Origin of the sequence: Streptococcus sp. LPB0220, assembly GCF_008727815.1 — a bacterium.
Lineage (GTDB): Bacteria > Bacillota > Bacilli > Lactobacillales > Streptococcaceae > Streptococcus.
This window is the reverse complement of sequence record NZ_CP044230.1, coordinates 1,955,312-2,012,982: the sequence shown is the minus strand read 5'-3', so window position 1 is coordinate 2,012,982 and position 57,671 is coordinate 1,955,312. Positions and strand designations below refer to the sequence as shown.

Here is a 57,671-nt window from a genome sequence, read left to right as displayed (position 1 = left end):
GCCGGCTATATTGACCAGGCAACAGCCGATCAATCTGCTGCTGTTGATATCCATGGCCAGCTAGTCGATGCCTATGAAGGCAAGTCAGAGGACTACCGCTACCCATCCTATTTTGATGCGGTCATCAATGAAGCGGTCAACGAATACGGTCTCACCGAAGAAGATATTGTCAAAAATGGCTACCGGATCTACACCGAGCTGGATCAAAATTACCAAGCAAGCATGCAGGTAATCTATGATAATACAGCCCTCTTCCCGGTAGCGGAAGACGGCACGCGCGCGGAGTCTGGTAGTGTCGCCCTCGATCCTAAGACCGGAGGAGTTCGGGCTCTCGTAGGGCGTGTCGGCAGTGATCAAAATCCAGGATTCCGTACCTACAACTACGCTACCCAGGCTGCTCGAAGTCCAGGATCAACCATCAAACCTTTGGTTGTCTATAGCCCAGCTGTTGCTGAGGGTTGGTCGACCAATAAGGAATTGGACAATAGTACCACCCAATATGGAAGCTATGAGGTTAATAACTATGCGGGAATCCAGTCTAGCCCAACGGTACCGATGTACCAGGCCTTGGCAGAGTCCCTTAACCTTCCAGCCGTAGCGACCGCTAATGATTTGGGTCTCGATACGGTCTTTGAATACGGGAAAAAATTCGGACTCAACATGGACAAGGTGGACAAGTCGCTTGCCGTTGCCTTGGGAGCTGGTGTGACAACCAATCCGATGCAGATGGCCCAAGCCTATGGAACCTTTGCCAATGACGGGGTCATGAATGATGCCCACCTCATTACCAAGATCGAAAATGCCAGTGGCCAAGTGGTCAAGAGCCACAGTCAGAAATCAACCCGGGTGCTTAGTGGATCCACAACGGATAAGATGACCAATATGATGCTGGGAACCTTCAGTAATGGTACAGGGGTCAACGCTGCGCCTTATGGCTATACTATGGCAGGGAAAACCGGTACGACAGAGACCAGCTTTAACAAGGACCTCTCTGGAGACCAATGGGTGATCGGCTACACGCCAGATGTGGTCATCAGTCAATGGCTTGGTTTCCCAACGACCGATGAAGGTCATTACCTGACCGATAGTAGTGCCGGAACGGCGTCAGAGATTTTCCGTAATGTTGCCAACAGTGTCCTGCCTTATACAGACGGTACCCAGTTTGATTCGGTGAAGAACTCTTATGCTGAAAATGGCATTGCGCCAGTCGGAGAAGAAACGACAGAAACAGACAGCAAAGAAGACAAAGGTTTCTTTGAGGATGTCAAAGAAAAGGCGTCGAATATGGTCGATGATGCGAAAAAAGCAATCGACGAGGCCGATATCCCAGGAAAAGCGAAAAATGCTTGGGATACCTTTAAAGGTTGGCTTGGTTTCTAATCAAAAAAACGATTCAGAAATTCTTCTGAATCGTTTTTTGCAGATTGAAGATAAAGTCATCTTAGCAACTTTCCTTAGGTGAGTACGGACGTCAGCGAACTTCGAAGAAGTTCCATGACTTAGTTTTGGACCTAAGGTTCCAAAACTCCCGAGTGCTAGAAACAATAGTGTTTCTAGCACTTTTCTCACGGCGGAAAGTTTCTGTTGAAATGATCCTAATAGTATTAATTATTTTAATTTTTCAACGTCACTTAGGTTGTTTTATGTAAAATGCAATTTGTCTATATTCTAAAAGATCTATTCAGAAGTATTTCTGAATAGATCTTTGTTTAAAGTTCACTATCTGACAAGCTAAAGGTATCGCCGTGTTGCAAGTCCCCGTACTGGTAGCCCCGTTTGAACCAGCGCATGCGTTGCTCTGAAGTCCCGTGGGTAAAGCTATCTGGCACCGAGTAGCCGTAAGCTTGCTCTTGGAGAGTATCGTCACCGACTGCATGGGCCGCATTCATGGCTTCTTCGATATCACCGATATCCAAAAGGTTTCGGTCTTGAATGGAGCGGGCCCAGACACCGGCTAGGTAATCTGCTTGCAGCTCGATGCGGACGCTGATGGCATTTCGTTCCTTTTCAGAAAGTCCTTGCTGCATACGGTGGTATTTGCCAAGGATTCCCAGCTCATTTTGTACGTGGTGGCCGACTTCGTGGGCGATGACGTAGGCCATGGCAAAGTCCCCGCTAGCTTTGTATTTGGTGGTCAATTCCTTGTAGAAACTCATATCCAAATAAATTTTCTTATCAGTTGGACAGTAGAAGGGACCAGCTGATGCTTGCCCAACACCACAGCCTGTCTTTGTCCGTCCGGTATAGAAGACTAGTTTGGGCTCCTGGTAGGTCCGTCCTTCGGCCTGAAAGACCTTGTGCCAATGATCTTCTGTTGTGGCAAGGACCTTGCTGACGAACTCAGCATCTGCATCGTCGACATGGGTCTTATTGGTGCGCGTGACTTGGGTGGACTGGTAAGGTTGAGAAGTCCCATTTCCAAAGAGGCCCCCAAGGCTAGCTCCCCCTCCTAGAAGGACCATGAGAAGGATGATGATGATCTTACTCTTGAAGCTACCAGGCGATAGCAAAATTTGTAAAATGCCTCCGCCAAGGTTACTGTTGCCTGAAGACTGGGAGTAGCTTTGCCCTCGACGGTCTTCGATATTTCTACTTTCTTTTAAGTTATCACTTTTCATATTCGTCTCCTTTTGTTTTATTTTACCAAAAATGAGGAAAAAACTAGAGTGATAACGCTTTAGATTTGCTTTTTTATTGACAGGAGATTTTCTGTCCTTGTCAAAACGTGGAAAACTTGCTATAATGGGGTGAACGGAGGCGTTATGGCATTAAAAAAAGCAAGTCTAGCGTGTACGGTTTGTGGGTCACGCAATTACTCCATTAAGTTGAGTGGGACGCCAAAACCAACACGTCTAGAAGTCAATAAATTCTGCAAACATTGCAGCAAGTATACCATCCATAAAGAAACACGATAGGAGAGAGTTGTGAAATTCATTAAAGATATTTTCGTCTTACTAAAAGATACAACTTGGCCAAATCGCAAGGAAAGATGGAAAAACTTTATCTCAGTGATTGAGTACACCGCTTTCTTTGTTGCATTGATTTATTTGTTTGACAAAGTCATTGCACGTGGCCTATTGCACATGATCAATTTCTTTTAAGAAAAGAAGCCAGGCGGGATCCCAAGGGTCCTGCTTTTTATGGTCTTTTCTTAAAAATAAATCAGCAAACCTCTTTGCATTCTGGCAAAATGTGGTATAATGAAGCTAGGAAAAGGAAAGCCAAGAGGCTTTTTTTAGTATGTTCACAAAAGCTCGAGCAGGCTAAACAGAAAGAAAGGATGCCCAAATGGACAGTTTTGATAAAGGCTGGTTTGTACTACAAACCTACTCAGGATATGAAAACAAGGTAAAAGAGAATCTTTTGCAACGTGCGCAAACTTATAATATGTTAGAAAACATCTTGCGCGTAGAGATTCCAACTCAAACCGTACAAGTTGAGAAAAACGGTAAAACAAAAGAAATCGAAGAAAACCGCTTCCCAGGTTATGTCTTGGTCGAAATGGTCATGACAGATGAAGCTTGGTTTGTTGTTCGGAATACACCGAACGTTACTGGTTTCGTCGGATCCCACGGGAACCGTTCAAAACCAACTCCATTGTTGGAAGAAGAAATCCGCAGTATCTTGCTCTCTATGGGTCAAACTGTTCAAGAGTTTGATTTGGATGTCAAGGTAGGTGATACAGTTCGTATCATCGACGGTGCCTTCACAGACTATACTGGTAAGATCACTGAAATTGATAACAACAAGGTCAAAATGGTCATTTCTATGTTCGGTAACGATACGGTTGCAGAAGTGAATTTGAACCAAATTGCTGAATTGTAAGAAAGAGAGACTGTTGAAGGTTGCAGATAAAGGAAACGTAGTTTCCGTCAACATAGGGCATCTTTGAAGCTTAAAAAGCGAACAAAGACTTAGGATACTTGCTTCGCAAGTTCTATCCGCCACCTCAAAGCAGTGCTTTGAGCACTCAACCACTGCGTCTTGCTCGACAATCCAAAAACAATTAAGAGGCTAGGACTTTTGTCCCAGCCTCTTTGTATGGATCGTTATTGATTTTTATCTAGACCTGTGATCTTTTTTAACTGCTTGGTTTCTGCAGCAGACGTAACATTGAAGATCTTATTTCCTTGTGTAGAGAAGCTAGATTCATCTCCGTTGCTATCTTTATAGACATAGCTGGTCCCATTTTCTGAACGCATAATGGTATAGGGTTTTCCGAGACGTTCGAGGGCCGTTTTTGGTGTATCGGATTTGGAAATGCTGCTAGTAGACTGGTGGTTGGCATCGCCCCCTCTTAGTCGGAAGGTGATATCTGTTAACACATTATTACGGAAGAAAGCCATGATATCGCCATTGTCTGTTGCCCAAACATTGACCCCATCGCCAGGATTCGCACTGTCTGTACTACTTACGGGTTGACCAAAGGCTGCAACTACGTCATCGTAACTGCTTCTTTCTTTTGGCCCACCAACCTCTTGTCCATCTTCGGTTCTTAATACAAAACCAGTGGTAGGGTGGAGGTTCTTAAGCTTTTCGATCTCAGGAATAGATGCAGCTCCTGGCACATATTGGAGAGATGCGCCATCATCTGGATCCAAGCTGAAGCGATCTGAAAAATCATCTGAGCTAGTGCTGTCTGAAGAAGTGCTCGACGGTTTACTAGATGATTTTTTGGTTGAAGATTGTTTGATCGGTTTTCTAGAACTAGAAGCTGTTTTTGCTTGTTGCCCAGAATTGGCAGGTGAGCAAGCTGCTAGTGTTACTAGTGAAAGAAGGCCGATCGTAAAGAAACGAATGTTTTTCATAAATACCCTTTCTAATGTGCTTCGCCGATTAGGCGAGGTTTTATTATATCAATAATCAAGGAATGGAGCAAATGGCAACAAAAAACCCCCTATTGCTAGGGGAATTTTTAAAAGATAAAAGATGATAAAAAAATTTATTATCAAGGCGGTAGACGGATTTGAACCGACGATCAAGCTTTTGCAGAGCCGTGCCTTACCACTTGGCTATACCGCCGTAACATATAATATTGTAACCTAAAAAACAAGATAGGTCAAGAAAAACTTTTTCCTTCAAATCATTACAGATGAAGAATGCTGAAAAAATCTCTCAAATAGCTTGCGAATTCTAGGGATTTTTGCTATACTTATAGAGTTGTCTAAGACAGCAAATACTCATCTCGGATCCATTGTGGCACCGTTGCCCTTGTGGTCGTGCTGCAAGTTGACGTCTGAGAGAGGAGAAAAAAACAAAAAAGGAGAAACTACTCATGGCAGTAATTTCAATGAAACAACTTCTTGAGGCTGGTGTACACTTCGGTCACCAAACTCGTCGCTGGAACCCTAAGATGGCTAAGTACATCTTCACAGAACGTAACGGAATCCACGTTATCGACTTGCAACAAACTGTAAAATACGCTGACCAAGCATACGACTTCATGCGTGATGCAGCTGCAAATGATGCAGTGATCTTGTTCGTAGGTACTAAGAAACAAGCTGCTGATGCTGTTGCTGAAGAAGCTGTTCGTTCAGGTCAATACTTCATCAACCACCGTTGGTTGGGTGGAACTCTTACTAACTGGGGAACAATCCAAAAACGTATCGCTCGTTTGAAGGAAATCAAACGCATGGAAGAAGATGGAACTTTTGAAGTTCTTCCTAAGAAAGAAGTTGCATTGTTGAACAAACAACGCGCTCGTCTTGAAAAATTCTTGGGCGGTATCGAAGACATGCCTCGTATCCCAGACGTAATGTACGTTGTGGATCCACATAAAGAACAAATCGCTGTTAAAGAAGCTAAGAAATTGGGTATCCCAGTTGTAGCGATGGTCGACACAAACACTGACCCAGATGATATCGATGTTATCATCCCAGCGAACGATGACGTTATCCGCGCTGTTAAATTGATCACTGCGAAAATGGCTGACGCTGTTATCGAAGGACGTCAAGGTGAAGACAGTGTTGCTACAGTAGAAGCTGAATTGGCAGCTACTGAAGGTCAAGCTGATTCAATCGAAGAAATCGTTGAAGTTGTAGAAGGCGACAACGCTTAATTCATTCAATAAGTAACGAACCTAAGAGGGCAGGGCTCAGCCCGACCCTCTTATTTTATTAAAAAAATATAGGAGAACAAAAATGGCAGAAATTACAGCTAAGCTTGTAAAAGAATTGCGTGAAAAATCTGGTGCTGGTGTCATGGACGCTAAAAAAGCATTGGTTGAAGTTGAAGGTGATATCGAAAAAGCGATCGAATTGCTTCGCGAAAAAGGTATGGCTAAAGCAGCTAAGAAAGCTGACCGTGTTGCCGCTGAAGGTTTGACTGGTGTTTATGTCAATGGTAACGTTGCAGCAGTAGTTGAAGTAAATGCTGAAACTGACTTCGTTGCGAAAAACGCTCAATTCGTTGAATTGGTAAACGCAACAGCGAAAGTGATCGCTGAAGGTAAACCAGCTAACAACGAAGAAGCTCTTGCTTTGACAATGCCTTCAGGTGAAACTCTTGAAGCTGCATATGTATCTGCAACAGCTACAATCGGTGAAAAGATTTCATTCCGTCGTTTTGCTTTGCTTGAAAAAACAGATGCACAACACTTCGGTGCTTACCAACACAACGGTGGACGTATCGGTGTTATCTCTGTGATCGAAGGTGGAGACGAAGCACTTGCTAAACAAATTTCAATGCACATCGCTGCAATGAAACCAACCGTTCTTTCTTACAAAGAATTGGATGAGCAATTCGTGAAAGATGAGTTGGCACAATTGAACCACGTGATCGACCAAGACAACGAAAGCCGTGCAATGGTTGGTAAACCAGCTCTTCCACACTTGAAGTATGGTTCTAAAGCTCAATTGACTGACGAAGTTGTCGCTCAAGCTGAAGAAGATATCAAAGCTGAATTGGCAGCAGAAGGTAAACCAGAAAAAATCTGGGATAAAATCATCCCAGGTAAAATGGATCGCTTCTTCTTGGACAACACGAAAGTTGACCAAGCTTACACACTTCTTGCACAAGTCTACATTATGGACGACAGCAAGACAGTGGAAGCTTACCTTGAATCAGTAAATGCTTCAGTTGTTGAATTCGTTCGCTTTGAAGTTGGTGAAGGTATTGAAAAAGCTTCAAATGACTTTGAAGCAGAAGTTGCAGCTACAATGGCAGCAGCTCTTAACAACTAAGAATAAACAAAAAGAGGTTTCGAAGGTGTACTGACCCCAAAAAGTTAGACAATTAATTTAAGCAAAGGATTTAGTTCTGTATTGTACAGGACTAAGTCCTTTTAGTTTTACCTTAATTCGTTTGTTGTTGTAATAATCAATATAGTCGACAATAGCTTGTTCCAAGTGCTCAAGTGACTGAAACGTATTCTCATAACCATAAAACATTTCAGACTTAAGAATGCCAAAGAAAGATTCCATCATACCGTTATCTGGGCTATTTCCCTTACGTGACATAGATGGTTGGATTCCCTTATTCTTTAAAAAATGATGATAGAAATCGTGTTGGTATTGCCATCCTTGGTCACTATGGAGAATTGTATTTTCGTAATGGTTCGCTGTAAAGGCTTGTTCTAGCATAGCTTTCATTTGTTGTAAGTTAGGCGAAGTAGAAAGATTGTAGGAGATAATTTCGCTGTTAAAGCCATCTAAAACTGGTGATAAATAAAGCTTTTGACTGCTTGCTGGAATGGCAAATTCTGTCACATCTGTGTAGCACTTTTGCATTGGTTTGGTTGCTTCAAATTGACGTTGAATAAGGTTATCTGCTTTCTTGCCAACCTCTCCTTGGTATGAAGAATACTTCCGTTTACGGCGAATTCGAGCCGTTAAACCAAGTACTTTCATAAGACGCTGCACCTTCTTATGGTTCACTACAAAGCCACGATTTCGTAATTCTAGAGTCATGCGACGATAGCCGTAATTTCCTTTATGCTCAGTATAAATTGACTGAATTTCAGCTTTAACTTGCTCATCCTTATCGCTTTGATCCAGCTGTTTTAAGTGATAATAATAAGTTGAACGGGCAAGCTTAATAATCTTTAGAAGGATATCTAAAGAAAACTCTGTTACCAATCCTTGAACAATTTCCGCTTTTCTTCTTGCTCTTTTTCCTCCTTCAATCGGAGTTCTCTCAACTTTTTTAGAACAGCATTCTCCGCTCTCAGGTATTCATTTTCTGCTTGAAGACGTTCTAACTCTGTCATTTCTTCAGGTTTCTTCTTTGGCTTGCGTCCCATTTTAGGTGCTCTCCCTCTTGTTTTCTCAACAATAGTATACCCATTTTTCTTGTATTGTGCCAGCCAATTTGGAAGCATTCCTTGGTTTGGGAGAGCATAATCTAGAGACACCCTTATTTGAGAACGACCTTCAAGCAGAACTTTATCAATAATTTCTCGTTTTAATTTAGGAGAATAATAACGGTTCTTCCCCTTTTTGACGAACTCTATACCGTAACGATCAATCAATTTAATCATGTACCTAAGATTAGGAATATTTATCCCGAATATATTTGAAAGCTCTTTGAAGCTTCGCCCTTGTTTTCTAAGTTCATAGATCTGAACCTTATCCTTATATGTCAATTTCATAATAAATACACCCCAAAAGTTAGATTTTTTCTGTCTAACTTTTGGGGTGCGGTTCAAGGAAACCTCTTTTTTGTGTGGAAAATATCTTATATCATTGTTTAAGCTGTTTTAAAATATTAACAAAGTTTGTTTTCAAAAAATAACAGACGTTACCGAAGATTCATCGATATACTTTCTGAAACTTTCCACCGTGAGAAAAGTGCTTGAAACAATGAAGTTTCAAGCACTCGGGAGTTTTGAAACTTTAGGTTCAAAACTAAGTCATGGAACTTCATAGAAGTTCGCTGACGTCCGTACTCACCTAAGGAAAGATTCAGAGAAGATATTATGTGAACTGATATCATGGGCTCATTCATTTGCTTAATGTGCGAAGGTATCGATTCCTAGAAGCAGGGACAGGGTTCCCATGATGAGGCCAGCTAGAATCACTCCGAGCATGACTGCGAGGCTACTGCGTTTGAAGTCCCAGTCAAGGATAGAAGCTGCAAGGGCACCGGTCCAGGCACCAGTTCCCGGAAGAGGAATTCCCACAAAGAGCAATAAGGCCCAGAAGATTCCCTTGTCTCCTGCAGCTTTTTCTAATTTCTGTCCGCCTCTATGGCCCTTATTGAGACACCAGCTAAAAAAGCCTCCGATAATTGGTTTTTTTGCCCCCCAAGTAAGAATATGGCGGGCGAAAAAGAAGATCAGAGGGACAGGGAGAAGATTTCCGATCACTCCGATCAGGAGCGCTGTCCATAATGGAATACCATTTGCAATGGCAAAAGGGATGGCCCCGCGCAATTCAACAAGGGGCACCATGGAGATCAGGAAGGTAAAGATATATTTCATTAGTCAAGCCTTTCGATTAGTCTTCTTCATTCTATCGTATCTTTTCTCAATTGACAACTATGATCTTTTTTAATCTTTTATCTTGACTTTCTGGTGGAGGAAGCATATAATAAAGACATAGTTAATTAGAATCATTATAAAAAAGGAGAAATGACATGACAACTATGAAACATGAAGCAGCTACTGATGTAGCAACTTTTGCACCTTCAAATAAAGAAACTCTTCCAGAAACAAAAGCTCTCTTGAACCAAGTCGTAGCAGATCTCTACGTGGCTCACATTGCCCTTCACCAAGTACACTGGTATATGCGTGGACGTGGCTTTATGGTTTGGCATCCAAAAATGGACGAATACATGGACAGCTTGGATGCAACCTTAGATGAAGTGAGCGAACGCTTGATCACTCTTGGTGGTGCGCCATATTCTAGCATGACTGAATTTTTGGAACACAGCAATATTGAAGAACGCCGTGGAACATTTACAAAAAATGTAGAAGAAAGCTTGACACGTGTTCTTGAAATCTTCCATTACCTTGATGGCCTTTACCAAAAAGCTTTGGATGTTACTGACGCTGAAGGAGATGATGTAACCAACGATATCTTTGTTGGGGCTAAAGCAGAACTTGAAAAGAACATTTGGATGGTGGCTGCTGAACTTGGTCAAGAACCAGGATTATAAGATCATAAAAAAAAATAGAAGCCATTGGCTTCTATTTTTTTGGTGTTTTTTCTGGTGGGAAAAATTAGTAGAAATTTATTTAGGAAGGATAAATCCATTCGATGTGAGGTGCGCGTTCTTTAATTTGCTTTTGTATTGTATTAAAATCGGCTCCTTCTGCATTTGAAAAATTCACCTTGTCGAGTAGTTTGTCCTTCTTATCATAAAAATAAAGAAAGCGATCTGTATAAGTAACATCGTTAGCAGAGCTAGTCTTTATTTTGTATTCTATTTTATGGATGTCGCTATATTTCATCTGTAACTGGTTTTGATATGCATTTCCAATAGTATAGATAGCATCATCAGTGATAGTGAGGAGGGGAGGCTCAATTGCTGTCATCCCATTGTAGCAGGCGATAAGTAAGAAGGAAGCGATAGAAAATCCGGTGAATACAAGAAAAAGAAAAAGAAAATCATCATTATTTCTTGAACTTGAAAGCTGAGAGGCTTCGGTATTCCTTGCGGACGTGATTTGATTCTGGGTTGAAGAGTAGTGAAGTTCTTGCCTTGAACTAGAGAAGGTCCCTTGGGGAGTTGATTTTACTTGAGAACCTGATTGGATTGCTTGAAATAGAAAAATTAAAATCATCACGATTATAGGAACGATAGAATAGGAATAAGAAATTTTTTCTTTTTTATATTCTATTTTTTCACTCATAGGGAAACCTCATTTTTTATATTAGTTGAATCATTTTATCATATTTTTATTACGGGTAGGTAACAAATAAAGCTTGTTTGTACTAATTAAAGGAATTCTTAATCTAACTATAGTTGGAGCGAAATCGAGGCCTATCGCTCCTCTTTTTTTGGTATAGTTAATATGTGATTTTCTGGAAGCGTTCGCAGGTATAAGAAAGCGCTTACAAATTTAATTGTTAATCCTAAGAGGAGGTTTTTATGGGAAAGTCTTTTTTTGAAAAGCGTCCTGTTTTTAGTATTCGTAAGCTCTCAGTTGGAGCTTGTTCTGTTGTGATTGGGCTTTCTGCCTTGGGTCTTTCAAGGGTCCATGCGGAAGAAAAGCCAGCCCTCGAAAGTGAACCGACTTCGATGGAGACACCAAGTGTTGTGACGGAAAATTCAGAAGCAGAAGTTCCTGAAGCTGGTGCAAGGGTTTCAGAAGCTCCAGCTGTCATCACCCCTACCAGAGTTGAGGAAAAGCCAGCGCCTCAAGGCGAAGGCCAGCCCGTTTCAGCTTCATCTGAGCGTGCTACAGGAACGGAAGAAACAGCTGCTCCAGATCAAAATCGTGCAGCGGAGGATATTGTGCAAGATCGAGAACGTGATTTTAATAAAGATTGGTATTTTAAATTAAATGCGGCTCCTGGTGCAGAAGGGCGTGAAGTGGATGTCAAGGATTGGAAAAAATTAGATCTTCCTCATGACTGGTCTATTTTCTTTGATTTCGATCACAACTCTCCTGCTCAAAATGAAGGGGGACAATTAAACGGAGGGGATGCTTGGTATCGTAAGACTTTCCGTTTGGACGACAAGGATCTAGATAAGAAGGTCCGCTTGGAATTTGGCGGGGTTTATATGGATTCCAAAGTCTATGTAAACGGACAATTCGTTGGTCATTATCCAAATGGCTACAATGCCTTTTCTTATGATATTACTCCTTATTTGAATGCGGATGGAAGCGAGAATACCATCGCCGTTCATGTGGTCAATCAACAACCAAGTAGCCGTTGGTATTCTGGTAGCGGGATTTATCGGGATGTTAAGCTGAGTGTAACGGACAAGGTTCATTTAGCGCAGTATGGGACTACGATTACGACCCCTCAGTTGGAAAAACAGCAAAATGGGGCAGTAGATACAGTGGTGAAGAGCCGCATTGTCAACCAGGATGATCAAGCCCATAGTATTTATGCGGAATATGAAATTGTCGATCAAAATGGCCAAGTGGTGAGCGAAAAAACGCGCAGTGAAGCACAAGCTGTTCTAGCAGGTCAAGAGATCAACCTATCTCAAACCCTCCATGTTGAAAAACCAACCCTCTGGGATGTGAAAACGGATCATCCAGCTCTCTATACCTTGTATACGCGGGTTTATCGGGATTCGCAGTTAGTGGATGTGCAAAAGGAACGCTTTGGTTATCGCTATCTCAACTGGACGCCAGAAGGTGGCTTCTTCCTGAATGGGGTGGCGACGAAATTCCACGGGGTATCCCTTCACCATGACCACGGGGCTCTTGGAGCTGAGGAAAATTACAAGGCTGAATACCGTCGTCTCAAACAGATGAAGGACATGGGAGTCAATGCGATCCGGACGACCCACAACCCAGCGAGTGAACAAACCTTAAACATTGCGGCTGAGTTGGGCTTGATGGTCCAAGAAGAAGCTTTTGATACCTGGTATGGTGGCAAGAAACAATACGATTACGGTCGTTTCTTTGAAAAAGATGCTACTCACCCAGAAGCTCGGAAAGGGGATACTTGGTCAGATTACGATCTACGGACCATGGTAGAGCGGGGCAAGAATAATCCAGCCATTGTCATGTGGTCGATCGGTAACGAAGTCGGTGAAGCAGATGGTTCAGACAAATCTGTCGCAACTGTTCGTCGGTTGGTCAAGACCATCAAGAACGTGGATGCAACCCGCTATGTCACCATGGGAGCTGATAAATTCCGCTTTGGCGATGGCTCAGGAGGCCATGAAAAAGTAGCGGCAGAGCTCGATGCGGTTGGCTTTAACTATTCAGAAGCCAACTATGAAAGCTTAAGGGCGAAACATCCAAACTGGCTCATTTATGGTTCTGAAACCTCTTCTGCGACGCGGACACGGGGCTCTTACTACCACCCTGAAAGAGAATGGGTAGGAAGCAACCAAGAAGACCGCTACTATGAACAATCAGACTACGGCAATGACCGGGTTGGTTGGGGTCGGACAGCGACAGCCTCTTGGACCTTTGACCGTGATCATGCTGGCTATGCAGGGCAATTTATCTGGACTGGTACCGACTATATCGGTGAGCCAACCCCATGGCACAACCAAAATGACACACCTGTGAAAAGTTCTTACTTCGGTATTGTCGATACGGCCGGCCTTCCAAAGAATGATTTTTACCTTTACCAAAGTCAATGGGTATCGGCCGAGAAACATCCGATGGTGCATCTCTTGCCACATTGGAACTGGGACAATCCAGAATTAGCCAATCGTGTCATGGATGAAGAAGGACGGATCCCTGTTCGGACCTTCTCCAATGCCCACAGTGTGGAATTGATTGTCAATGGGGAATCACAAGGAGTGAAGACCTTTACCAAGAAGACCACAGCTGATGGCCGGACCTACCAAGAAGGGGCAAATCCGGATGAACTCTATCTAGAGTGGTTGGTTCCTTATGTACCAGGTAAAGTAGAAGCTATTGCGCGCAACGAAGCAGGCGAAGTGATCGCGAAAGATCAAGTCGAAACAGCCGGCAAGCCTGCAGGTGTCCGTTTGTTGAAAGAAGAACACGCGATTGCAGCGGACGGTAAGGATTTGACCTATATTACCTATGAAATCGTCGATGAAGAAGGTCGTGTTGTACCAACTGCCAATAATTTGGTGCATTTCCATTTGCATGGACAAGGCCAAATTGTCGGTGTCGATAATGGGGAACAAGCCAGCCGTGAACGCTACAAAGCGCAGGAAGATGGCTCATGGCAACGTCGGGCCTTTAACGGCAAAGGGGTTGTGATTGTCAAATCAACTGAGCAAGCAGGTGCCTTTACCCTGTATGCAGACTCAGATCGCTTGCAATCAGACCAAGTCAGCCTCTTTACAGGTAAGAAGGACCAAGCAGAACGCACTGTATTAGGTGTGGAACCTGTTCGACAAAGTGCTTATCTAGGAGAAAAACCAACCTTACCAAGTAAGGTCAATGTGGTCTATAGTGATGGCAAGGCCCAAGAAGAAGCCGTTGAATGGGATGCGGCAGACTATAGCCGTGCTGGCCAAGTCCGTGTGACAGGTCATGTTCAAGGACGCACGGTCGAAGCTCTGGTCGATGTGATCGGCGTGGAACAAGTCCTTCCAGTCATCAAACAAATCCCACAGGGAGCAGATCTAGCAACAGTGGATAAGGCTGTGCAATTAGTCTTCACTGATGGGACCACTGCCCACTATGAGGTCGATCAATGGACCTTGGAAGCTGGTCAAGAAGATCAATTGTCTACACCGGGAGCACGCTTGAAGGCGACAGGACTCCTAGGCAATGGGGAAACGGTCCAAGCGACACTAGTGGTTGCAGGAGGAGATGTAGCCAAGGCTAAGAAACCAACGGTTCAGATAGATGGGGTAGCCCTTCCAAAATTTGGTAGTGGCAACCATACTATTTTCCGTCCGCTGGCTTATGGTCAAGAACCAGGTCAAGTCACAGCAAGTGCAGAAAATGCTCAAGTGACGGTCCTACAAGCTAATCGCGAAAATGGTTTGAAAGCCCAAATCTTTGTGACTGCTAAGGATACGGGAGCTGTACAGACCTATGTGGTCCAATTCCAAGAAGAAAGTCCACAGATCGAGCGCCTAGAATTGCGTCTGCCAGAAGGACAGGAACTCAAGGAAGACCAAACGGTACCACTTGAAGTCATTGCCCATTACCAAGATGGTAGCCAGGCAAGTCTCAAAGCAGATCAAATCGATGTGAAAACAAGAGCTGGTAGCCAAGGAAAAGCCGTCGCAACCAATAAAGGTTTGGAATTGCGAGAAGCAGGATTGGTTCATTTAGAAGCCAACTACCAAGGACAAACGGGAGAAGTCAGCTTTACCATCACGCCAAATCTAGAAGAAAAAACGGTTGTGAAGGTGCGTCCTGTACGGATCAGCACCGATCGAAACGTTTTGCCAGCTCTTCCAGAAACCGTCTTGGTCGAGTATGATAAGGGATTCCCGAAAGAAAAACGCGTGACCTGGGATGCTGTAACCGCAGATCAAGTCAAGGATTACCATAGCTTTAAAGTCACAGGTCATGTAGAGGGTGTGGAAAAAGAAGCCCAAGCTCAAGTGACGGTTGAAGGCATTATTGCTGTAGAAGAAGTCAGCACCACCACTCCAGTCGGCGAGAAACCAGCTCTTCCAGAAAGCGTGCGGACCTATCACTCTAATGGTAAGACCTATACAGCTAAGGTGGCCTGGGATGCGGTCGATCCGCAACTCTTGGCCAAAGAAGGAGAAGTTGTCCTAGCTGGTCGTGTAGAAGGAACGGATCTTCCAACACGTCTTCATATTCGTGTTTCCGCAAACACAGTCAAGGGGGCCAACGTAGCAGAGCAATGGACAGGATCTGTCTTGCCACTCGCTTTTGCAAGTGACTCTAACGATGCAGATCCAGTTGCTAAGGTCAATGATAAGGTCATCTCCTTTACCGATGCTCCAGCTAACCGTTGGACCAACTGGGGCCGTGACAATGCGGAAGATTCGGTTGGTATCTTGTTTGGGGATTCTGGTATCTTGACCAAGCGAGCAGTGGACAACCTCCATGTTGGTTTCCATGAAGACCACGGCGTTGGCGCTCCAAGTGAATATGTGATTGAGTACTATACAGGGGAACAAATCCCAACAGTTCCAAGCAATCCAAATCGCGTCAAAGACGAAACAGACCATCCATTTAACAATCCAGCTAACTGGAAAGAAGTCAGCAACCTAACCGTTGAAGAACCGGTAGCAGCTGGTAAGATGAATCATTTCAGTTTTGATAAAGTCGACACCTATGCCGTTCGGATCCGCATGAAGACACCAGAAGGCAAACGTGGAAGCTCTATTTCAGAGATTCAGATCTTTGCCAATAAGGTGGCGGCAGAAGAAAAGAGCCAGTTGACCATTCGCGTCAATGGCGATGTATTGCCAGGTGTCAACCCAAGTGTGACCGATTACTACATCGATGCGCGTGATCGGGCTTATCCACAAGTGGAAGCGACAGCTAGCCATCACGGCCTTGCAACGGTTGTGCCAAGCGTCCATGAAGGGGAGCCAATCCGTGTCATCCATAAAGCGGAAGATGGTACCATCTTACAAGAATACCGCCTCCATCTCACAAGTGATGCAGAAAAACTGAAACAAGCTACTCCAGTAGCAGTAGAAGCAGGCAGCCGTTTTGTGAAAGTCGGTCAAGATCTGGTTCTACCATCTACCGTAGGTGTCTACTTCCAAGGGGATACAGGCTATGAACGCAAGGAACTTACGGTGGACTGGCAGGCTGTACCAGCTGATGCACTTTCTCATGAAGGCAGCTTCACGCTGGAAGGAAAAGTCCTTGGCTATGATCTGACAGCTCAGCTGACCGTCCGGGTGTCCGAAAAGACAGGAGAAAATCTCTCTGTGAACCGTGACTACAATGCAGAAGATACCAGAGCATTTGCCAGTGAAACCAATGATCTCGATCCAAACCAAATCGACTATATCGATTACATCAACGATGGTGGCTACAACGAATACTATCGCTGGACCAACTGGAAGAGAGAACCGGATCAAACCGAAGCCTTTGCTGGTCTCATTTTCAAGAAAAATGGTCAAGTAACAGAGCGTTTGGTCAATAAAGTAGCGGTCGACTTCTTTGCAGATCAGGAAACAGGTCTGCCAACTAAGACGGTTCTTGAACGCTATATTGGTCCAGACTTTGATGTCCCAGATGACTATGGCAATCTGAAAAATCTTCCAGATCACCCATTTAACCAAGCCTCTAACTGGGAAGAGATCCCTTATAGCTTGGATTATGACTTTGAAGCTGGTTATATTTCTAACCTCAGCTTCAATGAAACTAGAACCAAAGCCATCCGTTTAAGAATGGTCCGTGATGAACATCTAAAAGGGATCGGAATCATTGAATTGAGCGCCTATGCCCCAACAGAAGAGGCTCAGGCAACAACTGATGTCACCATCCAAGTGAATGGCAAAGACCTAGAAGGCTTTAACCCAGATGTGACAGATTATCATCTAGAGTATGAGGGAGACCGTCCAATCGTTTCGGCACAAGGTAAGAATGGAACAGCCGTTACGGTCGTGGATGCTAAAAGTGCCAATGCCCCTGTGCTTGTCAAGGTTGTCTCAGAAGATGGCAAGCTCGAAAAAGTATATCAACTTTCTCTCTCCGCAAAAGCACCTACAGGCTCAGCCATTCCTGAAGAAGGGGTTAAGAATCTGGTCCATACCAAGCCAGAGTTGGTGATTGAGCCAGAAGAGATGGACTTTGAACGCCTAGAACGTCCAAATGCGGATCTTCCAAAAGGTGAGAAACGTGTGATTCAAGAAGGTCAAAAAGGCCGCAAATTGCGCTTGGTGGAAGTTTCTCAAGAAAATGGTGTGGAAAGCCGGAAGGAACTAGATGCCTTTGTAGAGCTAGATCCAGTGGCAGAAATTACAGAGGTGGGCACAAAAGAAGTACTTCCAGACACTCCACAACCAGAGCCACAGCCACAACCGCAGCCAGAACCACAACCAGAGCCACAGCCAGAACCAGAGCCACAGCCAGGACCACAGCCGCAACCGCAGCCACAGCCACAGTCACAACCGCTTCCGAACCCAGAAGGTCCTCATGTCTCAGAAGGACCAGTAGCTACCGCAACTCCTCAAGCATCTCTTGAGGTCAAAGCGGTGCGCCAGGAAGGGACAGATGCAATAGAGAAGGAAGTCGAGAAAGACACTCAAACACCAGCAGTTTCAGCGGCTCCAGTTTCCGAAGGTACATTACCAAATACAGGAACGGAAGAAAGCGTCGCAAGCCTCGTTGCTGGAATCTTAGCGGCAGGCCTTGCCAGTGCTGTGCTGGACGATCAGAAAAAAAGAGCCAATAAGGCCAAGTAAAACAGCTAGAGAAACTAGTAAAAAATGGTGAAAAGTTCACAGGTAAAAAGAAGGAGGATGGGGAAGCCCCACCCTCTTTACCTGGTGACATAAAGGAATAGAATATGGGAAAAAGATTAGTTGATCAGAGAAATCGATTTGGCATTCGTAAACTCTCAGTAGGTGTCTGCTCGGTAGTCGTAGCGACTTGTTTTTTAGGAACTACTACCAGTTACGCAGAGGAACAAGCTGAGAATAATGAACCGCGTGAAGAACGGGTTGAAACAAGCAATGCAGGAGATCAAGGAAAGGAGGAGAAAACTGTGAACGAGCACCAAGAAGCATCAGAACAACCCTCAGCAGCTACTAGTGAGAAAGAAAATCGCACAGTCAGTCAAGGGACAGAAGCAAGCCAACCAGCCACTTCTCTAAACGAGGAGACTGAGATTGCGGATTACGGACCACTTCCAAGCAAGGCTCAGATGCAATACCACCGCGAAGAGCTAGCAGCTTTCATCCACTTTGGGATGAATACTTACTATGATCGTGAGTGGGGAGATGGGCAAGAAGATCCTTATTATTTCTATCCAGAGCATCTGGATACCGATCAGTGGATCAAAACCCTGAAAGATGCTGGCTTTAAACGGACGATCATGGTCGTTAAGCACCACGATGGCTTCCTCTTGTACCCTTCCAAATATACCGACCATACCATTGCTAAAAGCGGTTGGAAGGATGGGAAAGGCGATGTCCTAGCCGAGGTTTCTGCTTCTGCCAGCAAGTATGACATGGACATGGGGGTCTACCTCTCACCTTGGGATGCTCACAGTCCGCTCTACCATGTGGATACAGAGGACCAATATAATGAATACTATCTCAACCAGCTTAAGGAAATCCTTGAAGATCCAAAATATGGGAACAAGGGCAAGTTCGTAGAAGTCTGGATGGATGGAGCGCGTGGCGATGGGGCTCAAAAGGTCACCTATACTTTCGACAAGTGGTTTGAAGCCATTCGTAAGGCCCAAGGGGATATTGCTATCTTCTCAGCTGAGCCGACCAATGTTCGTTGGATTGGAAATGAAAAGGGGATTGCCGGAGATCCGGTTTGGCAAAAGGTCAATCCAGATAAGATCCGCAACAATCCATCCAACAGCTACCTCAATCACGGGGATCCGGAAGGGAAGCAATACTCAGTGGGAGAAGCCGATGTCTCTATTCGCTCCGGCTGGTTCTACCATGACAATCAAGAGCCTAAGTCCTTGCGCGAATTGATGGACATTTACTTCAAATCGGTCGGCCGTGGAACTCCACTCTTGCTCAATATTCCACCCAACCAAGACGGAAAATTTGCGGATGCCGATGTGGCCCGTTTGAAAGAATTCCGTCAGACCTTGGACCAACTCTACAGTGTGAACTATGCGGCAGGAGCTTTGGTAGAAGCTGACTCGACACGACGCAATCCGCTCTACAAGGCCAGCCATTTGACAGATGGTGATGAAAAGACCAGTTGGGCACCTGCAGATGATGCCAAGACCGGCTCTTTTGTTCTCGATCTTGGAAAAGAACAGCATTTTGATGTGGTAGAGCTTAAAGAAACCATCGAGAAAGGCCAACGGATTTCTGGCTTCACCATTGATGTGGCAGTGAATGGCCAATGGGTTCCATATGGTGCTGGCTCAACCGTAGGATACCGCCGATTGATCAAAGGGCAACCAGTTGATAGTCGCTATATCCGGGTGTCCATCACCGATGCCCAAGCTACTCCAATCTTGAACGGAGTCTCTGTCTATAAGACGCCAGCTAGCATTGAAGAAACCGATGGATATCCGCTTGGTTTGACTTATCATTCTGACCGGACAGCAGAGCGGGCCAATGGCCAATGGAATGAAGAGGGAGAAGGCGTTCGAGGCACCTCTATGTGGACCAAAGAAAAGGGAGCTTCGGTGACCTATCAGTTTGAAGGCACTAAGGCCTATGTGATCGCAACTGTCGACCCTGGTCATGGGGAAATGGATGTCTATGTCGATGGCCAAAAGCTAGCGACCATCAATACCCAAAGCCCAAGCCGCAAACGTAGCCAAAAGGTCTATGAAACACCGGATTTGACAGCAGGATCTCACACCTTGACCTTGGTCAATAGCAAGGGAGATGCGATCGCAACGGAAGGGATTTATGCTCTCAATAACCAAGAAAAGGGTCTCTTTGAATTTGCTCAGCCAACCCTAGCTGTTAAGAAAGGCGACCCAGCGCAAGTCGTCGTCAAGAGAAAAGGTGGCTCTAAAGGAAGTGCCAGTCTGAAATTGATCACAGAACCAGGAACAGGGGTTCATGGCAAGGTCTACAAAGATACCAACGTCACCCTTGAGTTCGCAGATGGAGAGACGGAAAAAACAGTCCAAGTTCCAACCCTTGATTTTGCAGGAAAAGCGACCGATGTCTATGACTTTAAGGTCAAATTGTTGCATCCGGATCAAGGAAGCTTGGTCGGCTTTATTCCAGAACTGACAGTTCAAGTGATGAATGAAGACCAGTTGCCAGAAAATCGCAAAGAAGTGGATGACCAAGATCCAAAACTGCACTATAACCAAGGCTGGCATCATGAGACAGACAACAAAGACTTCTCAAATGGCACAGAATCTTGGTCCAGCTTTAACCAAGTGTCCGATGAGGAAGGCAAGAAACACATTGAAGTGACCATTACCTTTAAGGGCACAGGCGTGGAGGTCCGAGGAGTGGTTGTTCCAAGTCATGGTCTCTACAGCGTCACTTTGGATGGGAAAGAAATGGCCTTCGAAGAAGGGCGTGGCCATGATTATGAGATCGACGGCGATCATTATTTCAGTGGCTACGGAGATCAACGCAAGCTCGACCAGAGTTTGGTCAATCTGCAAGGCCTAGCAAAAGGCTACCACCAGCTACGCTTGCATCTGGATCCAGCCCTCAATGACCCTCAGTCATCCAGAGCCATCCAGGTGGACCGATTTGTCCTCTCAGGGAAAGATAGTCAGTTGCTCAGTCAAGAAGAGCTGCAACAGATCATCAGAGAAGGAGTAGAAAAGATCAAGGCTGCTTCTCTCGATCGCTTGAAAGCAGACCTCAAACCGACGGTTCAAGGACAATTGACGGTCTTGACTCAGTTGCTGGATCAAGAGCGACCAGATTTGGTTGCTGTAGCTAATCAAGTCGAAGCCCTTGAAACCATCTTAGAAGATGCTCGCAATTATGAACCGCTGACGCAGATACGCCCAGAAGAAGGTGTTCGGGATTTGATTCTTGAAAAGCCAGAACTTCTCATCGAAGCAGAGGAGATTCCATTTGAGAGTCAAACGCGTGAGAACAAGGACTTGGCCAAGGGAGAAAGCCGAATCCTTCAAGCAGGGAAGGTCGGACGCCGCTTGAAATTAATCGAGGTTCGACAAGAAGAAGGCAAAGAAATTCGGACAGAAGTCGATGCCTTTGTCGAAGTGGAGGCCCAGGACCAGATCACAGAAGTCGGAACGAAGGAAGCGGAAAAAAGTCCGTTGATAGCTGATATGCCGACTCCAACCACTCCTGTCACCCCAAGTAAGGTGCAACCAGAAGTTATGACTCTTTCTCAAGCTGAAGACAAAAAAGAAAAAGGAAGACCTGTTCTCTTGCAACCGAAAACCCCAGAAGCAGTTTCTGTTTCGACTTCAGACCATCCGGAAAAAGAAGTGGTTAAAAGTCCTTCTCTACAATCGGAAGGAAAACTTCCTCAAACCGGTACAAAACAAAGTGGATTGTTTGCTTGGTTAGGTCTTCTTGGTCTAGGATTCTTGGGCGGAGGCGCCAAATTCGCTCGTCGCAAAGAGTAGCTCCTTCTTCGCATAAGAGGTTAGTTCTCACTAGCCTCTTTTGTTTTGCCTTCTTAAGAGATTCCTATTTCCATGGAGTCTTTGCTTTATTTACAGCCGTAAAAATTGTATAATAGTCAAATAAGGTCAATGATGAGAAGGAACACTCCAAGACCATTTTTTATGGGCGAAGAACAGAGCATCCATCTAGAAAAAAACAAGCCAGAAAGGAGCATCATGGCAAATAAGAACACATCTGATAGCATTGAAGCTTATATCAAGGCCTTGCTGGCTCAAGCTGGCATGGCAGAGCTCAAAAGAAGTGAGTTAGCCGATGTCTTTCAGGTTGTACCCAGTCAGATTAACTATGTCATTAAGACTCGCTTTACCGAGAGTCGAGGCTATATTGTAGAGAGCAAGCGCGGTGGTGGGGGCTATATCCGCATTGGCAAGGTCCAGTTTTCAGATCACCATCAGATGCTCCAAGACTTGGCAGCCAATATTGGAGAGACCATCAGCCAGCAGGTCTTTAATGATATCCTCCAGATGCTCTATGAAGAAAAATTATTGACAAAACGTGAAACGCAGCTGTTGCTTGCGACGACCTCCGATGAGGTCCTAGGTCGAGATGCTCTCATCCTACGAGCAACGATGCTGAAAAAAATCATTCAACAAGTAGATAGAAAAGGAAATACCGACTAGATGAACTATTCAACAGCACTGTTAGAAAGTATAGAAGCGGCCCAAATACTAGCAGGCCACTATCAGGGGCATACCTTAGATACTTGGCATCTCCTGACGGCTATGGCCAATAATCCCTATAGCGTGGCAGGTTCTGTACTGAACGATTATCCTATGCAGATCGATGAGTTTCAGGATGCAGCGGAGCATATTACAGGCCAAGCTTTTCAAAGCGACAATCGGTATGAAATCTTCCCATTTTCTTATCGGATGGAAGCCATTATGAAACACGCAAGAGAGATTGCCCAGGTTCTTCATGCCAAGACCTTGGGAACAGAGCATGTGCTCCTCTCTCTTCTAGCAGACCGTGGAACCTTGGCGAGCCAAGTCATGGAGTTTGCCGGCTTTGCCTTTACAGAGCAAGACAAGGGAGTTCCTATTGCCTCCCTTCGCAAGAATTTAGAAGACAAAGCAGGCTGGGACAAGAATGATATCAAAGCCATTCGGAGTCTCTATCGGGCCCAAAACCCCAACCGCCAAACCATGGGAAATATGATGGGCATGCCCCCAAGCACCAGTGGAGGTCTTGAAGATTATACCCGTGATCTGACAGAAATGGCGCGTGCAGGCCAGCTTGAGCCTGTGATTGGCCGGGATGCAGAGATTTCACGCATGATCCAAATCCTCAGCCGCAAGACGAAGAACAATCCTGTATTGGTGGGAGAAGCAGGGGTCGGAAAAACCGCTCTTGCATTAGGTCTGGCCCAGCGGGTCGCTAGTGGCAATGTTCCAGCTGAAATCGCGCAAATGCGTGTCTTAGAATTGGATCTCATGAATGTCGTTGCAGGGACGCGCTTCCGTGGGGACTTCGAAGAACGGATGAACAATATCATCCAGGACATCGAAGAAGACGGTCACGTGATTCTCTTTATCGATGAACTGCATACTATTATGGGGTCAGGATCCGGTATTGATTCGACCTTAGACGCAGCCAATATTCTAAAACCAGCCCTGGCACGGGGAACCTTGCGTACAGTTGGGGCAACGACCCAAGATGAGTACCAAAAGCATATCGAAAAAGATGCAGCCCTCTCTCGGCGTTTTGCGAAAGTCACCATTGAAGAGCCAAGTGTTGCAGATAGCATCCAAATTCTCCAAGGCTTGAAAGAGACTTATCAGGACCACCATCATGTGACCATTACCGATGAAGCGATCGAAACAGCTGTCAAATATGCCCACCGCTATTTGACTAGTCGTCAATTGCCAGATTCAGCCATTGATCTCTTGGATGAAGCGGCAGCTACCGTACAAAACCGCGATTCCAACGGTCACGTAAAAGAAGAGTTGACCGCCTTGGATCGGGCCTTGATGGATGGCAAGTGGAAGAAAGCAGCCCAGCTCTTAGAAGTAGAGGCCGCTCCCATTGTCTACAAAAAAGAAGTCACTGACCAAGATGTCTTGGTGACCTTGAGCCAATTATCCGGTATTCCAACTCAAAAACTGACCCAAACCGATGCCAAGAAGTACCTAAACTTAGAAGCAGAATTGCATAAGCGCGTGATTGGTCAAGACCAAGCCGTTTCGAGTATCAGTCGGGCTATTCGACGCAATCAATCGGGGATCCGTAGCAACAAGCGTCCGATCGGTTCTTTCATGTTCTTAGGACCTACCGGTGTCGGAAAAACAGAGCTAGCCAAAGCTTTGGCGGAAGTTTTGTTTGATGATGAATCGGCCCTCATCCGTTTTGATATGAGTGAGTACATGGAAAAATTCGCGGCCAGCCGCCTCAACGGAGCCCCTCCAGGCTATGTGGGCTACGAAGAAGGAGGCGAGTTGACCGAGAAAGTCCGCAACAAACCATATTCAGTTCTCTTATTTGATGAGGTGGAAAAAGCCCATCCAGATATTTTCAATGTCCTTTTGCAAGTCTTGGATGACGGAGTCTTAACCGATAGCAAAGGCCGGAAGATCGACTTCTCCAATACCATTATCATCATGACCTCAAACCTGGGAGCTACAGCCCTTCGGGATGATAAGACCGTTGGCTTTGGTGCCAAAGATATCCGCTTTGACCAAGCCAATATGGAAAAACGCATGTTTGAAGAGTTGAAGAAGACCTATCGTCCAGAGTTTATCAACCGGATTGATGAAAAGGTGGTCTTCCATAGTCTCTCAAGCGAGGACATGCAGCAGGTAGTGAAAGTCATGGTCAAACCGCTCATCGCGACCTTGGCCGAACAAGGCATGACCCTCAAATTCCAGCCTTCAGCGCTCAAGTTGCTAGCAACCAAAGGCTACGATCCAGAAATGGGAGCTCGCCCACTGCGTCGTGTCTTGCAGACCGAAGTGGAAGATCAACTAGCAGAGCTATTGCTGAAAGGCCAAGCCCAAGAAGGACAAACGATCAAGGTTGGAACGACAGCCGGAACGATCAAGTTTGAGATTGTCTAGGAGGATGTCATGACGCTTCAGCGATTAACCCGTATTTCGCTTTTGGCGGCCCTTTGTGTCGCTCTACGTCAGGCTTTTGCCCCTTTCCCAAATGTCCAACCTATTTCTGCCATCTTTTTTCTCTTGGTGATATTTGAAGGGTATAGCTTTGCTTTTCTTGTGATGATGATCACCATGTTTGTCTCCGTCTTTTTCCTGGGGATGAGCCTGATTGTGTTCTTTCAGATTGTCGCCTTTGGCTGTTTGATGCTCATTTGGCGCATCAGTTACAAGTGGTTGCCCTTTGTCCTTCAGATCCTTTTTGTGGGCCTACTGTCCTTTGCTTATGGGGTCTTGATCGATAGTGTTTATGCCTTGATATACCATATTCCTTGGTGGACCTATGCTTTGGTCAATGGTTTTAGTTTTAACCTTGCCCATGCTCTGTCGACGATCATTTTCTATCCCATTATCTATCAAATCTTTAGGAGATTTTATGTTGAAAAAAACCATTTCTAGCTTGATGACCTTACTTGCAGCTCTTCTTTTAGCGAGTTGCGCTTCGTCTCATAGCACAAACCATCAAACAACAGCTTCTAGCACAGAAGTTGCCAAGAAAAACGAAATTTCGATTACGATTAGCGTGACGCCAGAAGGTCAAAAAGCGCAATCGAAAACCTTGAAAGTAGCAGAAGAGAGCAACCTCATGAAAGTGCTCAAAGCCAACTACAAGATTGAAGAAAAAAATGGCATGATCACCTCGATTGACGGTCACAGCCAAGATGAAGCAAAAGGTCTTTACTGGATGTACAAGATCAATGGCGAAATGGCTCCAAAAGGTGCTGCTGAAACCACCGTTAAAAAAGGGGACAAGATCGAATTCTATCAAGAAGTGTATAAATAAGAAAAGCTGGACAGTATGTCCGGCTTTTTTTTGCAAAGTTTAGGAACTTACCTAAAATTTCTTTCAAATTAGAAAAATATTTGAGAAACTATTGACAGCCTCATATAACAGTGTTACAATAATGTTACAAAATATTACAAATGTTACAAAAAAGAGGTTCTGTCATGAAAAACAAAAAAATCATTTCCCTAGCAGCCCTAGCTTTGACAGCTAGTCTTTTCCTAGGAGCTTGTGGCGGGAATAAAGAAGAAAAAACTTCAGAAGCAAGCAGTTCAAAGACCAGTCTGGTTAAACAAACCAGCTCTTCTTCTAAGAAAAAAGTGATCACTAGTAAAGATCCGATTGCCTCTTCATCCTCTGATAGCAAATCAGAAGAAAGTCATACTGTTGGTAGCAAAAATAACCAAGCAGCAGCTAGTCAAACACCTGCTCCAGCTAAAGAAGCGACACCAGCAGCACCCGTAACAAAAGAAACAAAAGAAGTAGCCACTCCAGCAACACCAGCGAAAGCAAAATTGCCAAGTCTAGAAGACGGCCATGCCCAGGCTAAGAAGCAAGCTTCTGCGACGGAGAATGCCCAATACAAGGGAGTCTATTCTGTGGCAGCAGGGGATTTCTCTGCAGCAGCTGGGAATTGGTCTGACAAACGCGACACTGGAGTCACTATTGGCCAAGGTGGTCAAGTGACCATCCAACTTCCTGGGGGCCAACCCGTAGCCTATGGTATCAGCGCTTATAACTATACCTTGGATGATGGTCATTACCATGCTAATCTCTCAGCAGGCGATGGGTCTGCGGCGACTCTAGATATCGTAGTTGGAAAAGATGGCTCTGTATCTAGTGTGACGGTTCTTAAAGACGGTGTTAGCCACTCCCTCACTCGTGAATAAAATTCGAAAGATCTGAAAGGATAAGCTTCTCTTTTCAGATCTTTTTTTGTTGATTTGAAGAAAAATATATTTTTTTATAAAAAACTACTGACAGATAGAAAATATAGTTTATAATAAAAATATAAAGGAAATCTATTTATAAAAAATTATAAAAAGGAGTTCATATGAAAAAAGAAAGAATTGCCCTGGTTTTTGGAACCTTTGCGCCTCTTCATCAAGGGCATATTGACCTGATCCAGCGGGCCAAGCGTCAGTGTGATCGCGTTCGTGTCATTGTATCTGGTTATGAAGGGGATCGTGGTGAAGAAGTGGGACTGACCTTACAAAAACGCTTCCGTTATATCCGTGAAGCCTTCTCAAATGATGAGTTGACCCAAGTCTATAAGTTAGATGAGACAGAACTTCCTCGTTATCCCTTGGGCTGGGAGCCTTGGTTACAGACAGCCCTAAACACCATCCAGTATCAAACAGAGACAGAAGAGTTGATCTTTTATGTAGGGGAGAAAGCCTACAAGGAAGAGTTGGAAGCTAGAGGGTTTGAAGTTCACTTAGAAGAGCGTCGCTTCGGGATCTCTGCTACCATGATCCGGGAAAATCCCAGCAAATACTGGAAATACATTGCCCAGCCCTTCCGTCGCCAGTTCACGAAAAAAGTCTTGATCATGGGGAGCGCCAGCAACGGGAAAACGACCCTTGCAAAGGACTTGGCTCGCTTTTACGATGCACCTGTTAGTCTTGAGTATGCCCGTGAATACCAGATCAAGAACAATGTGCGGGATGATGAACTCACGCCAAAAGATTACTATTACCTACTCTTAGGACAGTATGATCAAACCTCTAAGCTCATCGATAGTAGTGCCAATCGAGGCCTTGTCATCGCCGATACCAATTCCCTGGTAACCAAGGGTTATTACGACTACTACATGGAAGTCGAAGGTCAGGATACCAGCATGACTGATACCTTTGACAACCTCTTTGTCAGTATTCTCTCCAAAGAAAAATGGGATTTGATCCTCTTTGTCCAGCCGATCGGTTCCTATGTCAATGATGGTTTCCGAGACATGACCATGGCTGACGAAGAGATCCGCACCAGCTTTTCAAATTACCTGGACCAATTGCGCCAGCAATACCTAGGAAACATTCCGACCACTTTCCTCGCATCAGACTACCTCGGCAACTACGAAGAAGCCAAGAAGGTGATCGATGCCATTTACCAAGCCGACTAAGGAGCAGCTTATGAAAAACCTATCTGAAAAATTCGCAACTTTTAGCCAAGACTTTAGAAATGTTCACCGAGAAGCGAAAAAGCAAGGCTTTGTCAATATTATGAAACTTCTATGGAAGGACCTTTTTGTAGGACGCACAGCCTTTCAATGGATTTATCTCCTCCTTCTTTCTAGTGTTCCCTTCTTCTTAGAATGGACCAATCGGACAGGACAGCATGATTGGCTGGGACTGTTTGCCTCTTGGACAGGCATTGTCTGCGTCATCCTGGTTGCAGAAGGGCGTGCTAGTAACTACCTTTTTGGAGCAGTGAATTCAGCGATCTACCTCGTTTTAGCCCTCAATAAGAACTTCTACGGGGAAGTTCTGACAACTCTTTATTTCTTCATCATGCAACCGATCGGTCTCTATGTTTGGCTCTCTAATCGGATCAATGATCAAGGTAAGGTCGAAGAATCTCACTTTGAAGCCAAGAAATTGAACTTGATTGAGTGGATGCGCTACTTGGCCTTGTGTGCTGTTATTTGGATTGGTATGGGCTTTGCGTATCAGAGCATCCATAGCGCTCGCCCTTTCCGCGATAGTATCACCGATGCGACCAATGGGGTCGGTCAGCTCCTAATGACTCGCCTTTACCGGGAGCAATGGATCTTCTGGATTGCGACCAACGTCTTTAGTATCTATCTCTGGTGGGATCAGAGCCTTCACATCCAAGGGATGTACTGGGTCTACACGCTGAATAGCCTAGTGGGCTGGTACCAATGGACCAAAGCCCTCAAGAAGGAGGTGGCTTAGATGGCAAGTCTCTCAATTCCAGCAGGAATGACGGAGAAAGAGTATTTTGAGACGGCCGCTAGTGAAGCAGACTTTCTCAAGTGGTACAAGGAGCAAGACCTGCCGACTTATGAAACTCCAAGTGTCACAGCGGACATGGTAGCTTACTGTTTTGTTGAAGGCCAGCTCAAGCTCTTAGCCATTCGCCGCAAGGCCCACCCTTATCAACACCGCCTCGCCTTGGTGGGGGGCTTTGTGAACAAGGATGAAGATGCGACTCATGCCTGTATCCGAGAAGTCAAAGAAGAAGTTGGGCTCGATCTTCCAGTGAATAAGGTGGAACAACTCATGACAGTTTCCACCCCTGGGCGGGACCCCAGAGGCTGGGTCATTACCATTGCCCATCTGGTCTATCTGCCAGCAGAAGCAGTAGACTTAGCTCATGCAGGTGACGATGCCAAGGAAGTCGTTTTTCTCGATGTCGACTTCAAAAAGTCCCAGTGCTTGCTCGATGGAGAATCCTTAGCTGCTTCTGATTTTGCCTTTGACCACTATCAGATTATTCAAGAATCGATCAAGCGGATTCAGGGTCGTCTAGACTGGAATCCAACCTTCCTCTATCTGTTAGAGGAGCCTTTCACCGTTTATGAAGCAACCGAGTTGGTCAATCTGATCAATCCTGGACGCCCCATCGTTAGCAATAACTTCCTCGTAAAATTCGGAGAATTCGTGGAGGAAGTGGGTGTCAAGCGGGTTCCTAAGAAAAAACCACGCAAGACCTATCGCTTAAAACAGTAGATCGAGCGGGGTTCATTCTACCAGCCCTCCCTTACTTTTAGTAACGGAAGGGCTTTTTCTGATTTTTCCTGCTCCACTTGTGTGCAAAGTGGTATAATAATCATAATTGAAATCAAAAGAGACAAGACTATGGAAGAAAAAATAATTTTACCACAAAATACACGACTGATGGGGGCTCTGCTTGGTTTTATCGGAGGGGGCCTCGATGTTTTTTGCCACATGCACTACCGGAGTTTGGTCGCGACCCAAACGGGGAACCTCCTGCTTCTCATCGCTGATTGGCACGATCCCCGTGTCGAAAATACCATCATGCGTTTTTCATCTATTCTATTTTTCTCGATCGGCTTTTTGGTTGCACTCCATATCAAAGAGTATCGCAAGACAGCCTTTTGGCGGACCAAGATGTTGATTCCTTTGTTTGTGGTAACACTCCTGATTCCCTTGGTGTCTGTCATACCACCTGTAGAAGTTCCCTTTATTGCTTTTGGAACAGGGATGATGATGTTGACCTTTACAGGGAGCTTGATTGAAACCCATCCTTACGTGATCTTTATGACTTCCGGAAATTACCGCAAGATGCTGACGGCCTTGTACCGAATCACTCGAGGAAAGGGAGATTTGGACGAGTATCGCAGACAAGCGATGAATTACGGGATTGTCGTTGGAAGCTTTATTGCGGGAGCTATTAGCGTAGCCATTCTCATGCATTTCATTCACCAATGGGCCATCTGGCTGATCACAGTGAACCTCTTTTTGATCATGACCTACTACACCGCCAGAGTCAAACAACTCGGCCTGCAAACAGACAATCTATAAAAAGAGGCTGGGACAAAAGTCCTAGCCTCTCAATTATTTTTGGATTGTCGAGCAAGACGCAGTGGTTGCGTGGGCTCTACTACGCTGATTTCATCAGCTTTTACAGCCCTACTCAACTGTGCGGAGGTGGGACGACGAAATCGAATTCTAACGAATTACCGATTTCTGTCCCACTCTCGCTTTTTGTATTTCTATGCTTTTAATTGTAAGAGTTCTTCAATTTCAGCAAGGGTACTGGCTTGAGAGATGGCTCCGCGGAGTTTGGCTGCACCTGAGGTACCACGGAGGTAGTGAGGAGCGAGGCCACGGAATTCACGAACGGCAATGTGCTCACCTTTGAGATCGATCAAGCGTTTCAAGTGTTCGTAAGCAATCTTCATCTTGTCTTCAAAAGTCAAATCAGGCAGGATTTCTCCTGTTTCAAAGTAGTGATTGATTTGGTTGAAGAGATAAGGATTGCCCATAGCAGCGCGACCAATCATGACCGCATCAGCACCGACTTCTTCGATCCGTTGTTTGGCGTCTTGAACCGTACGGATATCTCCGTTTGCGATAAATGGAATCTTAGTTAGGGCCTGTGCAACCTTGTGAAGGGTCTCAAGGTCCGCATGACCCGTATACATTTGCTCCCGAGTTCGTCCATGCATGGCGAGGGCAGAGACACCCGCGGCTTCAGCAGCGAGCGCATTTTCAACTGCTAGAGAAGGGTCCGACCAACCCGTCCGCATTTTAACAGTGAGGGGGATATCAAGGACGGATTGAACCTTATTGATGATGGAGTAGATCTTGTCGGGGTCCTTGAGCCACATGGCACCCGCTTCGTTTTTCACGATCTTATTCACCGGGCAACCCATGTTGATATCGACGATATCGGTCTTGGTATTTTCTTGGATAAATTCAGCTGCGCGTGCGAGGCTATCTTCGTCACTTCCAAAGAGTTGGATCGATACAGGATTTTCTCCTTCATCGATATGGAGCATGTGAAGCGTCTTTTCATTGTTGTACTGGATTCCCTTGTCAGAGACCATTTCCATCACAACGAGCCCTGCTCCCAGTTCTTTGGCAATGGTCCGGAAAGCCGAGTTGGTCACTCCAGCCATTGGGGCTAGGACAGTACGGTTAGGGATTTCGACATCCCCGATCATAAATGGCGTATTAAGATTTGTCACGAATGAGTTCCTCCAAGTCATTTTCGTCAAAGTGGTAGTGGGTTTGGCAAAATTGGCAGGTAATCTCTGCACCGTGATCTTCGTCTTTCATCTCTTTTAGATCACTAGCTGGCAGACTTGCTAAAGCGTTCAAGAAACGCTCACGGCTGCAGTCGCACTGGAAGCGAAGTCCTTCTTCAGAGAGGCGTTTGAAAGGTTCATCCCCATAGATAGCGGCAAGAAGAGCTTCAATATGGTCTTCAGATTCCAAAAGTGTGGAGATGGCAGGCATTTCTTGGATGCGTTTTTCAAAGCGCGCGATTTCTTCTTCCTTGGCATTTGGCAAGACCTGGAGCAAGAAGCCACCCGCCACTTTAACCTTATCTTCGTCATCCAACAGAACATTGAGTCCAACTGCAGATGGTGTTTGTTGGCTTTCTGTCAGATAAAAGGCCAGGTCTTCTCCGATTTCACCGGTTACAAGAGGGGTCATGGAGTTATAAGGATTTCCCGTACCATAATCTGTGATGACCAAGAATTCTCCGTTTCCGACAAATGGTCCGACCAGAACTTCACCGGTCGCGGTTTTCTTGATATCCACTCCAGGATTCTGCACGTAGCCTTTCACATTTCCCTTGGTATCTGCCACGGTGATGATAGCTCCGAGTGAGCTAGTCCCAAGGACTTTGACCGTAATTTTAGTTTCTCCTTTCTCGTTTGCCGCCAAGATTTGGCTGGCAATGAGGGTACGGCCAAGTGCGACCGTGGAGCTAGCTTGTGTATGATGTTTTTCTTGGGCTGTTCGTACAGTTTCTGTACTGTCTAGTACATAAGCACGAAAAGCACCACTTTCTGAGATAGTTTTAATAATTTTGTCCATACCTACTATTTTAGCACAAATCAAGCAAAGTGGGGACAAGGAGAATTCCGAAAATCAGTCGTTTCAGAAGAAGGACGAGAAGAAAAGAAAATTCCGAACGTTATTTCTAGAAAGAAGCAATTTCCAAGTAAAAGACGAGTTTCATAGAGAAGTTGGTTTAAAAAGAAAGGAGAAAAATAAACGATAGCCGAGTGGATCTTGAAAAAACATTAAAAATTGCTTATAATAGAGTGTAAGACAAACTTGCAGGTGAGACTCCTGCCCTTAGTTTGAAGAAAGGCATAGATAGGCAACTATCTATGGTATATGAAAAAGAATTATGACATCAGTTGTTGTAGTAGGAACCCAATGGGGTGATGAAGGAAAAGGGAAGATTACAGACTTCCTATCAGCCAATGCAGAAGTCATTGCTCGCTATCAAGGTGGGGACAATGCCGGGCACACCATCGTAATCGACGGCAAAAAGTTCAAGTTGCACTTGATTCCTTCTGGTATCTTCTTCCCTGAAAAGATCTCTGTCATCGGAAACGGCGTGGTGGTCAACCCTAAATCATTGGTCAAAGAGTTGGCTTATCTTCATGAAGAAGGTGTGACAACGGACAGTTTGCGCATTTCAGACCGTGCCCATGTCATCCTTCCTTACCATATCGAATTGGACCGTCTCCAAGAAGAGTCTAAAGGCGACAACAAAATCGGAACGACCATCAAAGGGATTGGACCAGCCTACATGGACAAGGCTGCGCGTGTGGGAATCCGGATCGCGGACCTTTTGGACCGCGACGTCTTTGCGGAACGTCTTCGTATCAACTTGGAAGAAAAGAACCGTCAATTTACCAAACTCTATGATGCAGAGGCTCTGTCATTTGACGATATCTTCGAAGAATACTATGAATATGGTCAACAAATCAAGCAATATGTAACCGATACTTCTGTTATCTTGAACGATGCTTTGGATAACGGCAAGCGCGTGCTCTTTGAAGGAGCCCAAGGGGTTATGTTGGATATCGACCAAGGAACCTATCCATTTGTAACCTCTTCAAACCCAGTCGCAGGTGGGGTGACCATCGGATCAGGTGTCGGCCCAAGCAAGATCGACAAGGTTGTCGGTGTATGTAAAGCCTATACCAGCCGTGTTGGTGATGGCCCATTCCCTACGGAACTCTTCGATGAAGTGGGTGATCGGATCCGTGAAGTCGGCCATGAGTATGGGACAACAACCGGTCGTCCTCGTCGTGTTGGTTGGTTTGACTCAGTTGTCATGCGCCATAGCCGTCGCGTGTCAGGAATTACCAACCTTAGCTTGAACTCGATCGACGTTCTGTCCGGCTTGGATACAGTGAAAATCTGTGTAGCCTACGACTTGGATGGGGAACGCATCGACCACTACCCAGCAAGCTTGGAGCAACTCAAACGTTGCAAACCAATCTATGAAGAATTACCAGGCTGGTCAGAAGACATCACAGGTGTCCGCCACTTGGATGAGCTTCCAGAAAATGCCCGCAACTATGTCCGCCGTGTCGGTGAATTAGTTGGTGTGCGCATTTCAACCTTCTCAGTCGGACCAGATCGTGACCAAACCAATATCCTTGAAAGTGTGTGGTCTAGTTTATAAGCAAATGAAGATAAGAGAGTGGGACAGAAATCGGTCATTCGTTAGAATTCGATTTCATCGTCCCACCTCCGCACAGTTGAGTAGGGCTGTAAAAGCTGATGAAATCAGCGTAGTAGAGCCACTCAACCACTGCGTCTTGCTCGACAATCCAAAGACAATTGAGAGGCTAGGACTTTTGTCCCAGCCTCTTTTTGAAAGCAGAAAGAGGAAAAAATGTATCAAACGATTTTATTTGACCTAGACGGCACCTTGACCAATTCAGAACTAGGGATTACCAACTCGGTGGCCTATGCCTTAGGAAAATATGGGATTCAAGTGCCAGACAAGAAAGCATTGAGAGTTTTCATCGGTCCGCCCTTGCAGGAGTCTTTTGAGCGCTTTTATGGATTTTCTAAGGAAGAATGTTTAAAGGCCATTGACTACTATCATGAGTATTTTTCCGAAAAAGGCCTTTATGAAAATGAGGTCTATCTAGGCGTTCCTGACTTGCTGGCTTCTCTCAAGCAGGCTGGCAAACAGTTGATTGTAGCTACGTCAAAGCCTGAAGAATTTTCCATTCAAATTCTCAAACACTTTGGTTTGTATGATTATTTTGACTTTGTCGCTGGTGCGACCATGGATAGAAAACGTAGTAAAAAAAGCGATGTTATCCAGTATGCCTTGGAGCAAAATGGGATTACAGATTTGGCGCATACCATCATGATTGGAGACAGGGAGCACGATGTGCTTGGCGCTCAAGCGCAAAAGCTTGATTCTATCGGTGTCCTTTATGGCTTTGGAAGCAGGGAAGAATTGGAAGAAGCCGGCGCCACCTATATTGCTCAAGAAGTTGGCGAAATTGCAGCTTTTATAGGATAACCTTTTCCAAAATATTAAAAGTTGGAACTTTTCTAATCTGCTGAATATTGCTTGATTTAATATTTCTATCGGTGTACACTTACTGCAGGTTAAGTCACACAGATTAAGAGGTGATAATATGAATTTGTCACGATATATATTAAAATATAGTACTGATGATGGTACGTTGTATTTTAATACTAAAACCAATCATTCATTTTTTCTTACGAATGAATTGAATAGAGTAGTCGACAGCAATGATGTGATTAGGAAAGAGTTTCATGCTTATCTTGATAAAAATAAATATTTAAGTGAGGGTGAGTATGAGGTCGAAAAGTATCTATCTAAAATAAGCGATACAGATGCTGAATTATTGGAACTAACAATTTTGACACATGGAGATTGTAATTTTCGGTGTAAGTATTGTTATGAAAAATTTGAAAATATTGCTATGTCAACAGAGACAGAAGATGCCATTGTCCAATTTTTGAAAGAAAAACTTCAGTCCGGGAAGTATAAGTATTTGTCAGTAGGCTGGTTTGGAGGAGAACCACTGTTGGGATATAAAACTATCAAGCGGTTGTCTCCTGTTTTTATAGATTTATGTGAGAAATATCAGATTCATTATCAAAGTGCAATCACTACGAATGGTTATTTATTGACTAAGAATAAGTTTCGATATTTGAATGAAAAATTTAAAGTGACTAGTTACCAGATAACTTTGGATGGAGATGAAGAAAGTCATAATAATCAGAGAGTATTGCAAAACGGTGGGTTGTCGTATAATCGTATATTCGATAATTTGAAAGCAATGCAAGAAAGTAAATTTGATTTTATTTGTGTGATTCGCTTTAATGTAAGTAAAGATAACTATCAAAATGTTAAAGAGTTTTTAACACATGATGGTATCTATTTCAAAGATGATTCCAGATTTAAGATTTCTTATCATACTATTGGAAATTGGGGCAAAGGAGATAGAGATATAAATTACTGCGTTACTTTACTGGATAAAGATGCAAGTTTTGAATTATCTAAGTTAGCTGTAACTTCAGGATATCATATCTCTTCCCCAGAAGTTGTAGTGAATAATAATTATACCTGCTATTCTAATCGAAAAAATCATTTTATGTTTAATGTAAGAGGAATTGTTCAATCATGTACAGTTGCTTTATATGAACCTCAAAATATTTTCGGTAACATTAATAAAGGCTTTGTGAATTACAGTAAACTGAATGATTGGGTTATTCGGCTTGATGCAAGTTGCAAAGAGTGCCAATTTGTTTTAATCTGTAAATCTGGCTATTGTCCGATGGCCAAGCGAATTACGAAGACAAATTCACGCTATCTATGTAAAAGTGTGAAGGAAAAAATTCGTAAAAATTTAGCACTTTTCGCTTTGTCAAAATCTTATAATGACATTTTAGATGTGGACTAGAAAGGAAGATATCATGAAGGTTAAAGTGAATAACAAATTCGATGACAAAATGAATGCTAAACCTAGAGTATTTAACTATAATTGTGATTGTAAATAATCACGATTTTAAATAAATTAGAGAAGAGGGTTGTGCTAGCCCTCTATTTTGATGGATGATAATTATGAGAAATATTTATAAGTACATTGATAAGAAGTATCTTTTTCCTATTTTTTTAGGGCGTATTGTGAATAGTGGTTTGGTGTTGGCGCAACCTCTGATTTTAACGAAGGCCTTGAAGTTAGATCAAGACGGCCTTTCTTATGGAAAAATTCTCAATTTTGTTTTATTTGGTTTGTCTGTCTATCTTGTTATTTATAGTCTGATGCTGTTTTCAAACCATTCGCACAATATATTCCGAAGAGAAATCAACAAAAGTGTCCGTGCCCTTTTATTTAAGAAAGTCATATTGAATCCTAAATTTTCCAATGATGAAAAAGTTAGTCTGCTAACTCAAGATATGGAATATGTGGGCGATAATTATTTGGAAAATATAAATGTTATGGTGAGTTGGGGATTTGTCGCCCTTGTTACAGCCATTTATATTGTTTCACAAAATTTTCTCTTAGGACTTATTTTTGTCATTTTTACGATTATGAGACCTATTCCTCAGTTCATCATGAATCGTCGTTTACAAGATTCGGGAGACAGCTGGTCCAAGCTTAGAACGAAATTACATGGGTTTGTCTCGGATAGTATGCAAGGCAGCCAAACCTTACGGATTAATCAGGCCATGAGGCTGAATGAAGAGCGCGTGAATGATTTAAACGGAGAATATCAAAAAGCCATCCAAAGATTTTGTTTCACACATAATATTATTTTTTTCTTTAATGGATTTATGGTCTTTTTTAGTCAGGTTGTTCCTCTTGCTTTAGGCTTTTATTTGAGTTTACAGGGAAATTCTATTTCTATTACAAGCCTCATCTCTATGTATGTTGCTGCGGGGATGCTGGTAGAACCGATCCAAACTCTGATGTACAGTGCAGCCAATCTCCAAGGTGCCTTGCCGACTGCGAACCGCCTGTTTAAGATTATCGAGGAAGAACCTGATTTCGAAGAGACAAAGGATCAATTTGTTGAAAATCTCGAATCGTTGCGCTTAAATCATATTTCAAAAAGTTTTGCTGAACGTCAGCTTTTTTCTGATTTGACGGCGACGATTTCAGTAGGTCAGAAGGTCTTAATCAAAGGACCGAGCGGGTCTGGAAAGACGACTCTTTTTCGCTTGATTTTAGGAGAAGAAGTATGTGATGAGGGTGACATTTTCGTTCAGTATGATGGAAATCAAATAACGAGTCATTTCCAAGGGAATATCGGTTTAATTAGCCAGCATCCCTTCCTGTTTAACGATACTATCCGCTATAATCTAACTTTTGGTCAGCCTTTTCAGGACCATGAATTATTGGAGGTATTGGACCGAGTTGGCTTAATAGATGAATTTCAGGATATTTTGAATGTAGAAATTCATAATAATGGTGAAAACATTTCAGGAGGTCAGCGTGTCAGATTAGAGTTGGCTCGTTTTCTCTTACGCGAGAAGGATATTTTATTAGCGGACGAAGTGACATCAGCTTTGGACGAAAAAAATAGTCGTCTGGTTAGAGACCTAATCTTTTCTTTGCCGATCACGGTACTAGAAATAGCCCATCATATTGATGAAGAAGAGCGCTATGACCAAATCCTTGAGTTACGTAAAGGATGAGCGATGCCACAATAGTTGGTTCTGCGACAAAGCGGATAGTAGTAAGCCAGCAATTTGTCAGATATTTTTGAGATTCTAAGTGGTGATATTTCCAAAATCATCAATACTCAGAGAACTTAAGCTTTATTTAAGATAGGCCAGCTATACTAGAAGCATAAACAAAGACCTCCTAACTTTGTTTAAACCTCCTAAACTTTTTCATAATAATCTCCCATAAGAGTCGCCCAATCGGCGGCTTTTTTTGTGAGTCGTAAGCTGCCTATGGTATAATGAACAAAGAAACTAAAAGGAAGAAGGAAGAGATGGACTACACGATAGAGGAAAAAGCGATGTTTATGAGGGAAGCCCTGAAGGAGGCGGAGATTGCCCTCGCCAATGATGAAATACCGATTGGCTGTGTCTTGGTCAAGGATGGTCAGATTATCGGGCGTGGACATAATGCGCGTGAGGAGCTGCAGCGGGCGGTCATGCATGCGGAAATCATGGCGATCGAGGAGGCCAATCAGCGTGAAAATAGCTGGCGCCTGCTGGATACGACGCTTTTTGTCACGATTGAGCCCTGTGTCATGTGTAGTGGTGCCATTGGTCTAGCTCGGATTCCCCAGGTGATTTACGGGGCGACCAATCAGAAGTTCGGTGGAGCAGGTAGTCTCTACGACATTTTGGCAGATGAACGCCTCAATCACCGAGTCGAAGTAGAAACAGGAATCTTGGAAGCAGAATGTGCAGCCATCATGCAGACCTTCTTCCGCCAAGGTCGAGAACGAAAAAAACAAGCCAAACTCGCAGCCAAGGCCGAAACACAAGAATAAAAACCGGACCTTTGCAAATCGAACAAATTATGATATAATACCTATCGGAGCAACAGTTCTGCGTGAAGCGGGTCAGGGGAGGAATCCAGCAGCCCTAAGCGAAGTGAACTGTGTGCTCTTTTCTATTGCTCTTGATGAGTCAAGTCCAAGGGACGCAGACGAATCTTAGAGCAATGGATGCAGTTTTTCCCGTTAGGGAAAAAGCTGTAAACCGATAAAAGCTCTTAACGAATCAAGACTGGAAGGCACAACCGAACTTAGAGATATTGATCCTGAGGAGTGAAGCGACGTGAGGGCTATCACTTACCAGAGTCATGTTTATATTCAAAGAATAAAAGAGAAAAAATAGAGTTTCGTGAGAAGCTTCTTTTTTTGGATTTTCTAGTCAAAAATAGTACAAATATGCAAACGATTGCTATTGCGTCGTTGCTTGATTTGTGAAAATAAAAAAATTAGCAAATGAAAACGTTTTATAGATTGGTTTCCCTTGATTTAATCCGTGTAAAGCGATATCATATAGAAGAACAAAATTTGGAGGAATAACATGTCTCATATTAAATTTGACTACTCAAAAGTTTTGGGTAAATTTGTTGCCCCACATGAAGTGGAATACATGCAACCACAAGTGACTGCAGCTGATGAATTGATCCGTAAAGGAACAGGTGCTGGTAGTGACTTCCTAGGTTGGTTGGACCTTCCTGAAAATTATGACCGTGAAGAATTTGACCGCATCTTGAAAGTTGCTGAACAAATCAAATCAGACAGCGATGTTTTGGTCGTGATCGGTATCGGTGGATCATACCTTGGAGCGAAAGCTGCCATTGACTTCTTGAACCACCACTTTGCAAACTTGCAAACAAAAGAAGAACGCAAAGCGCCACAAATCCTTTACGCTGGAAACTCCATCTCATCTACTTACCTTGCTGACTTGGTAGAGTATGTTTCAGATAAAGATTTCTCAGTCAACGTGATTTCTAAATCAGGTACAACAACTGAACCAGCCATCGCTTTCCGTGTCTTCAAAGAACTCTTGGTGAAGAAATACGGTCAAGAAGAAGCTAACAAACGGATCTACGCAACAACTGACCGCCAAAAAGGTGCTGTGAAGGTTGAAGCAGATGCGAACGGTTGGGAAACATTTGTAGTTCCAGACGATATCGGTGGACGCTTCTCAGTATTGACAGCAGTTGGATTGCTTCCAATCGCTGCATCAGGTGCAGATATCAAAGCCCTTATGGAAGGTGCTAACGCAGCTCGTAAAGACTACACTTCAGATAAACTTTCTGAAAACGAGGCTTACCAATATGCAGCTGTTCGTAATATCCTTTACCGTAAAGGCTATGCAACTGAAATCTTGGTAAACTACGAGCCATCTCTTCAATACTTCTCAGAATGGTGGAAACAATTGGCTGGTGAGTCAGAAGGGAAAGATCAAAAAGGAATTTACCCAACTTCAGCTAACTTCTCAACAGACTTGCACTCATTGGGTCAATTTATCCAAGAAGGAACTCGTATCATGTTTGAAACAGTTGTCCGCGTTGACAAACCTCGTAAGAACTTGATTATCCCTACTTTGGAAGAAGACCTTGACGGACTTGGATACCTTCAAGGAAAAGACGTTGACTTCGTAAACAAAAAAGCAACTGACGGTGTTCTTCTTGCCCACACAGACGGTGATGTACCAAACATGTACGTAACTCTTCCTGAGCAAGATGCCTTCACTCTTGGTTATGCCATCTACTTCTTCGAATTGGCCATCGCCCTTTCAGGTTACTTGAACGCTATCAACCCATTTGACCAACCAGGTGTTGAAGCTTACAAGAAAAATATGTTTGCCCTTCTTGGTAAACCAGGATTTGAAGAACTTGGAGCAGAACTCAACGCTCGTCTTTAATCAATAGACAAAACGGCTTCGTAAGAGGTCGTTTTTTTGTATCTATTTCCCCATTTAGTGATGAATTGGTGCCTTCAGGTGATTTATGATATAGTAGAAGGAGCATTTTTATACTTTGTTCATCAAATGATTTTCACTCACTATGATCATCAAATGAGACAAAGAGAATCAAAAAGGAGAGAGTATGACAAGAGAAGATAAACAGTCTTTTGCAGTGCCGGAAGAGGAGCAAATAAAGGAATCTTTTCCCAATGAACTTCAAAAAGATCAGTTAGAGGCAACTGTTGAGATGCGATCCAAACGTAATTGGAAAAAAATAATTTTATTATCAATGTTGGCTTTAATCATCATGTTATGCGGAGTGATTAGTTTATTATTTGGTAAAATTGCTGGTTATGCATGGGGGAAGTCTGCTCAGACAGTCAAAGAATCCCAACGTTTCGAACTCTTAACTCGAGTGAAAGAGGAGGCGAAAAAAACAAAAACTGGTTTCGTATCCAAAAAAAATGACGTCATCTTTTTATGGACACTTAAGGATTTAGGTTTGTTAAGTTATAATAATTCATCTAAACTTGGATTAACAGCGGATCAGATTGTAGAAAATTATGGTTTAGCTTCATAAGCTAGATATAATCAAGATGGATTAAGTCTAAGTTGGACTAATTTGATCGGTTCAAACCAGCAAGACTTAAGTTTTGAATTTGAAAAATATAATAATAACTATTATTTAAAGAGTGTATCCATTCGAGACTTGTATGGCTTATCTTCCCAAAAGATATCTAAAGAACAAAAAGAAAATAGTGACGATAGTGCATATGAATTTCGTTTGACGACAGAAGAGTATCAAAATCTGATGAAAGGAGATAAAAACACTGGAAAAGGCGGGACTCCATTGTCAGAAATCTTGAAAAAACATCGGGCATCCGTTGAAATAGAGACCGAGAAAAAAATAACAAGTGAAGGAGAAGAATATAAATCTAATAGAGTGCTTGCGAATGTAACCTATCAAGTAGATGGTGATTATAAAACACTTCTATTTGTGGCGCAGCCAGATGGAGAATTTCTTTACATTGGATCGAAACGCTTCTAAGGGAGATTAATGAAAAATGAAAATAAATCGACTTATGAAATCAAATAATAGTTGGTGGAATGATAAACTTAGAAGAGTTGGAAAAGATTTTTGGATTGCTTCTTCTATTGGGTACATTTTGCTAGGAATGATTATAGGGCTGGCTATCGGTTATTCTAAAGGTGTTAATATGATTACTAAAAAAGCCTATCCTGTGCTAAAAACACGTACAAAAAATAGTCGCTCCATACGTGATCAATCTAAAAAGATTATAGCTCCAAAAGATTCTGCTTTTTCTTGGAACATATCCCAGCTTTTAGAATTGAAGTTTGGGAGTCGAGAAAACCCTAAACAAGGTGTCATGATTGATGATTTCTTAGAGAAATATGGAAAAGCTCAAGAGGCATTAATTCATGATGATAAAATTGAGTTAATATGGCAAAACCTTGATAAATCTGACGTTAATGAGAATAGTTCTAATGAGATGATATTTGCTTATTTTGAGAAAGCAGAGGGAAGGTATTACCTTAAAAGCATTAATTATGACAGAAATTCTAATGATTTAGAGAAAGATCAGATGCCTGCCGATAAATATAACGGTCTGAAAGTAGGGAATCCAGAAACCGGGAAAGGTGGAGTTTCATATTCAGAAGTACTTAAAAATAATCATTCAGGGTCTATCATGATGTCGGCAGACCAAGATAAAATCACTCATGAAAATAAAACGAAAATGGTAATTGAATTTAAAAAAATATCATATAAAAAAATATATAAACTAACATTCTATAAACAAGAAAACGGAGATTACTGTTTGGCGACAAAAGAGGAAAGTAAATAGAACATTCATTTCATGAAATACTTGGTGACTAGAATGGGGAAGACATATATATACTGTGATACAGTTTTTAATGCTATAGTAGGGTAAGATAATAAAGTTAAGGAGTACGACATGTCAAGAGGAAGAAAAGTACAACGTGAATGGTCTAAGAATCATGGGAATCTGTACTCTTTTCCGAGTGCATTTTCGGATGAAGGACCTCAAGGGGCGATTTTTGAAGATCAAAAGAAACAAATAGGATTTCGGATTTCACGTAACATAATCCGAGTACTCTTGTCAGTGATCGTTGTATTCGTATTTTTTCTGATAGGAGTCTGGTATTATAAAAAAACAGTCGTTCATAGACCCGAAAATAAGATCATAAGATCTTCGGAAAGATATCAAAAAAAGAAATCTTCTACCAGCTCCTCGAATATTCAAGCGAGCAAAAGTGAGAATAAAAAAATTGGACAGATATTGAAAAAAGAAAATTCTGAGTGGGTTGATCCGTCTCAAGTAAGAGTTTTTTCAGTTGATGAAGTCTTTGAGCTAATGGATGCTACAAAGAAGCAAACGCTAACGCCTTCAGAAATAATTGAGAAATATGGAAAGGCGTTTGCAGGTTTACTTGATTATGATTCCTCGGGGAAAGAACGGGTAACCTTTTATTATAAGCTTTCTGACCAACAGGGTTTTTTCAAAATTATTATTAATGAGTTTGAAGGAAAAAGTCGTGTCGAGCGTGTCTATCTTGAAGTTACTAAAGCTCAAGCGGGCAAGGCGAATAAAACTTTAGAAGAATATCGTTCTTATTTGCCTAAAAGTGGTCAGGAAGGGATTGGGTTAATGGAGGCTATAAGCCAGTTTGGAATCCCTAAGAACAGTTACAGTAACAACCTGTATGAAGGGGAAAATAGTTATATATATCCTATACTTTACAACTGATCAAAGAAAAATAACCTTATCATTTAAAAAGAATCAGCAAGGGGAATACCGACTTGAGAATGTAACAGCATTTGGATAAAACGATCTCGCAAGAGGTCGTTTTTTTGTGCCTATTTCCCCATTTAGTGATGAATTGGCGCCATCAGGAGATTTATGATATAGTAGAAGGAGCATTTTTATACTTTGTTCATCAAATGATTTTCACTCACTGTGATCATCAAATGAGACAAAGAGAATCAAAAGGAGAGAGTATGACTACAGAAGATAAACAGCCTTTTTCAGTGCCGGAAGAGCCACAGATGCAAGAGACACCACAAGGAGAAGGACAGGTGAGAGGAGTTCAAATGCAGGGCCCTGCTTATCCATTTGAAGAAACAAATCCACAAATGCTTCCGCCTCAGTGGTCCTATCCAACTAAGCCAAAGCACAAGTGGAAAAAATTAGTACTATTTTCACTTTTAGCGCTTGTGATTGGTGGGCTTTTCGGTGGTGTGAGCGGATATATTTGGGGACAATCCTCTCAAACAAGTAAGGAGTCGCAACGATTTAAACGTTTAGAACGTGCAAAGACCGAAGCAAATGAAACAAAAGCAGGTTTTGTAACGGATAAAGAAAAGGTCATTTTCACATGGACTTTCAAGGATCTTGGCTTGTTGAGTTACACCAATCGGGAAGGTTATGGTTTGACAGCAGATCAGATTGTAGAAGTCTATGGGTTAGCATCCAGTGTTGAATATAAAAAGAATGCAATGGAGTTTACTTGGAATGACTCAAAGGCTACTGAACATCAGAATTTGAGAATGAGATTTGACGAAGTCGATGGCAATTATTATTTAAAAAGTGTGTCCGTGACGGAATTAGATGAATTGTATGAGCATAAAAATCCAGAGGATGATGATGATAGCGATGATGCCTCGAGCAATCGCGCCTTGACTGAAAAGGAATTTCGAAGTCTGAAAAAAGGAAACAAGCAGACAGGGCAAGGTGGGACAAGATTATCTGAGTTTTTGAAAAAACATCGAAAAACCGTCGAAATTGGGACAGAGCGCAAACTAACTGCCAATGGGGAAACATTTAAGTCTACACGTGTAGTGGCTACAGTACTCTGTGAGGTTGATGGGGATTTTAAAGTTTTGAAATTTTTAGCACAGCCTGATGGAGAATTTCGCTATATTGGTGCGGAACTAAATTAAGAGGAGGATAGAAGAGAGATGAGTATAAATCAAACACAGGTACCCTTTGGTGTACCAGTAAATCCTGGCCCTCAAAAAAGCGGAAAGGGCTTGTTCATTGGATGTGTGATTGGGTCAATTGTTTTAGGATTAGTGATTGGTCTTATTATTGGCCATTCTTTTGGTGTGAATGCCGTAACCAAGAAAGCTTATCCCCGTTTACATACCACTGCAGATAGTACAGTCTCAAAACGCGATATATCTTCTCGCTATATAGACCCAAAAGAGACAGCATTTGATTGGGATATTTCAAATCTCGGAGACTTGAAATTCGCTACCTACGATGACAAAGAGGATGCGATGTCTATCGAAGAGGTCGTAAAGAAGTATGGGAAAGCTTTAAAAGGTTCATTTAATGGGACAACTGTTGAGTTAGAATGGGGCAAACTCGAGAGGGACGATACAGATGAAGAAAGCACCGATTATAAGACCGCTAACGAGATGAATCTGACCTTTATGAAAATAGATGGTCATTATTATCTACGCAATCTATATTTCTCAGAAGATTATGACACAGCGGATGCCAATCCAATGGCGACCGATGATTATGATAAATTGAAAGTAGGAGATCCCAAAACAGGGAAGGATGGAATATCTTATAAAGAAGTGCTTAGTAGCAATACCCCATCCTCTATTTCGATAAGAGCAGACCAGGACTATAAAACTAAGGCCATTACGAATGAAATGGAAATCCGTTTTAAGTCATCTGGATCAGATGAAGATGAATATAAATTAAAATTTATCCAGCAAGCAGATGGGGATTATCGTTTGGCTTTAAAAGGAGATGAAGATTAGAAAGGAAATCGGTCTTTAAAAAGGAAGGTCCATATATTCTCGTTTGTACCCGAACGACTTCGCAAGAGGTCGTTTTTTTTTTACTTGTAAAGTAATTTCATAAACTTTCCCCTTAGATTCAATTATAAAAACACTAACTAGTTATTATTTTCGATCATTTGCTAATCTCATTTCTAAAATACTGATGATACAGGGTTTCTAGCTAGACAATAGCTATAGACACGTATTTTATACTCAAATCCTTTAATATAAAAAGTTATTTGAACATAAAAGTTGTCATTTGTTGTTTCATATTATAAAATGAAAGGTGAATGAAAATAATTGAAAAAGGAATGAAAATATGAAAAAGAACTTGGCTAAATTCTTGTTACTTTCATCTATGCTTGGTGGAATGGCAATTGCCCAACCAGTATCTGCGAATACAAAAGCTGCGGTTTATGAGTACAAAAATGGTCAGCTAGACCTTGTTCAAAAACCAACATATGAAGGTTTCGAATCGAATCAGCTTTCTTTGAAATTGAAAACAGGTCGTGTCGATGTAGTGGGAGCGCGTGAAGGCAAGAAAGAAAGTGCGCATGATGCGGGAGCCTACCAATTTGCATTGATCTACAAATCTGAAGGTGGCGAAGAAGAGACAGTTGCTAAAGGGCAAAATACAGCAGATGGGACGATCGAATTTGATGATGTGGATCTCTCTGGACTGAATTCTGGAACTGTTAAACTCTACATTCGTCAGACTACAAAAGATGATGGTCGCTTTAAACAGTTGGATAATGGAGAAGGGGAAGTAACAGTGTCCCTTGCTTACGATGGATCAGGACGCTTGATGGTGGATTCACTTGAAAGTTCCAACCCAATTTATCGTAATTTCATTGCAGGCTATAAAAGCCCTGGTACAGATGGGTCGACTTCACCAAGTACAACAAGCCCATCCTCAAGCTCAAGTAGCTCATCTTCTAGTTCAAGTAGCTCAAGTAGTTCGTCTTCAAGCTCAAGTAGCTCATCGAGCTCATCTTCAAGCAGCTCATCTTCAAGCTCCTCAAGTTCAACTTCTTCATCGAGCTCAAGCTCTTCTTCTAGTTCTTCCTCACATTCAAGCGACTCAAGCAAATCTGTAGTTGGCCGTTTATTGCCAAAAACAGGTCAAGAAACAGGTGTCGTTTTGGCAACATTGGGCTTGCTCTCACTTGCAGGGATTGCTATTGTCTCCCTTCGCAAGAAATTTTAAGATAAGCATCTAAAAGGTCGGATATCTCTCCGATCTTTTTTAGTCCATCCAGACAGGAGTTGGTCCTTGCTTGGTTTTATGTTATAGTAGAAGAGAAGAATAAAAAGGAGAATTCGAAATGTCCGAGAAAGATCAAGAACAATTTATGAAACATACTCCCGTAGAGGGTGCGCCTCAATTTGATGTGGCTGCGCCAGCCTTTGTCCCAAAAGAAGAAGCCGAAGACTTGGTCGTTCCAGAAGCTAGTGGCCTTTCAGTGACGGAGACGGAAGCAATGAAAGAAGAGGAAAACGAGCCAGTTATTTCAGAAACGGTGGAGCTTCCAAAGGTGGATGAAGCAACTGTTGGAGAACATCCGGATGTAGTTGCTGCTCCCCAACCGACTCCTCCATTCCAACCTGCACCTCAAGCTCCTCAAAATATGGCAGCTGAACCAATTGGTCCGCAAACAGTGCCTGTTCCTGAGACACCTATTCCACAAGCTCCTCTTTCTCCTGTTGGAAGACCGATGGATACTGCGGACAAGAAGGCGATTCGTTTTGCCCTTGGGATTTTAGTTGGGCTTCTTATCGGTGGAGTCAGTGGCTATTTGATTGGTCATGCTAGCCCTAGCACGTCATCATCTAGAAAGCAGACTTCTTGGTCAGGTAACCAGTCTGGTTCGTCTTCCAATATCGATTTGGATCAATTGACCGCAGAAGACGCGGAAGTTGATTTTAGCTGGAAACAGTCTGATATCGAGCAACTTCAGTTTTTAACAGGAAGTGATGCTGGGGAGACTCCTGAGGAAATGATTGAAGCTTATGGGAAAGCTAGCTCCGTTCAATTTGAAAGTGGAGAATTGAAATTATTTTGGGATGATAACTCTTATAATAAAGAGGTCAAAGCGACTTACTCTAAGAAAGGGAAAGAATTCCAGCTTGTCAAATTTGAATTTAATCAATTTGGGAAAAATCTTACGGTTGAGGACAACTTTGCAGATGGATTCAAAGTTGGAAATAGTGAGACCGGTGCTGGAGGAACCTCTTACAAAGAGCTTTTAGAAAAATACGGTGATGCAGTCAATCTGACGGTGAGTTCATCTGATGATTCAGACGAGATAGAATTGGTCATGGACTTCCAAAAGAAAAATGGGGACTACGTGGATTTGACCTTTATTCGCCAAGAAAATGGAGATTTTCTCTTGAGCAGTAAAGACAGCTACTAAAAGGATCAGACAAGAAAGAGGCAAGCGCCTCTTTTTTGGGATAAGACGAGACAAATACGCTAATTTTCTATACAATAGAAAGAGTTTGAATAGAAAGAGCATGAAGGATGGAAGAATTGAAACAGTGGATAGAACATCATAAGCGGATCCTCCAAAAAGCTGCAAGTGCTTTGCTGGCTTTTATGGTTGGTGTTTGCTTGGTGTTTATGATTCATCCAGTGAAAACCTTGCCCAAAGATCGCTTGTTGAGTTTGTCTCGCATGCAAGAAGACAGCCAGCAATTTGTTGCGTCTTCTTCCAAAGAGCCGGCTTTAGAAGACTTGTTGTCATTGGACCTTGCAAGGGGAGAAGGAAAGACACAAAAAAATTGGGTGACTTTATCTGCATTCGTCAAAAAAATTGGAAAAGCAGCGAGTTTTACACAAGAAGATACGAGTTTTGGAGCGCAAGTCCAGCTAGGCTATGGGACTCCTGTGCAGGGGATTCATCCTTATACCATAGAATTTCAAAAGCAGGATGATACTTTTTATTTGAGCTCGATTCAAGGCTTTGCGCCCCAATCGGCTCACTATCAGAGCAAAAAGAACTTAAAACTGGCAGATTTTACAGGCTATCAGACGCTAGATGGAAAAAAGGAAAAGGGGACAGCAGTAGAAGATGTCTTGAAAAAATCAGGTCTTCCCAATTCTCTTAGTTTGACCTCTGCAAAGGACAAGCAAGTCCTAGCCCTGTCTTATCAGGTGACAGATGGACTGGTCTCTTTAACCTTTGAACGTGACCAGAGTGGTCAATATCGTTTGGCGAAGAAGGGGTGAAGCAGATGATCGAGTGGATGAAAAAGAATCGAAAAGAACTCTTGCTGCCGTTTTTGTGTTTTGTTTTAGGAGTGTTACTTGCGATTGCAAGCATCCAGGTGCAAGAGCAAGGAACCGATACCAAGGAGGACCAAACCCTGACTCATTTCCAGCCAAAGGATTACAAGAATTTGGTCAGCAAGGAACAAGAAATCAAACAGTTTAAATGGACCATCGAAGCTGTGGCAAATTTGAAAGTTCGTCTTAAGCAGAGTCAGCAACCAGGAACCCGCTTGGAAACAGTTGTGACGGAATGGGGAAAAGCTCAAAAAGTTCGCTACACTAAGACAGCCCAAGGGGATAAAACGGTTCTCGTCTTAACCTATGCGGCTAAGCAAACCGATCAGGGCAAGAAAAGTGTAACCTTGTGGTTTGAACAGGAAAAAGACCAGGGGTATCGCTTGACAATGGTGGATGCGACGAATTTGTTGGATGTAAAAGAGAAGACAAACAGTGAGAAAGAAATCACTACTGAAAAAGAGAAAAAAGGTACAGAATTCGCCCAGCTCATTAAGAAACTAGGAAATCCCCAACGATTGGTCTGGGGGGAAATGCCAGATGGCGGAATGGGCTATCGCGCGACTTACCAGCTACCAGGACAGCCAGAAGTGGTGATGGAATTCAAGAAAAAAGCCAAGAAATTGGTGTTGGTATAAGAAAGGAGACATCATTGGACGATCAACGGACAGACATCAAGGCAGCTTCCTCTCACCAGGGTGGGAGCCGCTTGATTTCAGAGGCTGACCTTGCTTCAATAGGGATGGACAATCATCAGGATACTAGAAGCCATTCAGATACGATGGCGTCTTCCCCTTCTTCCTCAAAAGAGGGGATTGGTTCGCTTTTGCGATTTTTTGGGTGGTTCGCCTTGTTAATGGCTTTTGTGTTTGTGCTTCAAAACGAAGTTAATAAAAGCTCTTCTTCATCTTCTTCGAGTGAGGGGATCAATGGTTTATCACGTGATGGTATCAGAACGGAATATCTGACCAGTGAAAATAGTTCTTATATCGCCTCAGCTAATGAATTTCAATTTCAGCCAACCTATGAAAAGGCCATGTCTCTCATTCCTAATTTTGCAGTGGAAGAAAAAAAGACCTCTTTTGGGACGGTAGACCCACAAGATGTCGTTGCAGCATTAGGTAAAGCGAGGAGTGGGGAAGCAACGTATAGTGATAGCAGTTCCAGTCCCTTTTTGCTGACATTAGATTACCAATCAAAGGATGCAGATGGGAAGGTTCTTCTTGAAAAAACAGGTGCCTTTTACAGGATCTCTCTTTTAAGTTTGAAACACTTAAAAAGTGACCGATTTGCGAATAAGAATGGGAGCTTGACGAAGGACGATTTTGCCACTATCAAGGTCGGAATGCCTTATTTGGACCTACTCAATACGGTAGGGATTCCGGATGAAATATATGTATCTGGGCTTTTAGGTTACGGGGAAGCGCCTTCCTTTACCTATCGATTATCGGATTCTCAAACGGTTCAAATCCATTTTGATAGCCGGCAAACCATCAAGGATATCAAATCGAAAGAGGTAGCGACCACACCAGCTTCCTCTACATCTACAGCACAGTAAAAAAATCAGCCGAAGCATTTTAAATAAAAGGAGAGGACAATGGGAAATAAAGACTGGTCGCATCTACGAAATGAGCACCAGAGTCGGTTTTCGAAAGGCCAGCCGAAAGAAGCACCCTTAGAAAAAGGAAGTCCTGAGAAGCTAGAAGATACGCTCACAAAAGAGCCAGAAGTGGTAGAAGTCCCTGCTTTTCAGGAAGAGGTGAAACAAGAAGAGGAACGAAAAGACGAACCAGCGATTGGTGTGAAGAAGGAATCGTATGATCCAAAGGAAGGCTCATTTGCTACACCTGAAGACGAATCAGCTCAGGTCGTTCTTGCTACACCACTAACAGAAGAAGCAAGGTCAGAAACACCAGCACAAGATACAATAGGGCAGTCTCCTTCAGCTGAGAAAAAAGTAGAGCACCAGGGTGGGAGCCGCTTGATTTCAGAAGCTGAACTGGCTTCAATAGGGGGAGGCAGGCATTCAGAACCAAGACAAACGGTACTAGACTCCCAATCGGATTGGGCGAAAACCTACTCTCCTTCCTCTAATAGTGGAGGGTCTTCGCTGGCAGCCTTTTTTGGATTATTGGCCATGCTGGGATTATTTGCCTATCTAGCTTCAGGAGGTATCCATAGTGAGGAACATCCTTCTTCTACTACTAGTGAATACGGAAGCACTGGCCGGTCTTATGGAACCAGAAAGGAAACCTTGAAGAGTGGTACGAGTACCTTGATTGCTCCGGAGGGGGAATTTCAGTTTCAAGTGACCTATGAGAAGGCGATTTCCCTGATTCCTGGTTTAAGTGAGGGGGATCAAGGCCGTACCTCTTCATCTTATCTGTCTCCGCAGGATGTGGTAGCTGTACTGGGCAAGGCTAGTAGTGGGGAAGAAACCTACCAAGAAGGTGGTGTCAGTCCTTTCATGACAAGCTTGGATTATGAGGCTGAAGGATCCCCTTCTTCTGTATCTGTTTTGCTTTCAAATATGATTAGTAGCCGTCTATCTTCTCTTAATTTTGAGAACTTAAACAGTGAGCGATTAGCCAATAAAAATGGCAGTTTGAACAGAGAGGATTTTGCCAATATTAAAATAGGAACCAGCTATGCAGAGCTTGTGAATACCGTAGGAATTCCTAGCCGTGTTTCTTGGTCGAGTATGATGAGTTCAGAGTCTTTTTTAACCTTTCACTATAAACTTTCTGATGCGCGTTTAGTTACGATTCACTTTGGAAGCAATCGCACCATCAGTGAAATAACAGGCCTGGAGGATTCGGCTACAACCACGTCGCCTTAGGTGTTCATCTTACTTGGATTGTGGTATAATATGGATACCTTTAATTGAAATGAATGGAGAATCTTATGACAGCACAAAAAATGTCTGCTCAAGAAATTATCGCTTTTATCGGAAATGCAGAAAAGAAAACAAATGTGAAAGTTACCTTTGAAGGGGAATTGGCAACAGCTGTTCCAGCTTCTGTCACAAAACTAGGTAATGTGTTGTTCGGTGACTGGAAAGATATCGAGCCCCTTCTTGCCAACTTGACAGAGAACAAGGATTATGTGGTCGAACAAGATGGCCGTAATTCAGCTGTTCCCTTGCTTGATAAGCGCTATCTAAATGCGCGTATCGAACCAGGCGCTATCATCCGTGACCAAGTGACCATCGAAGACAATGCTGTCGTGATGATGGGGGCTGTCATCAATATCGGTGCTGAAATCGGTGCAGGAACTATGATTGATATGGGGGCTATCCTTGGTGGTCGTGCAACAGTTGGTAAAAACAGCCACATCGGTGCAGGTGCCGTTCTTGCGGGTGTCATTGAGCCAGCTTCTGCTGAGCCTGTTCGGATCGGTGACAATGTCTTGGTCGGTGCCAATGCAGTTGTGATTGAAGGGGTTCAAGTAGGGAACGGATCCGTCGTTGCCGCTGGAGCTATCGTTACTCAAGATGTCCCTGAAAATGTGGTTGTAGCTGGTGTCCCAGCTCGCATCATCAAGGAAATCGATGAAAAAACACAACAAAAAACAGCACTAGAAGACGCCTTGCGTAATTTGTAATAAGGAATAAATAGATAAAAACCGGACTTCTAATCATTTAAGTGAACTATTTTTTACTGCGTGATAACCGAATAATCTTAGAAACAACATTGAAATAATTGCATGTTTTACGAGCCAATTGAGCGTAAAAAGGAGACTTTCCGCTGTGATAAAAACGCCTGCAGCTGAGTAGCTTCAGGCGTTCGGAATTTTTGAGACTGTAGGCTCAAAAATTAGTCATGGAACTTCTTAGAAGTTCGCTGACGTCCGTACTCACCTAAGGAAAGTCTCGAAAGAAAATTTGGTATTTAATCTAAGAGGCCGCAAGGCCTCTATTCTAATAGAAAGAAGACAACTATGACATTGGATTTAATCAAAATCAGACGGGATTTGCACCAAATCCCTGAAATTGGGTTGGAAGAATTTGAAACCCAAGCCTACCTCTTAGAGCGAATCGCAGAGATCACAGCGGGCAAGGACTTTGTTGAGCAACGGACTTGGCGGACCGGGATCCTGGTTTATCTCCATGGATCTGCGCCTGAAAAAACGATCGGCTGGCGGACAGATATCGATGGCTTACCGATTGTGGAACAAACGGGCCTTGATTTTGCCTCCAAGCACGAAGGACGGATGCATGCTTGTGGTCATGATATGCACATGACGACAGCTCTTGGGCTTTTGGACCAACTGGTTCAAGTACAACCCAAAAATAACCTTCTCTTTTTATTCCAACCAGCTGAAGAAAATGAGGCTGGTGGAATGCTCATGTATAAGGACAATGCTTTTGGCGACTGGCTCCCTGATGAATTTTATGGTCTGCATGTACGCCCTGATTTGAAGGTGGGGGACATTGCGACCAATACGGGTACTCTTTTTGCAGGGACCTGTGAAGTCAAGATCACCTTTACAGGAAAGGGAGGGCATGCCGCCTTTCCACATGAGGCCAATGACGCTCTTGTAGCAGCCTCTTACTTTATTACCCAAGTCCAATCGGTCGTGAGTCGAAATGTCGATCCGATTGAAGGGGCTGTGGTGACCTTTGGTTCCATGCATGCAGGAACAACCAATAATGTGATTGCTGAGACAGCCTTCCTTCATGGGACCATTCGGACCTTGACCATGGAGATGAATCTTTTGACTCAAAAACGGGTCAAAGCCATTGCAGAAGGAGTTGCAGCAGCCTTTGATGTGAAATTGAACCTGGAACTCAAGCAAGGGGGCTACCTGCCTGTGGAAAACCAACCAGAATTGGCCAAAGAACTCATGGACTTTTTCACAGCTGAGAAAGACGTGAACCTGATTGATATTCTGCCTGCGATGACAGGAGAAGACTTCGGCTTTCTCTTGAGCAAAGTCCCGGGTGTCATGTTCTGGCTGGGGATTGATACCCCTTATGCCTTGCACCATCCGAAGATGAGCCCAAATGAAGCAGCCCTTCCCTTTGCTGTGGAAAACATTGGTAAATTTTTGAAAATGAAGGCCAACCAATAAAGGAATGATTCAACTCCGTCTGGAGTTGGATTTTTTCTTTGTTGTAAAAAAACTGTTCGGATCTTTCCTAAAAAATGATACAATAAAAGCTAGACAAAAGGAGTAGGGAATGAAGAAAACACTACGAAAAGAAACCATTGCAGCTATGAAAGCACTGCCGCAAACTATAAAAACTCAAGCAGATGAAGAGCTGACTCAGCGCCTCTTGGAGCTACCAGCTTTTCAGGAGGCAAAGACCCTTGCGACCTATCTGTCTTTTGACCATGAAGTTTCCACAGCTGGCTTGATCCAAGCAGCTCTTCAATTTGGGAAACGCGTCTGTGTTCCCCGTACCTACCCACAAGGGCGAATGGAATTTGTGGAATACGATCCTGATATTTTGGAAAAGACACGCTTTGGTTTGTTGGAGCCCAATGAAAAAGGAAATCTTGTGGATCAGTCAGAGATTGACCTGATCCATGTACCAGGCGTGGTCTTCCAGTCAAAAGGCTACCGAATTGGCTATGGTGGTGGCTATTATGATCGTTATTTGGAAGATTTTACTGGAAAAACGGTTAGTACGATTTATTCCATCCAGCAGAAGGAGTTCCAGCCAGATACGTTTGATCAGGCAGTTCAGGAGGTGCTAGTCTATGAAGTTACTCTTTGATCGTCGTTATCCTGTAACCAGCCTCTTGTTGCTCGTCACAACGGCAGTCTTTCTTTCCATGTTTATCCGATTTGGAGGCGACTACCAAACAGGTGCTGCTGTTTACTATAGCGGTGGTATTATTGGAGAGGTTGTGAAAGTCGATCCTAGCCAGTTATGGCGAATCGTGACAGCGACATTTGTTCATATCGGCCTAGAACATTTTGTGCTCAATATGATCACCCTCTATTACTTGGGACGTTTGGCAGAAGATCTCTTTGGTTCCAAGGCTTTCTTAGCTCTCTATCTCTTATCAGGCATGATGGGCAATGTCTTTGTTGCTATTTTTACGCCAGATGTGATTGCAGCAGGAGCTTCTACAGCCCTCTTTGGACTGTTTGGGACCATTGGTGCTCTGCGCTTTATTGTCCAAAGTCCCTATATTCGCCACTTGAGTCAGTCCTATACCAGCTTGATTGTGGTCAATTTGATCTTTAGCTTCATGCCAGGGATCAGTATGGCGGGGCACATCGGTGGCTTAGTAGCTGGGGTCATGTTGGCTTATGTCTTTCCGGTAAGAGGGGAAGCTCGCTTTATGAACCGAACCTATCAGATGAGTGCGGCCCTATCTTATCTCTTGCTTTTGCTTTATTTCTTAGGTAAAATCTTGAATCTATTTTAAGAAGAGGCTAGGACAAAAGTCCTAGCCTCTTAATTGTTTTTGGATTGTCGAGCAAGACGCAGTGGTTGAGTGGGTTCTACTACGCTGATTTCATCAGCTTTTACAGCCCTACTCAACTGTGCGGAGGTGGGACGACGAAATCGAATTCTAACGAATTACCGATTTCTGTCCCACTCTCTTTTTTTCCTAAAAAATGTAGCGCAATCGTAAACTAACAGAAAATTGTTTGAAATCTCAATAAATATATATAATTTACATAGAAATGAGTTGATAGAAAGATAATTTAGGAAAAAATAGAATAAAAACAAGCCTGGTATGCGTTTGCAAAAATGAATGAAAAGATGTAAACTGGAGGTATAAAAAATCGGTAATGCTATCCTTTTTTACTAAAAGGAGTATTCGAAAAGGAGATTTGCCATGAAGAAATGGTTGTTTAAACTTTCATTGGTAGCAATGACATTTTTGCTCCTACCAGTTCAAGCCGTTCAAGCCTGTTGTGGCTTTATCATTGGTCGGCAATTGACCAAGGATGGGACTACTCTCTTTGGTCGGACAGAAGATTACCCTTACTATCCAAATGGTGGCAAGCACAACAAGAATTATGTGGTTGTTGATGCGAAGAATTATAAGGAAGGGGATCAACTGGAAGACGAATCCAATGGTTTTACCTATCCACATGCTGCTAGTGAAATGAAATACACAGCGACTTATGACTCTGCTCGTGGAGATGGTAGTAACGGTGCTTTTGGTGAACACGGATTTAACGAAGCCGGTGTTTCTATGACCTCAACTGTTACAGCAATTCCAAACAAAAAAGTCTTGAAGACTGACCCGTTGACAGAAAACGGAATTCCAGAAGCTGCTATGTTGGACGTAGTGTTACCACGCGTTAAGTCTGCTCGTGAAGGGGTTGAATTCCTAGCTAAAGTCATTGAAGAAAAAGGATCGGCAGAAGGGAATGTTGTCGTTTTTGCAGACCAAAATGAAACTTGGTATATGGAAATTCTTTCTGGACACCAATATGTAGCGGTAAAAGTCCCAGAGGACAAATATGCAGTCTTTGCAAATACCTACTACCTTGGTCATGTGGATTTGAATGATAAGGAAAACGTGATCGCTTCGAAAGATGTCGAAAAGGTAGCTAAAGAATCTGGTAACTACAAGACAGACAAAGATGGGAACTTCCATATTGCTAAATCTTATGGACCAGAAAAATATGCTGAAGGAGACCGTTCACGTACTTACGCAGGAATCACTCTTTTGGATCCAAACTCAAAAGTGACTTATGAAGATGATGAATATGAACTCTTCCGCTCACCAACAGATCCAAACAAGAAATTTACTTTGGAAGATGCTTTTGCATTGCAACGCAACCGTTTTGAACACTTAAATGGTCGTTTTGTTCCAGATGATCAAATTGGTGTCAAGAAACAAGGGGATAATGGTAGCAACGATACTGTTCGGAAAGACCAATACAAGTATGCTTTAGGGAACGAAAACGTCATCGATGCCCATGTCTACCAAATCAATCCAAACCTTCCAAAATCATTTGGTGGAACTGTATGGCTCGGAATGGGACCTTCACGGAATACTCCTTATGTTCCATTCTATGGAAATGTAAAAGATACCTATAAAGCTTTCAAACCTCAAACTGCTACCTATGATCCGAATTCATGGTATTGGACAGTATGGCATATTGACCAGATGGCAATCAATAATCAAGACCTCTTTGGAAAATCGATTCAAAATCACTGGAAAGCTCTCGAAGAACAATTGATCATTGAACAGAAGGTTAGTGATAGCAAATATGCAGCCTTGAAAGCTGATGAAGCTGCAGCAAAAGCAGTTGAAGATAAAGTGACTGAGGATGCTTTAGCTCGGTCTGAACGTCTCTTCAAACAATTCAAGCAATATGAGTCTGAATTATCTGCAACTCTTAAAGAAGCAGGTCGTACAGATGATCCATACCGTGCATCTTTACCAGATGACTACAAGGATCCAACAGAATCAAGTACCGAGCCAAGCAAGGAAGAAACAAAGCCAAGCACAGAGTCAAGTACAGAACCAAGCAAGGAAGAAACGAAGCCAAGCACAGAGTCAAGTACAGAACCAAGCAAGGAAGAAACGAAGCCAAGCACAGAGTCAAGTACAGAACCAAGCAAGGAAGAAACGAAGCCAAGCAAAGAGTCAAGTACAGAACCAAGCAAGGAAGAAACGAAGCCAAGCACTGAGTCAAGTACAGAACCAAGCAAGGAAGAAACGAAGCCAAGCACTGAGTCAAGTACAGAACCAAGCAAGGAAGAAACGAAGCCAAGCACCGAAGCAAGTACAGAACCGAGCAAGGAAGAAACGAAGCCAAGCACTGAAGCAAGTACAGAACCAAGCAAGGAAGAAACAACACCAAGTAATACAACTACTATTGTTCCTACAAATAGTAACAGTGTTAGTACCGTTGGTCGCCCAGTTTTACCAACAAATTCATATATTTTAGTAGACCAGGCAACAGGTATCGTCTTGCAAAACCCTGATTTTGCTCAAGGTGGCT

48 protein-coding genes, 1 tRNA gene and 1 other RNA gene (2 of these 50 running past the window's edge) are annotated in these 57,671 nt (G+C 43.2%); 42 read left to right on the top strand and 8 right to left on the bottom strand.

Annotation, left to right across the window (positions count from 1 at the left end):
* Positions 1-1,380: the 3' portion of a penicillin-binding protein PBP2A gene (gene pbp2a, locus LPB220_RS10175; RefSeq protein WP_150906682.1), read on the top strand. Its footprint begins 855 nt before the window's first position; only the last 1,380 of its 2,235 coding nucleotides appear in the window; its start codon lies beyond the left edge, outside the window; its stop codon occupies positions 1,378-1,380.
* 329 nt (positions 1,381-1,709) lie between these two features.
* Here the strand turns inward: pbp2a and LPB220_RS10170 are convergent, their stop codons facing one another.
* Positions 1,710-2,618 carry a neutral zinc metallopeptidase gene (locus tag LPB220_RS10170; protein ID WP_150906680.1) on the bottom strand — a complete coding sequence of 303 codons (909 nt, stop codon included), beginning with the start codon at positions 2,616-2,618 and terminating at the stop codon, positions 1,710-1,712.
* A gap of 144 nt (positions 2,619-2,762) precedes the next feature.
* Here LPB220_RS10170 and rpmG point away from each other — a divergent pair, with 144 nt between their 5' ends.
* The 3 genes from rpmG to nusG all read left to right on the top strand — a co-directional run bounded on the left by rpmG (position 2,763) and on the right by nusG (position 3,825).
* The gene (rpmG, locus tag LPB220_RS10165) at positions 2,763-2,915 is read left to right on the top strand and encodes a 50S ribosomal protein L33 (protein WP_003009043.1); all 153 of its coding nucleotides are present in this window, start codon (positions 2,763-2,765) and stop codon (positions 2,913-2,915) included.
* Positions 2,916-2,924: 9 nt separating this feature from the next.
* Positions 2,925-3,101 (top strand): preprotein translocase subunit SecE, encoded by a 177-nt coding sequence (gene secE / locus LPB220_RS10160; RefSeq protein ID WP_003002261.1) that lies wholly within the window; start codon positions 2,925-2,927, stop codon positions 3,099-3,101.
* A gap of 187 nt (positions 3,102-3,288) precedes the next feature.
* Positions 3,289-3,825 (top strand): transcription termination/antitermination protein NusG, encoded by a 537-nt coding sequence (nusG, locus tag LPB220_RS10155; protein WP_003002077.1) that lies wholly within the window; start codon positions 3,289-3,291, stop codon positions 3,823-3,825.
* A 224-nt stretch (positions 3,826-4,049) separates the two neighbouring features.
* On the opposite strand, the gene LPB220_RS10150 is transcribed toward nusG, so the two are convergent.
* The gene (locus tag LPB220_RS10150; protein ID WP_150906678.1) at positions 4,050-4,808 is read right to left on the bottom strand and encodes a hypothetical protein; all 759 of its coding nucleotides are present in this window, start codon (positions 4,806-4,808) and stop codon (positions 4,050-4,052) included.
* A 143-nt stretch (positions 4,809-4,951) separates the two neighbouring features.
* A tRNA-Cys gene (locus LPB220_RS10145) sits at positions 4,952-5,022 on the bottom strand.
* 253 nt (positions 5,023-5,275) lie between these two features.
* Here LPB220_RS10145 and rpsB point away from each other — a divergent pair.
* Both rpsB and tsf read left to right on the top strand, forming a co-directional pair.
* Positions 5,276-6,058, top strand: a complete 783-nt coding sequence (rpsB, locus tag LPB220_RS10140) for a 30S ribosomal protein S2 (RefSeq protein ID WP_150906677.1) — start codon at positions 5,276-5,278, stop codon at positions 6,056-6,058.
* An 82-nt stretch (positions 6,059-6,140) separates the two neighbouring features.
* Positions 6,141-7,181, top strand: coding sequence for a translation elongation factor Ts (gene tsf / locus LPB220_RS10135; RefSeq protein WP_023024647.1), 1,041 nt, complete (start codon positions 6,141-6,143; stop codon positions 7,179-7,181).
* A gap of 57 nt (positions 7,182-7,238) precedes the next feature.
* Here the strand turns inward: tsf and LPB220_RS10130 are convergent.
* Both LPB220_RS10130 and LPB220_RS10125 read right to left on the bottom strand, forming a co-directional pair.
* Positions 7,239-8,587, bottom strand: a protein-coding gene (locus LPB220_RS10130; RefSeq protein ID WP_150906858.1) for an IS3 family transposase whose coding sequence is annotated in 2 segments (ribosomal slippage) — positions 7,239-8,137 and positions 8,137-8,587 — 1,350 coding nt in all. Because the reading frame shifts where the segments join, the coding sequence is not laid out codon by codon here.
* 360 nt (positions 8,588-8,947) lie between these two features.
* Positions 8,948-9,418, bottom strand: coding sequence for a COG2426 family protein (locus LPB220_RS10125; RefSeq protein WP_003002130.1), 471 nt, complete (start codon positions 9,416-9,418; stop codon positions 8,948-8,950).
* Positions 9,419-9,573: 155 nt separating this feature from the next.
* On the opposite strand from LPB220_RS10125, the gene LPB220_RS10120 reads away from it, so the two are divergent.
* The gene (locus LPB220_RS10120) at positions 9,574-10,095 is read left to right on the top strand and encodes a Dps family protein (RefSeq protein WP_003001978.1); all 522 of its coding nucleotides are present in this window, start codon (positions 9,574-9,576) and stop codon (positions 10,093-10,095) included.
* A 79-nt stretch (positions 10,096-10,174) separates the two neighbouring features.
* Here LPB220_RS10120 and LPB220_RS10115 read toward each other — a convergent pair whose 3' ends face one another.
* Positions 10,175-10,792, bottom strand: a complete 618-nt coding sequence (locus LPB220_RS10115; protein ID WP_150906675.1) for a hypothetical protein — start codon at positions 10,790-10,792, stop codon at positions 10,175-10,177.
* A gap of 239 nt (positions 10,793-11,031) precedes the next feature.
* Between LPB220_RS10115 and LPB220_RS10110 the strand changes: the two genes are divergently transcribed.
* The 11 genes from LPB220_RS10110 to LPB220_RS10060 all read left to right on the top strand — a co-directional run bounded on the left by LPB220_RS10110 (position 11,032) and on the right by LPB220_RS10060 (position 30,221).
* Positions 11,032-17,910, top strand: coding sequence for an Ig-like domain-containing protein (locus LPB220_RS10110; RefSeq protein WP_150906673.1), 6,879 nt, complete (start codon positions 11,032-11,034; stop codon positions 17,908-17,910).
* 104 nt (positions 17,911-18,014) lie between these two features.
* Positions 18,015-21,725 (top strand): alpha-L-fucosidase, encoded by a 3,711-nt coding sequence (locus tag LPB220_RS10105; protein WP_150906671.1) that lies wholly within the window; start codon positions 18,015-18,017, stop codon positions 21,723-21,725.
* Between the two features lie 216 nt (positions 21,726-21,941).
* Positions 21,942-22,406 carry a CtsR family transcriptional regulator gene (locus tag LPB220_RS10100; RefSeq protein WP_049472688.1) on the top strand — a complete coding sequence of 155 codons (465 nt, stop codon included), beginning with the start codon at positions 21,942-21,944 and terminating at the stop codon, positions 22,404-22,406.
* Entirely contained in the window at positions 22,407-24,836 is a 2,430-nt protein-coding gene (locus LPB220_RS10095; protein ID WP_049485777.1) for an ATP-dependent Clp protease ATP-binding subunit, read from the top strand.
* A 9-nt stretch (positions 24,837-24,845) separates the two neighbouring features.
* A complete protein-coding gene (locus LPB220_RS10090) occupies positions 24,846-25,334 on the top strand; it encodes an ECF transporter S component (protein ID WP_118096111.1) in 489 nt (162 codons plus the stop codon).
* On the top strand, positions 25,312-25,719 hold the full coding sequence (locus tag LPB220_RS10085) for a DUF4430 domain-containing protein (RefSeq protein ID WP_070587783.1): 408 nt from the start codon (positions 25,312-25,314) through the stop codon (positions 25,717-25,719). Before LPB220_RS10090 ends, LPB220_RS10085 begins: the two co-directional genes overlap by 23 nt.
* Positions 25,720-25,883: 164 nt before the next feature.
* Positions 25,884-26,609, top strand: a complete 726-nt coding sequence (locus LPB220_RS10080; RefSeq protein WP_037608145.1) for a hypothetical protein — start codon at positions 25,884-25,886, stop codon at positions 26,607-26,609.
* Between the two features lie 164 nt (positions 26,610-26,773).
* Positions 26,774-27,835 (top strand): AAA family ATPase, encoded by a 1,062-nt coding sequence (locus tag LPB220_RS10075; RefSeq protein WP_003009019.1) that lies wholly within the window; start codon positions 26,774-26,776, stop codon positions 27,833-27,835.
* A 10-nt stretch (positions 27,836-27,845) separates the two neighbouring features.
* Positions 27,846-28,628, top strand: coding sequence for a nicotinamide riboside transporter PnuC (gene pnuC / locus LPB220_RS10070; protein WP_049498178.1), 783 nt, complete (start codon positions 27,846-27,848; stop codon positions 28,626-28,628).
* Positions 28,629-29,405, top strand: a complete 777-nt coding sequence (locus LPB220_RS10065) for an NUDIX domain-containing protein (RefSeq protein WP_150906669.1) — start codon at positions 28,629-28,631, stop codon at positions 29,403-29,405.
* A gap of 129 nt (positions 29,406-29,534) precedes the next feature.
* Positions 29,535-30,221 carry a YoaK family protein gene (locus LPB220_RS10060; protein ID WP_150906667.1) on the top strand — a complete coding sequence of 229 codons (687 nt, stop codon included), beginning with the start codon at positions 29,535-29,537 and terminating at the stop codon, positions 30,219-30,221.
* Between the two features lie 191 nt (positions 30,222-30,412).
* Here the strand turns inward: LPB220_RS10060 and dusB are convergent, their stop codons facing one another.
* Both dusB and hslO read right to left on the bottom strand, forming a co-directional pair.
* Complete coding sequence (dusB, locus tag LPB220_RS10050) at positions 30,413-31,390, bottom strand: tRNA dihydrouridine synthase DusB (RefSeq protein WP_003012894.1); 978 nt, start codon at positions 31,388-31,390, stop codon at positions 30,413-30,415.
* On the bottom strand, positions 31,377-32,249 hold the full coding sequence (gene hslO, locus LPB220_RS10045) for an Hsp33 family molecular chaperone HslO (RefSeq protein WP_061591390.1): 873 nt from the start codon (positions 32,247-32,249) through the stop codon (positions 31,377-31,379). The genes dusB and hslO overlap by 14 nt, the downstream gene beginning before the upstream one ends.
* Before the next feature lie 319 nt (positions 32,250-32,568).
* On the opposite strand from hslO, the gene LPB220_RS10035 reads away from it, so the two are divergent.
* From LPB220_RS10035 to LPB220_RS10955, 24 genes are all read left to right on the top strand, one after another.
* Positions 32,569-33,861 carry an adenylosuccinate synthase gene (locus LPB220_RS10035; RefSeq protein ID WP_003014816.1) on the top strand — a complete coding sequence of 431 codons (1,293 nt, stop codon included), beginning with the start codon at positions 32,569-32,571 and terminating at the stop codon, positions 33,859-33,861.
* Positions 33,862-34,074: 213 nt separating this feature from the next.
* The gene (locus LPB220_RS10030; protein ID WP_003002091.1) at positions 34,075-34,719 is read left to right on the top strand and encodes an HAD family hydrolase; all 645 of its coding nucleotides are present in this window, start codon (positions 34,075-34,077) and stop codon (positions 34,717-34,719) included.
* Positions 34,720-34,837: 118 nt separating this feature from the next.
* Positions 34,838-36,133: a radical SAM protein gene (locus LPB220_RS10025; RefSeq protein ID WP_150906665.1), complete on the top strand. Its 1,296-nt coding sequence runs from the start codon at positions 34,838-34,840 to the stop codon at positions 36,131-36,133.
* A gap of 161 nt (positions 36,134-36,294) precedes the next feature.
* Positions 36,295-37,872: an ATP-binding cassette domain-containing protein gene (locus tag LPB220_RS10020; protein ID WP_150906663.1), complete on the top strand. Its 1,578-nt coding sequence runs from the start codon at positions 36,295-36,297 to the stop codon at positions 37,870-37,872.
* A gap of 302 nt (positions 37,873-38,174) precedes the next feature.
* Positions 38,175-38,684 carry a tRNA adenosine(34) deaminase TadA gene (gene tadA, locus LPB220_RS10015; protein ID WP_003016809.1) on the top strand — a complete coding sequence of 170 codons (510 nt, stop codon included), beginning with the start codon at positions 38,175-38,177 and terminating at the stop codon, positions 38,682-38,684.
* Positions 38,685-38,722: 38 nt separating this feature from the next.
* Positions 38,723-38,818: signal recognition particle sRNA small type (gene ffs / locus LPB220_RS10010), an RNA gene on the top strand.
* A gap of 410 nt (positions 38,819-39,228) precedes the next feature.
* Complete coding sequence (locus tag LPB220_RS10000; RefSeq protein WP_150906662.1) at positions 39,229-40,578, top strand: glucose-6-phosphate isomerase; 1,350 nt, start codon at positions 39,229-39,231, stop codon at positions 40,576-40,578.
* A 184-nt stretch (positions 40,579-40,762) separates the two neighbouring features.
* On the top strand, positions 40,763-41,200 hold the full coding sequence (locus LPB220_RS09995) for a hypothetical protein (RefSeq protein ID WP_061455819.1): 438 nt from the start codon (positions 40,763-40,765) through the stop codon (positions 41,198-41,200).
* Positions 41,201-41,242: 42 nt separating this feature from the next.
* Complete coding sequence (locus tag LPB220_RS09990; RefSeq protein ID WP_061455818.1) at positions 41,243-41,668, top strand: hypothetical protein; 426 nt, start codon at positions 41,243-41,245, stop codon at positions 41,666-41,668.
* Between the two features lie 16 nt (positions 41,669-41,684).
* Complete coding sequence (locus LPB220_RS09985; RefSeq protein WP_024054917.1) at positions 41,685-42,485, top strand: hypothetical protein; 801 nt, start codon at positions 41,685-41,687, stop codon at positions 42,483-42,485.
* 111 nt (positions 42,486-42,596) lie between these two features.
* Positions 42,597-43,409 (top strand): hypothetical protein, encoded by an 813-nt coding sequence (locus LPB220_RS09980; protein WP_024054918.1) that lies wholly within the window; start codon positions 42,597-42,599, stop codon positions 43,407-43,409.
* Between the two features lie 71 nt (positions 43,410-43,480).
* Entirely contained in the window at positions 43,481-44,602 is a 1,122-nt protein-coding gene (locus LPB220_RS09975) for a hypothetical protein (protein ID WP_128861622.1), read from the top strand.
* Between the two features lie 18 nt (positions 44,603-44,620).
* Entirely contained in the window at positions 44,621-45,436 is an 816-nt protein-coding gene (locus tag LPB220_RS09970) for a hypothetical protein (RefSeq protein WP_021154036.1), read from the top strand.
* A gap of 340 nt (positions 45,437-45,776) precedes the next feature.
* Complete coding sequence (locus LPB220_RS09965; RefSeq protein WP_021154035.1) at positions 45,777-46,664, top strand: LPXTG cell wall anchor domain-containing protein; 888 nt, start codon at positions 45,777-45,779, stop codon at positions 46,662-46,664.
* A 118-nt stretch (positions 46,665-46,782) separates the two neighbouring features.
* On the top strand, positions 46,783-47,871 hold the full coding sequence (locus tag LPB220_RS09960) for a hypothetical protein (RefSeq protein ID WP_150906660.1): 1,089 nt from the start codon (positions 46,783-46,785) through the stop codon (positions 47,869-47,871).
* Positions 47,872-47,978: 107 nt separating this feature from the next.
* Complete coding sequence (locus LPB220_RS09955; RefSeq protein WP_150906658.1) at positions 47,979-48,686, top strand: hypothetical protein; 708 nt, start codon at positions 47,979-47,981, stop codon at positions 48,684-48,686.
* Positions 48,687-48,691: 5 nt separating this feature from the next.
* Positions 48,692-49,381: a hypothetical protein gene (locus LPB220_RS09950; protein ID WP_150906656.1), complete on the top strand. Its 690-nt coding sequence runs from the start codon at positions 48,692-48,694 to the stop codon at positions 49,379-49,381.
* A 14-nt stretch (positions 49,382-49,395) separates the two neighbouring features.
* Complete coding sequence (locus LPB220_RS09945; RefSeq protein ID WP_150906654.1) at positions 49,396-50,301, top strand: hypothetical protein; 906 nt, start codon at positions 49,396-49,398, stop codon at positions 50,299-50,301.
* Between the two features lie 39 nt (positions 50,302-50,340).
* Positions 50,341-51,582, top strand: a complete 1,242-nt coding sequence (locus LPB220_RS09940; protein WP_150906652.1) for a hypothetical protein — start codon at positions 50,341-50,343, stop codon at positions 51,580-51,582.
* Between the two features lie 65 nt (positions 51,583-51,647).
* Entirely contained in the window at positions 51,648-52,346 is a 699-nt protein-coding gene (dapD, locus tag LPB220_RS09935; RefSeq protein ID WP_003016885.1) for a 2,3,4,5-tetrahydropyridine-2,6-dicarboxylate N-acetyltransferase, read from the top strand.
* A 336-nt stretch (positions 52,347-52,682) separates the two neighbouring features.
* Entirely contained in the window at positions 52,683-53,816 is a 1,134-nt protein-coding gene (locus tag LPB220_RS09930; RefSeq protein ID WP_150906650.1) for an N-acetyldiaminopimelate deacetylase, read from the top strand.
* 109 nt (positions 53,817-53,925) lie between these two features.
* Positions 53,926-54,465 (top strand): 5-formyltetrahydrofolate cyclo-ligase, encoded by a 540-nt coding sequence (locus LPB220_RS09925; protein ID WP_150906648.1) that lies wholly within the window; start codon positions 53,926-53,928, stop codon positions 54,463-54,465.
* On the top strand, positions 54,449-55,126 hold the full coding sequence (locus LPB220_RS09920) for a rhomboid family intramembrane serine protease (RefSeq protein WP_049491404.1): 678 nt from the start codon (positions 54,449-54,451) through the stop codon (positions 55,124-55,126). The genes LPB220_RS09925 and LPB220_RS09920 overlap by 17 nt, the downstream gene beginning before the upstream one ends.
* 417 nt (positions 55,127-55,543) lie before the next feature.
* Positions 55,544-57,671, top strand: partial view of a C69 family dipeptidase gene (locus LPB220_RS10955; protein WP_021154023.1) — the 5' portion only. The gene runs 419 nt beyond the window's last position; only the first 2,128 of its 2,547 coding nucleotides appear in the window; it begins with the start codon at positions 55,544-55,546; its stop codon lies beyond the right edge, outside the window.

Excerpts from the sequence above, each read along its gene's own strand:
- LPB220_RS10120 (WP_003001978.1), top strand. The coding sequence starts at position 9,574 with ATGACAACTATGAAACATGAAGCAGCTACTGATGTAGCAACTTTTGCA.
- LPB220_RS10060 (WP_150906667.1), top strand. The coding sequence starts at position 29,535 with ATGGAAGAAAAAATAATTTTACCACAAAATACACGACTGATGGGGGCT.
- LPB220_RS09960 (WP_150906660.1), top strand. The coding sequence starts at position 46,783 with ATGTCCGAGAAAGATCAAGAACAATTTATGAAACATACTCCCGTAGAG.
- LPB220_RS10105 (WP_150906671.1), top strand. The coding sequence starts at position 18,015 with ATGGGAAAAAGATTAGTTGATCAGAGAAATCGATTTGGCATTCGTAAA.
- LPB220_RS10080 (WP_037608145.1), top strand. The coding sequence starts at position 25,884 with ATGAAAAACAAAAAAATCATTTCCCTAGCAGCCCTAGCTTTGACAGCT.
- LPB220_RS10150 (WP_150906678.1), bottom strand. The coding sequence starts at position 4,808 with ATGAAAAACATTCGTTTCTTTACGATCGGCCTTCTTTCACTAGTAACA.
- tsf (WP_023024647.1), top strand. The coding sequence starts at position 6,141 with ATGGCAGAAATTACAGCTAAGCTTGTAAAAGAATTGCGTGAAAAATCT.
- LPB220_RS10115 (WP_150906675.1), bottom strand. The coding sequence starts at position 10,792 with ATGAGTGAAAAAATAGAATATAAAAAAGAAAAAATTTCTTATTCCTAT.
- rpmG (WP_003009043.1), top strand. The coding sequence starts at position 2,763 with ATGGCATTAAAAAAAGCAAGTCTAGCGTGTACGGTTTGTGGGTCACGC.
- LPB220_RS09980 (WP_024054918.1), top strand. The coding sequence starts at position 42,597 with ATGTCAAGAGGAAGAAAAGTACAACGTGAATGGTCTAAGAATCATGGG.
- LPB220_RS10030 (WP_003002091.1), top strand. The coding sequence starts at position 34,075 with ATGTATCAAACGATTTTATTTGACCTAGACGGCACCTTGACCAATTCA.
- LPB220_RS10095 (WP_049485777.1), top strand. The coding sequence starts at position 22,407 with ATGAACTATTCAACAGCACTGTTAGAAAGTATAGAAGCGGCCCAAATA.
- LPB220_RS10170 (WP_150906680.1), bottom strand. The coding sequence starts at position 2,618 with ATGAAAAGTGATAACTTAAAAGAAAGTAGAAATATCGAAGACCGTCGA.
- LPB220_RS10025 (WP_150906665.1), top strand. The coding sequence starts at position 34,838 with ATGAATTTGTCACGATATATATTAAAATATAGTACTGATGATGGTACG.
- dapD (WP_003016885.1), top strand. The coding sequence starts at position 51,648 with ATGACAGCACAAAAAATGTCTGCTCAAGAAATTATCGCTTTTATCGGA.
- LPB220_RS10065 (WP_150906669.1), top strand. The coding sequence starts at position 28,629 with ATGGCAAGTCTCTCAATTCCAGCAGGAATGACGGAGAAAGAGTATTTT.
- LPB220_RS09930 (WP_150906650.1), top strand. The coding sequence starts at position 52,683 with ATGACATTGGATTTAATCAAAATCAGACGGGATTTGCACCAAATCCCT.
- LPB220_RS10000 (WP_150906662.1), top strand. The coding sequence starts at position 39,229 with ATGTCTCATATTAAATTTGACTACTCAAAAGTTTTGGGTAAATTTGTT.
- LPB220_RS10020 (WP_150906663.1), top strand. The coding sequence starts at position 36,295 with ATGAGAAATATTTATAAGTACATTGATAAGAAGTATCTTTTTCCTATT.
- LPB220_RS09940 (WP_150906652.1), top strand. The coding sequence starts at position 50,341 with ATGGGAAATAAAGACTGGTCGCATCTACGAAATGAGCACCAGAGTCGG.
- LPB220_RS10090 (WP_118096111.1), top strand. The coding sequence starts at position 24,846 with ATGACGCTTCAGCGATTAACCCGTATTTCGCTTTTGGCGGCCCTTTGT.
- LPB220_RS10125 (WP_003002130.1), bottom strand. The coding sequence starts at position 9,418 with ATGAAATATATCTTTACCTTCCTGATCTCCATGGTGCCCCTTGTTGAA.
- LPB220_RS10100 (WP_049472688.1), top strand. The coding sequence starts at position 21,942 with ATGGCAAATAAGAACACATCTGATAGCATTGAAGCTTATATCAAGGCC.
- rpsB (WP_150906677.1), top strand. The coding sequence starts at position 5,276 with ATGGCAGTAATTTCAATGAAACAACTTCTTGAGGCTGGTGTACACTTC.
- LPB220_RS09950 (WP_150906656.1), top strand. The coding sequence starts at position 48,692 with ATGATCGAGTGGATGAAAAAGAATCGAAAAGAACTCTTGCTGCCGTTT.
- LPB220_RS09985 (WP_024054917.1), top strand. The coding sequence starts at position 41,685 with ATGAAAATAAATCGACTTATGAAATCAAATAATAGTTGGTGGAATGAT.
- LPB220_RS09995 (WP_061455819.1), top strand. The coding sequence starts at position 40,763 with ATGACAAGAGAAGATAAACAGTCTTTTGCAGTGCCGGAAGAGGAGCAA.
- LPB220_RS10075 (WP_003009019.1), top strand. The coding sequence starts at position 26,774 with ATGAAAAAAGAAAGAATTGCCCTGGTTTTTGGAACCTTTGCGCCTCTT.
- nusG (WP_003002077.1), top strand. The coding sequence starts at position 3,289 with ATGGACAGTTTTGATAAAGGCTGGTTTGTACTACAAACCTACTCAGGA.
- LPB220_RS10110 (WP_150906673.1), top strand. The coding sequence starts at position 11,032 with ATGGGAAAGTCTTTTTTTGAAAAGCGTCCTGTTTTTAGTATTCGTAAG.
- pnuC (WP_049498178.1), top strand. The coding sequence starts at position 27,846 with ATGAAAAACCTATCTGAAAAATTCGCAACTTTTAGCCAAGACTTTAGA.
- LPB220_RS10085 (WP_070587783.1), top strand. The coding sequence starts at position 25,312 with ATGTTGAAAAAAACCATTTCTAGCTTGATGACCTTACTTGCAGCTCTT.
- hslO (WP_061591390.1), bottom strand. The coding sequence starts at position 32,249 with ATGGACAAAATTATTAAAACTATCTCAGAAAGTGGTGCTTTTCGTGCT.
- LPB220_RS10035 (WP_003014816.1), top strand. The coding sequence starts at position 32,569 with ATGACATCAGTTGTTGTAGTAGGAACCCAATGGGGTGATGAAGGAAAA.
- LPB220_RS09920 (WP_049491404.1), top strand. The coding sequence starts at position 54,449 with ATGAAGTTACTCTTTGATCGTCGTTATCCTGTAACCAGCCTCTTGTTG.
- LPB220_RS09925 (WP_150906648.1), top strand. The coding sequence starts at position 53,926 with ATGAAGAAAACACTACGAAAAGAAACCATTGCAGCTATGAAAGCACTG.
- LPB220_RS09965 (WP_021154035.1), top strand. The coding sequence starts at position 45,777 with ATGAAAAAGAACTTGGCTAAATTCTTGTTACTTTCATCTATGCTTGGT.
- LPB220_RS09955 (WP_150906658.1), top strand. The coding sequence starts at position 47,979 with ATGGAAGAATTGAAACAGTGGATAGAACATCATAAGCGGATCCTCCAA.
- LPB220_RS09970 (WP_021154036.1), top strand. The coding sequence starts at position 44,621 with ATGAGTATAAATCAAACACAGGTACCCTTTGGTGTACCAGTAAATCCT.
- tadA (WP_003016809.1), top strand. The coding sequence starts at position 38,175 with ATGGACTACACGATAGAGGAAAAAGCGATGTTTATGAGGGAAGCCCTG.